A 56356-nucleotide genomic window follows, 5' to 3' on the forward strand; every position below is an offset into this window, starting at 1 on the left:
GTGAGAAAGTTAAAATTGATATGAAGTATGTAGGTTGGGGCGGCATTTCTATTAATTACAACACAGTTGATCATATCGAAAAAGTGCATGAGGTAAACAATAACACTCAAAATAATGATGATGTGTGGATTTGGTCTTAATAAGATTAGTAATATTAGAATCAAAACAGTAAGACGTACTTATGTTGTAAAAGCTATACTGAAGTGAGTATGGATTATAAAATTTATTTCGATTAAACAAAGGAGAGGAGTCTATTCTATGACTTCTCTCCTTTGCTTTATTCGAACTTGTTTGAGTCTATTTATATGACCATATTTAAGCAAGAATAGCTTTTAAAATCGACACTTTGTTTGTAGTAAATAATACATAATTTTGTTTTACAGTTCTAATTAATATACGATCAGTTGTCCCATATGCTGTTCCGATACGGATTGCACTTGGTTCTTCAACACCCGCATAGGTAGCATCTTCGGTAACCTCAATCACATCACGTAATGGAATCGTGACCTCCGCAAATTGCCATGAAATAATTAACTCTTCTTTTGTTTTTTTGACATCAATACCTAGCATTATACCAAGACCTTTCTATAATAGAATGCTACACTTCTTATCTTATTATACAAATTTTTAGATTATTTTTCTACATGTATGAATAGAGCTGATATTTTAAGGGTGCCAAAAGAAAGGGAAGATATACTATCAATCTATTAAGGAATACGTTATGAAGAAAAGTTCACAGGGAATTAATATGGATTTGATATGGTTGAAGTATGATGAATGAGTAACAGTAGGAGTTGCAGGAAGGAAATGAATGATGAGACTTAAATTAGTAGGAACCTTAACTTGTATAGTAGTAATGTTAGGTATCTTTATCATTTACACCAATATATCTATTGGTAAAGAACCATATAAGACAAACCATGAAACTAGTGAAAACTCCATAAATAAAGAAAAAAATAGTAAGCAAAATGGGACCTCAAATAAGATAGCAAGTTCCTTTGCTAGTATACAGGCTGTAGTAAATAAGGAATATGGTTTACCCGAAGACTATATGCCAGAGGATTTAGTTGTACCAAATGTACCGTTCTCATTTAGTGGAACGGTAGAAAAGAGTCATCTTCGTAAAGAAGCAGCGGAAGCGTTAGAAAAACTATTCCTTTTAGCTAAGCAAGATGGAATCCAGTTGAATGCTGTTTCAGGATTTCGTTCCTATGAGTATCAAAAAGGTCTGTATGCCAACAATGTTAAAAAGAAAGGGCAAGAGCATACGGATCGCTTCTCTGCAAAGCCAGGGCATAGCGAACATCAAACAGGGTTAACGATGGATGTTTCTTCTAAAAGTGCGAACAATGAACTAGAGCTATCCTTTGCGAATACGAAGGAAGGAAAATGGCTGAAAGAAAACGCGCATCGTGCAGGGTTTATCATTCGTTATTCTAAGGGGAAGGAAAGTATTACGGGTTATGCATATGAACCTTGGCATATTCGCTATGTAGGAGATATTGCTGAAAATATATATAAGGAAAAACTGACTTTAGAAGAATATATGAATCTGTGAAAATAGAATTGAAGAGTTAAACTGTATTCATTGTTTATGAATGCTACTTTTTCTATTAAAAAGCCTAATTTCTCAATGTTTTGTAGAGAAATTAGGTTTTTTTCATCACTTCATTAGAGTTTTTTAGGCTTCGTTCGTTGGTATACTTCACACAATATTATAAAGGAAATAGAACTTACTGAAGATAACATATGAATGTTTTATAAATGTATCAAAAAAGTGAACAAAATCGTTATTTTGCACAACAAGGTAGTTAGCGTAATGAAATAACTGCTTGTAAAAAAAGAAGCCCTACAGGAAATATTACAGGGCTTCACCAAGTTGAGTTATGTCGTATTCACAAGGGATTTTAACATGATATTTGTGTTGAATAAACTGGTAAATGTGTCCAAGTAATTTGGAGCTAGTTTATAAAAAAAGAGAAGCGCTTAATCAGGACGCTCCTCTTAATGCCAATACACAATAACTATCCCATTATACTGTATAAGCGTAAAATATTTAACAATTACCTTCATGGTAAATATTTCATTTTGTCTTAGTACCTTTAAATCACGAAAAAAGGCTCCGCTGTTTCCAACAGAACCTTTCCTAAAATGGCAAAGAGTAACTCTTACCTTACTCTTTGTTTATATACTATAAGATTGTTAACGAAAATCCAGGACTCCTTATATTGAGAAATAAAGAAGAATCATTATAAAAAATTTTATCTTTTTTCATAAATAAAAGAGCAGCTAGCAAAAACTAACTGCTCAATACAAGGAGATACAGAGAAAACTAAATGGATTTTGGCATACAGCCTATCAACATTATGGACATAATATTGATTTTTATTCGAAGGAATTCATGTTTTACAAATCAGATTATGATAGTCGATATTCTCCATATTGACCAGAAAAGAACCAAGAATTCTAGTGAAATTCCAAGTGTTCTTTTCCTAGTTTTTTGAAATTCTTTTACTAAATAGCCAATAGCGCTAATTGCTAGAAGAATGAAAAGAATAAGTTCTAGTGTAACTGGCATTTGATCTACTCCTAATCCGTTAATTAATTTAGTATATAACGATTATAAGATGTTTCTTGTGGTTAATGGTGAAAAATTAAACAAAACTATCTCTATATGTAAAAAGGCCCCGTTGTCTTCATCAGGACCTTCCTAAAATGGCAAAGAGTAACTCTTACCTTACTCTTTGTTCATATACTACAGGAGTGTTAATGAAAATCCAAGGCTCCTTATATTGAAAAATAAAGAAGAATCATTCTAAAGAATCTTATCTTTGTTATAAATAAAAGAGCAGTTAGCAAAAACTAACTGCTCATCTCCAAGGGGGAACAAGGAGAAAAATCTAATGTCATCTATATTATTGACGGAATATTGAGTTTTACTCATAAAAAACTACGTTTAACTTAATGCATAACCCACAATCAAAGTTAGTGTTAAAAACACTGATAATAACAATGTTAGTAAGACTGTTGCTACACCCCTAAGCATCGCAATCCAATTATTCATCTTAGAAAATCCTATAATGCCAGCAAAAAAAGTTCCTATTGTTAAAATAGGAAGAATCTAATTATTTGGTTCACATTTTAATCCAAGGGGTACAAATTCGATGCGACGTGAAAAGGATTTGTTGAAACAATGGAAGGCGGATTTGCAAGCTATTCAAGAAGAAAAAAGGCTGGAGAAGAAGGCTAAGAATAAGAAATATAGTATTCCTGGTAATACAGCTGACTTCATGAATGGAAAGAATACTTATCGTAAAGAGAATGGGGTATGGAAGCAAAGAAATAAATAATGTGAGGATAAATGAGTTTGATTAAGTGTATAGCAATTTTCGTAGGCGCTGCCGTGATCTGGGTAGCGTCTTGTTTGCTGTTAAGGAAAGATAAGGGGTAAAATAGATTTGAAACTTAAAGATTAGATAATAACATTATTACTTTAAAATGCAGAAAGTAGACTAGTAAACAAGCTGTTTTTGTTTTTTAGCATAGAATATGATGAATCCTAGAGTTAAGAGGAGGTAATTATATTTATGGGATGTAATTGTAATTTCAGACGTTCCCGAGATTGTGATAGATTTTGGGATGATTTAATGTTCTGCAGACGCAGAGATTGTGATGACCGTCGTTGTAGACGTGACCGCGACTGTGATTGTGATGAATGTCGTCGTAAACGTAATCATGATCGTGACTGTGATTGTGATAAGCGTCGAGAATGGTAAATTCCTATTGGAGAGTGCTTTGAAGAAAAGCGCTCTTTTTTGGTACATGGATTTTCTGGTCTGATTTCTTGTTAAGGAAAGATAACAAAACAAATGAACACAGCGAATGAAAATAAAGAATGAAACGTCCGCTATGGGTGTACTTATTTAGAATTGCATACGTTCATAATTTAGACATATTTAAAATACTTATTTTACAACTCTCTTCATGTTCGGTTTACATGTACGGAAATTAAATGCTGTTATTAAGCTATAGTTAATTTACGGACAAAGGGGAGAAATAGAATGATTCTTGGATATGCTCGTGTATCGACACAAGATCAGAACTTAGCAAGGCAACTCAAACAATTGAGTGATTATGGATGTGATTATGTGTTTGAAGAAAAAGTTAGCGGGGCTACAACAGACAGACCTGAGTTATTACGTATGTTAGACAATCTGCGTGAAGGTAATGTAATTGTAGTAACTGAATTAGCACGTATTACCAGAAGTACACAAGACTTATTTAAACTTATAGAAACAATTAAAGAAAAAGGCGCTTCTATTAAGTCGTTAAAAGACAATTGGCTTGATACTACAAGCGATAATCCATACAGCACTTTCCTACTCACTGTAATGGCTGGTGTTAATCAGTTAGAACGTGACCTAATTCGAATGCGGCAACGAGAAGGTATTGAACTAGCTAAAGAGCGTGGTGTTTATAAAGGGCGCCCTAAGAAGTACGATGATGATAATCCTAATATGGAACATGCTTTAGATCTGCTTGCAAACCGAAAGGAAAACAAGTTTACAGTAAAGAAGATATGTGAAGTTACAGGTGTAAGCCGCACGGTTCTTTATGAGAGAGCAAAAGAAAAGGGAGTTATGTAGATTTTAAAGTAGCGAATCCGCTGCTTTTTTATTTTATCAAATAAATTGTTTTTGAGTAGAAATGAAAATAGGGGTTTGCCTTAAACATTTATTATTAATCAAGAATATGAGTATAGAAACAGGCTTAAATTTTGTAATGGTGGAGGGGATTGTTGTGGACATAACTCAAAGTGTGGTAAGAATAGTGGTTAATGGGAAAGACCTTCCGTTCACTTCAGTTCAAACCTCTGCATGGAATCATGGACCTGTAAATGATTTAATCGTTTCGACGAATCAGAGAGTGAATGAGCTTTATCAATTCATGTGGTCACAAGTACCAGTTACGATCTCGGTGTATTTTCTTCAAGGGGCGGACTTAATGAGATTCGCTAGGATCGCTGGAATTAATGAACGTGTAACGGGAGAATATATATATCATTTCATTTGGGGATAAGAAGAGTTCAAAGTAGCTTAACAGCTGCTTTTTTATTTTGCATAGAAAAAGGAACCATAATAGGCTCCTTAATTTGATTCAGAAGTTGTGTAGTTTTTCTTGATGATATCTTTTATGTTGATAATTAAGGATATAAGGAATCCAGCAGCTAGGATACCGTTTACCCAGTAATATGTATTCCCGGATGTAAATTTATTATAAAAGGAATCGATATTATAATACACTAAGCCTGCTGAAATGACGGTAGAGATTACTAACGTACCAAAACTTTTCATGACGCTGCCCTCTGATCCTGAAATTTTAGACTTTTAATACAATTATACATTTAAATAAAAAGGTTTACAAAGGAATTACCATAAGGAGGAGTTATAACGAGTTTCTTCCAATTGATGGTTTTTATTTTTGAAAAAATAACTATTTTATAAAAAATATTTTTTTGACCCCCATAAAATTATTTATTCCTTCGAATATATATAAGTAGAAGAAAATAAATGAAAGAAAAAGCTAAAATTACCAAAAATATAGCGAAGAGTTATTCAAAGATTGCAGCTAAAATAGAAAAGAGCAAGTGGTATTGCAAAAGAAAACAAGAAAGTAGTACAAAATACAGACTTCACTTTAGTACAAGTGGAAAAAATAGTCATATAAAATAGTCGGCCTCGAAAAATATGAGCAACAGCAAGAAGACAAGTCCAAAGAAAAGTACTAAGAAAATGTGGTTAAATGGTCACTTGTTTAGTGGCCATTTTGCTATTTGAAGCAGAAGGAGGCAGGGAGATTACTAGTGTTGAGTTTAGTAATGAAAATCTTAAAAAAAACGAAAATAGAAGATATTGTATTTAACATACAAAACAACGGAGGAGATAAGGAAGCTTTTATCGTACAGTATCAGCCGTTTATTAGAAAATCGATCTCGTCTGTCTGCCGCAGGTACATTACAGAACAGGATGATGAATATAGTATTGGATTGTTTGCGTTTAACGAAGCAATTGAACAGTATTCATATAAAAAAGGAAAATCTTTTCTAGCGTTTGCTGATCTTCTTATAAAAAGAGATGTAATTGACTATATACGCAAGGAGTCTAAGTATAATCTTGTCTTTTTAAAAGAAGATAAGCAAGAGGAAATATTAGAAATACAAGTATCGCTTACGGAGTATATGAAAGAGATGGAAAATAGTAACCGTAAGGAGGAAATTCTTCATTTTCAAAGTGTGCTAGCTGAGTTTAAAATCACATTTTCAGAGCTTGCTAAGGAATCTCCTAAGCATCGTGATACGCGTGAGCACTTAATAGAAATTGTAAAGATTATTATAAAAGACGAGAAAATGATGGAAGAGCTGTTCAGAAAGAAAAAATTACCGCTGAAACATATTGAACCACGTGTTAGGGTAAGTCGTAAAACGTTGGAGCGACATCGAAAATATATTATTGCGATGTGTATTATCTTTGCAAACAACTATACATATATTCTTGATTATATAAGAGGGGAGAAGCATGATGAATAAAGGAATTGTGATGGATATAAAAAAACATAGCGTAGTTGTTTTAACTCCAAATGGAGAGTTTATTACGTTTAAAAGAAAAGTACACTCTTACATGATTGGAGAGGAAATCTCGTTTAACGAACAAGAGCAAAGAGCACCGCGTTTTTCAATCCCTTCTTTCTTAAAGCCTGTATCATTACTTGTTACTTGTTTTCTATGTGTGTTGCTGTTTTTCTACAACCAACCGGAAGAAAAAGTATTTGCTTATGTCTCAGTTGATATAAATCCAAGTTTAGAGGTGAGCGTAACAAAGGATCTTCGTGTTATAGATTTGCGAGCTTGTAATGATGATGGAAGGCGTATTTTAAAAGAAATGAAACGATGGGAAAATAAACACCTGCAAGACGTAATGCGTACTATTATAAAGCAGAGTCAAAAGGATAAGTACTTAACGAATGATAAGCAAGTTATGCTAACAGCTGTTACAAAGGACAAGTCGTTAGAACCTCAGTTGGAAAAGGCTATGCAAGAATTAAAGAAAGAGTATGAGATAAAACATGTTACAGTCGTATATCAAAGCAGTACGATGCAAATACGAGAGAATGCCAATAAAGCAGGAGTTGGCACAGGTGTTTATATAAAGCAAGAGAAAGAGAAGCAGAAATCGCTTACTCCACCTGCACCGCCGTCTAATCAAGAGGAGCGCGATGAGGAGATACATTCACAACCAAAGTCATCTCCTGATGTATCATCGGATTCGTCTCCTGCAAAAGAAGAAAGATACGAGAAGCAGGAGCATATAGAACTAAAGCAATCCAAGGAACAGCAACCGAAGCAAATAAAAGAAAATAATGGACACCAGCAAGAGAATAACGGTAGAGGATCTCAGCAAGGAAATAATGGAGATCAACAAGAAAACAACGGTAGAGGACCTCAAAAAGGAAATAATGGACATCAGCAAGAGAATAACGGTAGAGGACCTCAAAAAGAAAATAATGGACATCAGCAAGAGAATAACGGTAGAGGATCTCAGCAAGGAAATAATGGAGATCAACAAGAAAACAACGATAGAGGTCCACAAAAAGAAAATAATGGACATCAGCAAGAGAATAATGGTAGAGGATCTCAAAAAGAAAATAATGGACACCAGCAAGAAAACAACGGTAGAGGATCACAAGGGAATAATGGGCATCAGCAAGAGAATAACGGTAGAGGATCGCAAGGGAATAATGGAAATCAACAAGGGAACAACGGTAGAGGATCTCAGCAAGGAAATAATGGACACTAGCAAGAAAACAACGATGGGGGATAAAAACAAGGAAATAAAGGTAATATAAACGAAAATAACGGACCTAAAAATGAGGACAAAGACCTTCCTGCCAAATAACATCAAGGGAATGAAAAGAAGAATCCATAGAATATTGAAGATGGGAATTCGTTTCATGTTAATAAATCTCTCTAGTTTCAAACTAAAGAAATTCTTATTATTTTAATTTTTTAAATGACGGACACAAAATCGTATATCCTTTCGAATTATATATATGGATATCATTAATATTTATATTAAAGGGGAGAAAAAATATGAAAAAAACAAAAGAAATGTATGAAGAAATCGCTGAAGTATTAAAGGTATTGGCACATCCTGTCCGTTTATCCTTAGTAAAAATAATGCTTGCAAAAGGCCCTACGAATGTAACAACAATGTATGGGAATTTACAAATGCCTCAAAGTACAATTAGTCAACATCTATCCAAATTAAAAGCTGCTAAAATCGTAACTGGTACTCGAAAAGGATTAGAAATCTATTATGAGGTAACGGACAATCGTACAAAAGCGATATTAGCAAGTTTAGTTTAAATGCTGACTTTCTAGACTTCAAAATTAAGAAGAGGATAGGAAAGTAATTCTGTGGCTATAATTTTTAAGACTTTTATACAAGAGCTATATTGATAAGAATATGAAATTTTCTTTCCCTACAGTTAGTTCTTTTGAGAAGTCAGCGTTTTGTTAGCTTAATAGTGATGTGACGATACCGAATCGCTATGAAGCTAACAAAAGCAAATCCCGCCAAATAAATTTTTTCGTTTTGGGGGGTACTTCCCATGCCCATCAAGCTAAGATTTTAAAGTACCCCCTAAATGGAAATTTTGTGTTTTTATAGCATCGAAGTTTATTTTTCTCTTTTTGGGGGTAACTTGTTTTCTTAAGTTGATAGCGATGTGGCGGTACCCTATGCCTATCAAGCTAAGATTTTTAATTACCCCCAAAACGAAAAATTTATCTCTCTACAGTCATTTATGAAAAATTAATCGAATTTCTTTTTTTCAACAGATGATTAATTTTTTAAAATTATACTCAAAGGTTAGGATTTTACAATAACTTTTATGAACTATTAATACTTCATAAAAGTTATTGTGAATTTTGTGAATGAGTGTTTTTGGCTTTCTACTTTAATAAATCCATGATGAGCTTCGATAATTGATTTTGTTAGTGCTAAGCCAATTCCAATGGACCCTTCTTTATTAGAATTTTTTGTTTTGTAAAATCTATCGAATATATATGGCAAATCTTCTGATGCAATACCTTCACCAAAATCTTGAATTATAATTTCAGTATGAATAGGAGAGTTTGTGACTTCAATATAAATGGAACCATTCTCATTTGAATGTTCAATAGAATTCTTTAAAATATTTAATAAAGCTTCTTGCATCCAAATACTGTCATGGAAAAGTGATATTTTTTCATTGGTTTTTAAATGTATGTTCATATTTTTTTTATTTAATTTACTGTTCAAACTAGCAATGACCTCATAAATTGTATCAATAATATCAGAGTTTTCTTTTTCAAATAGTATTGCCCTAGCATCTATTTTTGAAACTTTTAATAAATTATGTATTAAAAAGCTGATTCTTGAAATTTGAACATCATTATTGTGTAAAAAATGATGTTGCTGTTCATTTAATTTACCTTGTAATAAGATATCGTTGTTCACTGTTAGTGTTGAGAGTGGTGTTTTTAGTTGATGAGAAATATCTTGTAAAGTTTGAATTAAAAATTGTTTCTCTTCCAATAAATTATGCATACTTTTTCTAATAACATTTTTCAGTTTATGAAAAGAATTAGCAAGTTTAGCTAAATCTCCTTCTCTATTTTCCTTGATATCAATGGTGTAATCACCTTCAATAATTTTATTCGCTGCAGCTGTTACATTTCTAATTTTTAAGAAAAAAGATTTATATTGTAAGTAATTTAGAAAAATTAGGATTAAACTGAACCCTATTACTCCAAGGAGCATGTATATATTGTTTTGGGATATATGTTTATTTAAATAAGGAAAAAGTCTTGAATCCAATTCAGCAGATAGACCATATTGATTTAATAGCATTTCTCCATCACTGGAATAATCTTTTTTATTCGCTGTATCATTTGTAAGTGCTTGTATTATTTCGTATTCATTTTCTGGGTTTTGTGCAATAAGTTTTCCGGTAATTTCACTCCAAATAGTAATATAATCATTTTTTAAATGGTCATATAGAATATGAACTGTGATAACTTGATATATAATAAATAAAAAAGAGATTAATGCTAATGTAAGTATATTAATTTTTATTTCTCGATTTATCATTAAATTACTCCTTACTGACGTCTTTATTCCAATAATATCCGAGACCTCTTTGTGTGATTATGCAGTTAGGATTTTGTGGAGTATCCTCAATTTTACTTCTTAATCTTTTTACATAAACAGAAAGAGTATTTTCATCGAAAAATACTTCACTTTCATCTGCTATTTTTTTCAATATCTCATTTCTTTGTAATACTTTATGAGGATTTAGCATTAACGTTAATAAGAGTTTGTATTCTAAATGCGTTAAATTTATACTTTTCTCATGCTTAAAAGCTCTGGCCGCTTCAACTTCAAGCTGTATATTTCCAGACCTCAATATAGTATTAGAAGCTGTTTTAATTTTTTTTCTTAATTGTACCTTTACTCTAGATAATAGCTCTTTTACCCTGAAGGGTTTTGTTATATAATCATCTCCACCAATTTCAAGGCCCATTACTACATTTGCCTCCTCATCTAGTGCTGTGAGAAAAATAATAGGTATATCACCTTTTCTTTTAAGATAGGTACATAAATCATACCCATTTCCATCTGGGAGTCCAACATCCAATATAGCTAAATCAAATTTATTATTTTCGTATTGGTCTTTTGCATCTTGTACAGTAGAAACTCTTATAACCTCAAGTCCTTCTCCTTTTAGAGTAAACTCAATAGCCATTCCTAGATCGTTATCGTCTTCAACGAATAATAATTTATCCACAGTCTCTCTCCTCATTTGTCTTTGATTATTGCAGTATTTTAGATTATGACAGTTATTTTACACGTTGATTGGCTAATTTAAAATGGTTTAGTATGGAAATGGACTTTTAGAGGCTTTTCTGAGTATAAGCATAATACCCAAATCGGCTTTCAGCTTTTCAGCACATAATGAGATACAACAATTACTTAAAGCATAATATTTACGTAATTCATACATATTCTTGCTTATATTTTGAAAAACCTTGTAATAGAGTCCTGTTGAATTTGTACATCTTTATAAAATCAGTAATGTTTTATTTAAGTTATCTTATACAAAAATGTTAAATGAAAATTGGATTCGCATTAATTATGTAAATGAATTTAAAAAACAGATTATTGAGAATAATAGCTGAATGGCAGTGGATTTTCGAGAATTTGAAAAGTATGTGTGTACTTAAATAAGTGTATAAAAGCCATTTAATTGTACAATTTTAAAATATATCTTGATCAGAGTTACGAGTATATAAAAAGTTAGATTTAGTAATCTTACTAAACTGTAAGATTAAAGTATATATAGTAAGACAAGAGTTATTCAATTAGCAATTAAAGACGTCTATACTGAAGGTAATCATTCTTTATTAAGACTTGTAGCATTTTAGCCACTGTTTATATAAAGAAAAAACCTACTGTTCTAATCCCAGATTAAACATAGTATATGAGGAGGAAGAAAATGAGAAAGATAATAGGATTTCTAGCAGTAACAGCAATTTTTATGGGTATAGGGTTTGCTGTAAATCGTTATATAAATGGTCCCTCACAACCAGTAAACGGTATCATGGTATCGGGAACGAAAGAAAATATATCTGCTGTTAAAAATCTGTATAAAGATCAAAACGTACAAACAGCAGATTATAGTTATAAATTGGTCACAGAATTAATAAAACAAGAACTCACTACCGAACAGAAAGAAGAGATTAAGAAAGAATGGAAAGAAAAAGAAGGAAATATGACTGAAGAAGAGATGGACAAGGAACTTGATAAATCATCTGTTAGAAAGAAACAATATGCGGTAATTACAAAATCTACAGCTGAAAAATTCTTAAAAAAAGGAATTGTAAGAACGCCCTTATCAAAAGAAGACAGTTCAATGACTTCAACCCCGGTAAAAGAAATAAAAGAATTAGCGAGTGAAAAAAACTTATTTTATAGGAAAAATGTAGAAGATGAGGAAATAAAGGATGGGAATTTAAATTTAAATGGACAAATGATACCTGTTCAACATATTGAACAAAATAATTGGATTGGTTATTTTTCATCACCGATAGTAATTGTTAATGAGGAAACATATAAACAATTAAAAGAAAAAGAAGTAAGCCTTTCGTTAATTCAGTTTGCAAAAGAAAATTTTGATTATAAAAATAAAAACAAGGTAAAAAAGGTAGTTGAAAACATTTCAAAAGTGTATGAAGTGAAAGACGAGAATGGTGACTACGATAGGGATAAAATCTATTTTGTAGAGATTCAAAATTAATCTGTGAAAAGGATGGGTTGTATGGAGGTTGTTAGATTAGAAAATGTAGTAAAAACATATGGAGAGGGAGAAACGCAAGTACAGGCGTTAAAAGGAATTAATCTTTCCATTCATAGGGGAGAATTCGTAACCATAGTTGGAGCGTCAGGTTCTGGTAAAAGTACGTTATTGCATATTTTAGGAGGGCTGGATCGTCCGAGTTCAGGAAATGTGTTTATAGGAGGTGAAAATATCTACAATTATAAAGATAATGAACTTTCTATTTTTCGCCGAAGAAAAGTTGGCTTTATATTTCAGTTTTTTAATTTGATTCCTGTCTTGAATGTACAAGAAAATATTGCTTTGCCAGCTCTATTGGACGAGGAACAGGTAGATGATCATTACCTGGATGAAATTATACGAACTCTAGGGTTAAATGAAAGACGAGATCATTTGCCTTCTGAATTATCGGGTGGTCAACAACAAAGGGTATCTATTGGTAGATCTCTTATAAATAAACCCGATATTATCTTAGCGGATGAACCAACCGGAAATCTAGATACAAAAAATACAAAAGAAGTTCTGAATTTATTAAAAGTAACGGCTAAAAAATATAATCAGACGGTGATTTTAATTACCCATGACCCTGCTATCGCATCAAACTCTGATCGAATTATAACCATTGCAGATGGCATGATTATTTCAGATAAACAATTAGTGCAAAATCAAGCAAAATGTGGAGGGGAGGAGTATTGATTCGTAGTTACAAACAGTTAAGTCAAAAATATCTCAGAAGTAATATAAAACGTACTCTGCTAACATTAACAGGTATTATTCTAGCATTGGCGCTAATAACAACGATTGGACTGTTTTTTAATAGCGGATACACTTCGGGAATTGAAAATGCTAAAAAAGGTCCTATGGGTTCCGCAAATATTTCAGTTGAAAATTATAATCAAAAGCTTTTCAATATGATAAAAAGTAATCCGAATATATCTTCTTATGGCATCATAACTCCAGGAGAGACGCTCCATGTTGATGAGATAGCTGTCTCTTATATGTATGCAGATCAACAAGCATTAAAGCTGTTGAATTCTGGTATTCCTGTACAAGGTAAGCTACCTTCAAATGAAAACGAGGCTGTTTTGGAAAAATGGATGCTACCTTACTTCGGGCCCAATCTTAAATTAGGCGGTATGTTTACTATTCATGAAAAAAAATATAAACTTGTTGGTTTGCTAAATAAGTCTAGTAGTACTCAGGAAAATGAAACAGGTCAATTATTGACATATAAAAATAAGTTTAAAGTTGGAGAAGGTAGCGTATTGATTGAATTCCATAAGTACGCAAACTTTGATGAAGTTGAAAATCAATTTAAATTATTGACGAATAAAGAAAATATAAAAGTGAATGTCGAATTAAAGAGAGCCTTAAAGCCTAGTGTGGAGATCATGGTGGCAGCCGCTATTAGTATTGGGATTGTTGTGATTTCTACGATTGTTATTATTTACAATGCATTTCAAATTAGTATAGTAGAGCGAATGAAACAGTTTGGGTTATTGAGGAGTATAGGAGCTACAAAAAAACAAATCAGAAAAATTGTGATAAGAGAAGCAACATCTCTTTCTATTATTGCTATCTTTTTTGGGATTTTGTGCAGTATATTAGTAGTCTTTTTACTTAATCAAGTACTGATAAACGTACTTAAAAACTCTATGGGATATACAATTAAATTAGATTGGTTAATTATATGTGTAAGTTCTTTAATTACATTGATAACTGTCTATATTTCAAGTTATTTTCCTGCTTTTTTTGCAGGTAGAATTTCACCGTTACTGGCCGTAAGTAGCCGATTAGCTATAAAAAAAGATAAAATAAAGAAAAAAAAGGGAACAAAGCTAAAGAAACCACTATCTTTTCCGTTAAGTATGGCATTAAAAAATATCCAAAGGAATCCCAATAGATATACAGTTACAATCTTGTCTATTATTATAAGTAGTGTACTGTATATCACGTTTACGTTTCTCATAGATACTGTCATTCAGCGTAAACAACCGGAAATTCAAGCTCTAAAATCGGACATATCAGTTACGGTTAATTCGAATTCAGACAGGCCTAGCATAGATCGTATGAGTCGAAATATTTATAAAGTTAATAACGTAGAGAAGCTGTACAAGCAATATCAGGCAAATGATTTTTATACGAAAGTACCAAAAAATAAACAAATTAAAGAATTACAAGGAAATGAATCGCTGTATCAAAAAGTAAAATATAATAATCAAACTGTAGAAATTATGAAAACACAAATAAAAGCATACGATGAGAATAGTTTAAAGAAACTAGCTGAAAATGTAACTAGTGGAAGAATTGATATTTCAAAATTAAATCGTGAAAAAGAGGTTATTTTAGTAAAACAAGCTGCATCAAATGATATGAATACAAGTAAAAAATATATAGGTTCTCTAAGCACTTTTCAGGTAGGGGATGAAATCCAAATAACAAGTCAGCAGGAAAGAAAATCTACAGAGGAAATCTCCTACAATGAAGAAAAACTAGAAACTTTAAAAATAGCTGCAATTGTAGAATTGGATATTTTTAATATGAGCAGAGTGATGGATACCATAACTTTTATTACTAGTGAACAAATAGCCGAATATATTACACCATCTCCACAAAAATTAGCAGGTTTTGAAATTGATTTAGAGAATCAATCTCAGGCTGATGCTACAATTTTAGATATACAAAAGAAACTCGGTGGAGATGCATCTATAGATGTAAAAAATAATATTGTTCAAAGTAATTTCCATAAAGACAATATACTTTATATAAAAATATTAGGGTACGGATTTATAGCTGTTATTACACTAATTGGTTGTGTAAATATTTTAAATACCATTACGGTCAGCATCATTATGAGAAGAAAAGAATTAGCTGCTTTAAAATCGATTGGTATGTCGCAAAAGGATTTGAAAAAGATGGTTATATATGAAGGACTCCTGTACGGTTTCTTTGGAAGCATACAAGGGATCTTTTTCGGCTGTATGCTGTCGTATATTCTTTATGTAGCACTGTCAAATACGGTGTCGTTTGAATGGATTATTCCTTATCAATCTAGCTTTATCACATCTATAACTGCACTGTTGATTAGTTATGTATCGGTACTAATTCCGCTTCGGAAAATTAAAAAGGATAACGTTATAGATGTAATTAGAGAAGAATAGCAGTAGTCATAACAATATGTGATTCTGAGGTTCAGCCGAGATACGTGTAAAAGGGTTCATAATCTGTATTATATTTCCATTATTGGGCTTTTAGCTAAAAATATCTGCCTCACGATTAACAAATAGCTGATTACCTAAATGCTATAAGGCCCGATACGACCGAAAAAAGAAAATTGTAAGTTTAGGGGTTCAGCTACATGCCCATCAACTTAAGAATTTTATAACACCGCAAAACGAGAGAATGTACATTTTCACATGAAGATGCACATTCTCTCGTTTTGGAGATGTTTGTATTTTTTAGCTTGATAGCCCTATGTGTACTACCACGAATAGAACGGTATCTTTTATATATTTTCTTTCGTAATATTAACCCCATATTCCCTATAAAAATCTAAAACTGTAGATGCATTCACACCCAAATCTAATAGATTTTCCGGAAAGTAAATTTCAGAATCCGGAACCACAATATCAGATGTTAGCAAAATGTTCTCTGCTTGGACAGCTGCTCCTAAAGCAGTAAGATGTGTCTGTCCTAACGGATCTGATATGTTCACACATCGTCTATGCAATACACCAGTAGCATCATAACCTTTAAGGTGAATAACTATGTTATGTGCACTTCCCTTTCCGGGTTTATAGAGAATATTTTTCCGTAAATCGGTAAATTTTTCTCCGCTAATCATTTTCCAAATCCCTGTATTCACCAGAGAAACCAGTCCATATGTAGATATTTTACTATCAAAAGCAATACGAAAGTTAGCCGAAACAGCATGAATTGATTCTGGCAGGGTTACGTGATCAGGAGTATCCAAACGATAACATTTGGTTATATAACCGTTGGGAAAGCGGACTTTGATTGGATTAGTCATTGGATAAGCCTGTCGCATTCCCTCTCGAGCTTTGACTTCAAATGGAATAGTTAACCGGTCCATATATGCTGTTGAATTTGGTCCTGCTTTGTCTTGAAGAGAATATAGTGCGTTGATATCAACCGTAACCTCTTGAAGATCTTTTGAATAAATTTTAGAAAAAAGGGCTGCTGTCCCCCCCATCCACCCTGAAGCTAATACAACAGGGGATTGGACCTCAACATTTTTTAATCGATCAATAGAACTCTTAAAGCGTTCAGTCCAACGAGTAATGTCAACCAATGGAATTTTTTTTCGAACTGCAGATAGAAGTAGTCTATCTTGCGGGTCATTAACCGCATTAACAACTAATGTGAAATTATCATCCAAATTTCTTAAAGGATCATCTGTTGTGTTGTCTACCTTGACTATTTTTACTCTCTCTGATTCAAAAGGTAACGCTTTCCCTAAGGTTCTTCCCCCTAATCTAATTTCCAAATCAGGATGTCGATCATGTAAAATTTGAGCAATTTGACTACCAACAACTCCATACCCACCAACAATTAATACTGTTTTCTTATTCATCTGAAACCTCCATTTTAATTAGTATGAGATTATAAGTTTAAATGATTAAAAGCTTAAACCTTTTAACGTAATATCGCTAAAAAAAGGGACAAAAGGTGTCCCTAAACTATAAATGAGTACCTAATTCTTACATTCATCTTCAACTAAAGAAACAAGTTCTTTTAAAAGATTTATTGTTTCATTAAATTCAAGACAATAATACATTTCAGTGCCTTTTTTCTGAACTTGAAGTAACCCTGATTGTTTCAATATTTTCAAATGATGAGATACATTAGGTCTTGACATGGGAATATGCTCCGCAATTTGCGTCACATTCAAGCTATCTTTATCAATTAAAAGTGCTACAATTTGCTGACGAGTTGGATCTCCCAACCCTTGAAAACATGGTCTTAAATTTTCTAAAATATGCATTACTTTATCATTACAGTTCATTTCGCTAACATTACCTTCCGTTTAAGAATTTAATCATTTAAACGTATTATAAATTACATTACTATCTAATGCAATAAAGAAGTAGCACCAACTTTAAGTATAAATATAGAAAGTTTCATAAACAGCCATTTTCGTTTTTTCAGATTTGTAAGAATGTTGGTTCTTTTTTCTGTAACAATTGCCAAATCCATTCCAGCTACAACGAGGACAAATACACGAAATTCACGAAGCCTATATCAAATTGGGGTAGTAACACATCGGTATCAAGTTTAAATTTTATAGTGCCCCCAAAACAGAAACTTTTTGTCTTTTATAGCAAAGAAGTTCATTTTGGGGGTAATCTATTTTCTTAACTTAATAGTTATGTGACGATACTCCTATTACAAAATTTCAAAAGAATTCTTTGCATAGAAGATGTAACAAAGTAGGTAGGGTTCTTTTAGTCATTTAATCTTTTCATCTGATGATCTTTTCCCCATTCAAATAGTTCATTCATAATTTGCATTAAAGATTTTCCGTGTTCACTTATTGTATACTCAACCTTTGGTGGTACTTCTTGATATACGGTACGATGAATAATCCCATCAGCTTCAAGTTGCCGAAGTTGTTGTGTAAGAACTTTTTGTGTAAGGTTTGGAATTTCTCGTTTGATTTCATTTGTTCGCATTTTTCCATCCATCAAAACACATAAAATATAAACTTTCCATTTTCCGCCGATTACATCGAGTGTTGTTGCAATTGGGCAGTCATCATTTTGATTCATATAACACCTCCAAAGGTACCTCAAGGTTCCTATAGTACCTGAAAGTACGTACTTTTCAATTATATGTGACTCATTCATACTAATACTAAAGGGTTTGAATTATTTATAAGGGGGAAGAAAATATATGAAAACACTTGTAATTGTAGCACATCCTGATATTGAAAAGTCTCGAATTAATAAAAGATGGATAGAAGAACTTGAGAAACATTCCGATGAAGTTACGGTGCATGAACTATATAAAGCGGCACCAAATTGGGAGTTTAATGTTGAAGAGGAACAAAAGCTGTTAGTAGAACACGACCGATATATATTTCAATTTCCATTTTATTGGTATAGCTCACCGCCTTTATTAAAGAAGTGGTTTGATGATGTGTTAACGTATGGATTTGCTTACGGATCTAAAGGGGATAAAGTGAAGGGAAAAGAGTTTGGTGTAGCTATTTCTATAGGTGGATTAGAAAAAGACTATGAAAATAGCGGGATTACAATGGCTGAGTTGACGAAACCATTTCACGCTACAAGCTTATACACGGGAATGGAATTTATACCTTCGTTTTATTTATATGGTGCAGAATATAAGCTTAGTGATGAAGAGATTAATAAAAGTGCACCTGAGTATGTGCAATATGTGATGAATAAGAAGTATTCTAATATATAAGGAGAAATGGCCATTTACTTGCTTAAGTAGATGGCTATTTTTTTATCCCGCTATTTGCGGGCAGTAGGACTCCCACCTCAAAATTCAGTGAATACGAAGGAGTTAGGTGGGAGTCGGGCCGCCCGTAAAAGCTCGATTGGTGAGGGCTGATTAAAGTTTCACTTTATTGGTTTTATATTCACTAAGTGTAATCTTTAGTAAATTAATAATTAATCTGGTAAAATAAAAAACCTAACATATATAAAGGGGAGTTTTACTTGAGAACGATGCGACAATTATTACAAAAAAGAGCAATGCAATCACCAAATTTGGAAGCGCTTGTAGGGGGAGAGAAAAGATATTCATTTCAGCAGTATAATGAACGAGTAAATCAGCTTGCACATTATTTGTTACATAACGGTGTGCAAAGAGGGGATCGTATAGGAATCCTATGTAAAAATAATCCCCCGTTTCCAAGCGTTCTGATGGCAAGTTTGAAAATTGGAGCGGTATTTATTCCGCTAAATCATCAGCTTACTGCTTATGAATTAGAAACGATTGTAAAAGAAGCAAAGTTAAAAGTATTAGTTATTGATGAAGAATTTAGTGAAGTGTTATTAAAGATTGATGCTGTTAAAGAAATTCCTTATGTAATTAAAACGACAGAAGAAGGCTTTGGTTCCTTTGAATTAAAATTGCAAGAACAGCCAATTACAGAACCGAACGTAGAAGTTCATGAAGATGATGATGCGATTTACTTATTTACTTCAGGAACGACTGGACAGGCAAAAGCATGTGTGATTGGACATAAAAACTTACACTATTATTTTGCTGAGATTGCGGGGCAAAGAGAAATTCCAGCAGGTGAACGCTTTTTATCAGTGCATCCATTGTTTCATATGAGTGGAGTGCTTTCTATTTTAAATTGCATTTATCATGGCATAACGATGATTTTCTTATCTGATTCAAATCCTACTCTTATTTGGGATAAGATTGAAGAAGAGAAAATTACTACGATGCTTGCGTTTCCAGCGGTGTATAGTTATATGCTTGATGAACTAAATAAAAAAGAGCGCAACATTTCGACCTTTAAAGTAGCGCAAAGTGGTGGTACAAAAGTTCCAGAAACGCTCATTCAAAAATATATGGAAAAAGGAATATATATGGTGCAAGGGTATGGTAGTACAGAAGGTTGGGTAGTAACTTCTTGGCATCCAAATATGGGAAAAGAAAAAATGTCTTCTGTAGGGAAAACACTTAAGCATGTAGAGTTGAAAATTGTTCATCCAGAAACAGGGGATGAACTAACAACAAATGAAGTTGGAGAGATTCATGTAAGAAGTCCATACATGTTTAAAGGATATTGGAATAATGAAAAGGCGACAAAGAAGGTAGTAAAAGATAATTGGTTTAACATGGGCGATGCAGGTATGATAGATGACGATGGATTCCTACATATTATGGGAAGATATAAAGACGTTATCGTACGCGGTGGTGACAATGTATATCCAGATCAAGTAGAAGATGTTATTCATGAAATAAACGGTGTTTTAGAAGTTGCAGTAGTTGGAGTTCCAAATGATTTTTGGGGAGAGATTCCAACAGCTTACATTGTAAAAGACATTCAAACATTATTAACAGAAGAAGAAATTATTCAGCATTGTAAAGAAAAACTAGCAAATTATAAAATACCAGAAGTTGTATTTATGGATGAATTACCGAAAAACGCTTTAGGGAAAGTGTTGAAGAGGGAATTAAGGGAAGTTGTTCTTGTAAAATAAAAAAGTTATAAAATGATGAGAAATCCAGTTATGTACAAAACATAACTGGATTTTTGTTTGTGAAAAAACATAATAATTTACTAGATTTTGTATTTTGTGTAAGATGATAAAGAATATTCAATTAATAATTAAAGGAAGAGATGTAAATGAAGCTGCCGCTATTACAAGTAGAGACAGAGAGACTCATTATCCGTCCATATCAAAAAGAGGATTATGAAAGTTGGTTAGATGGATTAAATAAGAGGTTACCATCTCAATATAAATACGATGATGGCTATCATGATATGTCGTCTTCAACAAAAGTATGGTTCACGGAATGGATAAGAGGATTTGATGAGGCGGCACGACGGGATGAAATGTACGTTCTAGGTATTTTTCAGAAAGAAGATGGCGCCAATATTGGAAAGCTAGAACTTATAAAAATTTTACGTATGGACTATCAATGGGCAATGATGGGCTACTCTATTCATAATCAACATTGGAAAAATGGATACGGAGTAGAAAGTGTAAAAGCTGCGCTGCCATTATTTTTTAACAGCCTCCAATTTCATAGAATTGAATTACATATACATATTGATAATGAGCCATCCGTTCGTTTGGCAGAAAGAGCTGGTTTTTCATTTGAATGTATGAGAGAGGCGTTTTCTATGGGGAATGGTAAGTGGGCAGATTTTCTTATTTATTATAAAAATAAGGAGATGGATATATGAGAGTCATGATTACAGGTGGAAATCGTGGATTAGGGTTACAGTTAGTGAAAGTATTTCATGAAAATGGACATCTTGTTTATCCGCTAGTTAGAAGTGAGGAAGCGATAGAACAATTAAAACAGATGTTTACTTCTAGGTGTTTTCCTATATTAGCAGACTTGTCAGATGATGAGAGTATTGGGTGTATTAAGAAGCGAGTTGAGGCGTATACAGAGTATATTGATCTAGTTATAAATAACGCTGGAATTACTGGAAAGGAAACTGAGGTTTTACGTACCAATTCAGAAGAGTTAACGGAACTATTTAATATTCATTGTTTAGGTGTAATTCGAGCAATAAAAGGCGCGTATTCGGCTTTAACTAAATCAAATCAGCCGAGAATTATAAACGTATCATCTCGTTTAGGCTCTTTACATAAAATGGCCGAAAAAGAATTTCCACAAGGGCAGTTCTCATATTCATACCGGATCGCAAAAGCTGCACAAAATATGTTAACGCTCTGTTTACAACAAGAGTTTGAAGATAAAGGAATTCGTGTAACTGCCATTCATCCAGGAAAACTAAAGACTGATATTGGTGCTTTTGATGCGAATATGACTCCTGCTGAAGGAGCACAAAATATATACGATTGGGTAATAGATTCGAATGAGGATGTGTCAGGGAAGTTCATTGAGCCGGGTGTAGGGGAGATAAAGTGGTGATATACGATCTTACAATTATTCAAAATCTATCGGAAGCATAACATTGTATGTAATGAAAAATCTAGAAAATGATAATTTACAAATTGATATTGCGGGAACAGCAGCACATGTAAAATAGTTTAAAGATTCGATATAAAAGAATGAAGCCCAGCACATAGCTGGGACTTCTCTCTATCTGTTCAACACTTCAATATACGAAGCATCTCCAGCTGTTCTAATAGTAGAGCGGAAATTATTGTGTTCTAAAGTTTCAGCAACTTGTTTTAATTGCTGTGCATCATCATGATGAATGAGTAAACTATCTGCGCCACTTTCTTCTATATGAATATGCTCAACATTTCCAATCGCTTCATGTATAGCTTTTAAAAATTCAGGTTTCATATTGTCCTCCTATATGTATGTAACGTCGTTACATAGTATTTCCTTATTTTTAAAATATAAAAGTAGAAGAAAGGATAAATGAAAATGAATATAACGCAGTTTAAAGAACATATTGCATCACTTTTTGAAGAGCACCTTAATAAATACGGTGATGACGAGTATGGTTTCACTCACATTAGTAAAGAGGAATTTCACAAAATAGGTTATACGACAAATTTGACGCTAGAAACAATTGAAGAAGCATATCAAAATGAGGTTGATATGCTTCTTACACATCATGCGCCGTGGAGTTTTTTATTTGGTATGGAAGAGGCAGTCTTAATAAAATAAAAATCAATCTTTGTTATATTAAGATTTTAGGAGGTTTTTCTTTATATTTGTCAAATAATAGTAAAGGTGTCTTTTGAATTGAGGGAATCTTCGGAATTAAGGGTGGGAGAAATGGATATTTCAATAATCGCTGAACAACTAGTTAATGAGAAGGTTATTTCACATTATCCGAAAAGTATTAAAGTGTTGAACGGAGGAACAACAAGTGCAGTATATTTGTTGGACGGAAAATATGTTGTAAAGTTGAATAAATCGGAAGTGGTACGTGAAGAAGCTGATTTTCTTTCTTTTTATGATGGGAATACTTTATTTTCAACACTTTTGTTTAAGGATCCTTTAAACAGATATATTGTGTATTCCTTTCTTGTAGGGACTACCTCGTGCGAACTTGGGTATAAGAGGAGCGCACTTTGTACACTTGTAAAAGAAGTAATTAATACGTATGAAATAGTTCCAGAGGTAGATAGATGGGGATGGAAAGATAGTCCGGTTCAATCTTGGGCAGAATTTTTATTAACAAATGTAATAAAAGTTCGTGAAAAATTGAGGCAGTACATAAGTGATGAAGAACATCAGCTTGTTCTTACACTTGTAAATAGTCCAAAAAGAAGTACTGGAATGGATAGACCGTTTTTAATACATGGTGATCTTGGATTCCATAACTTTATATTTCGGGATAATAAGTTATATGGTGTGATAGATCCTTTACCAGTGTTAGGGGATCCTCTATATGATTTAATTTATGCGTGCTGTTCAACTCCGGAAGATTTAACAAAAGAAGCAATTTGTTATGCGATGAAACAATGTGTATTTCATAAAAAAGAACGAGATTTATATGAAGAAATAGTCATAGGCTTATATTTACGTATAGATACGTGTATAAGACACCACCCAAAAGATTTAGAAGATTACTTAGTAGTTTGGCGTTATTGGATGAATGAGATTATGTTCGATAGCGAAAATAAGACGACATTATAGCACTTATATTTTGGGGGAGATATAGAAATGAACATTTCAGAAGCAAAAAGAGATTTAGCACAAAAAACGAAGAAGGGATTTCCTGTTATAATAGCTGGTCTTTTATTTTGGATTGTAGCGAGCATAACTGGTGTTATTCTTCCAGAAAAGCAAGTTGTGTGGGTATATTTAATTGGTATGGGCTGTGTGTTTCCTTTCGGCTTAATGATAGCTGCTATATTAAAAATTGATATGTTTGCGAAAGGAAATCCGCTAGGGACTTTAGCTGGAGTAATTGGTGGGATAAATGTATTGAATATTCCGTTTGTATTACTTGCATATTTTCAATTTCCGGAGTGGTTACCTTTTGTAGTAGCGATGTTAATAGGTGTTCATTTTTTACCATATGTATGGATTTATGAAAGTAAAAGTTATGGTTTTTTATCAGTAGGAACTGTATTAGTAACGTCAGTATGTGGGATTCTTTTTGCGGAAAAAGGATTTATTGTAATTCCTATGGCGGTTACAGTTGTCTACTTTATTACTCTTATAAGCGTATCACTTGAAAATAAAAAAGCAGAAAACGATCAACAAATATCAGCTTAATAAAAAATTAAAGGGATAGGGGAATAACTATGAATAATTTCGTTTGTACAACGTGTGGAGTACAGTATGCAGCGAGTGTGGAAGAACCAGTAAGTTGTGTTATTTGTGATGAGGAGAGACAATATGTTAATCCGAAAGGGCAGTCTTGGACGAGTTTAGAAAACTTGCAAACGAGTGATACATATAAAAATGAAATTATAGAAGAAGAAAATGGGCTTTATAGTATTACGACAAAACCAGAATTTGCGATCGGTCAAACGGCATTTGTAGTAAAAACAGAGTCATATCGTTTGTTATGGGATTGTATTACTTATTTAGATGACACGACAATTGAGAAGGTAAAAGAGTGGGGCGGATTAGATGCGATTGCACTATCCCATCCGCATTATTATTCAACGCAAGTAGAATGGGCAGAAACATTCGATGTACCAATTTATATACATGAAGACGATAAAGAGTGGATGATGCGTCCAAGTAGTCGTATTATTTATTGGTCTGGTGAGTCTTTACAATTAGCGGATGGGATTACTATACATCGTCTCGGAGGGCATTTTAGTGGCGGTTCTGTATTACATTGGAAAGAAGGTAATGATGGGAAAGGTATTTTATTAACAGGTGATATTATTCAAGTTGTAGCAGACCAACAGTGGGTGAGTTTCATGTATAGTTATCCGAACTTAATTCCACTACCAGCAAGGAAAGTGGAAGAAATGGCGAATCGAGTGAAGCCGTTACATTTTAATCGTCTATATAACGCCTTTCACCGAGTAGTAAAAGAAAATGCAAATGAGGCAGTTGAACGTTCTGCGGAAAGATATGTGAAAGCGATAGAAGGAAAGTTGTTTCATACGTAAAGGAGTGTAGAGTAATGAAAACGTTAGTATGCTTTGGTGATAGTATTACAGCTGATGAAACGTTTTTTGGTGGAACGCCGAGGTTAACACCACGTTTGCAAGAGATGTTTCCGACTTGGAAAGTGGTTAATGCGGGTGTTCCGGGTGATAATACGTTCGATGCGTTAAATAGGATTGAAGATGATGTATTATCACATAAACCAGACTTTGTAACAGTTTTTCTTGGTACGAATGATTCAGTGTTATTTGATCCAGTGCCATTACAATCTTACAAAGAAAATTTAGAGGGAATTGTAAGTGCGATTTCACCAGAAAAAGTATTGCTTATTAGCCCAGCACCAGTTGATGAAGAAAGACAACATCATAGAACAAATGAAATACTCGGCCAATATGCAGCAGTGGCAGAGGAAGTAGCAAGAAAAACAGGGAGTCATTTTCTAAACTTATATGCTGAGATGATTCAGGAAGAAAATTATAAAGTATTCGTAGAAGGTGAAGAGAAAGATGGATTGCATTTTGGTCCAGAAGGCTATGAGTATTTAGCGAAGTTAATTTGTGAAAAGTTAAAAGGGATTTTGTAAGAAGCAAAGCGTGGGCGCTTTGCTTTTTTATATTCCTGTACCAAATGTTTAGTACCTATAGCACTTTAAAGAACATACATTTTTGAAGTGTTAAATATAATTCATAATAGCAACAGTAAGAAGAAAACAAGCTTTACGGTACTATAGAGTATGGGAATTCCAAAAAATGACAATGTAATATGAAACGATTAGGGAGGTTAAAGATATGAGTACTTCAAATTTGAGTGAAATAAGTAAACAAATTTTAATAGAGGAGGAAACACTTCAATTTTCCTCTTTTACAAATGAAGATGCCTTGCAATTAGGTTTATTTATCGTTGAAACGGCAAAGCGAGAGGGAAAGTTGATTGCTGTTGATATAACCAAAAATGGTGTGCAATTATTTCATTTCAAGATGACAGGGACAACTGAGGAAAATACGAAATGGATTGAGCGTAAAAAACGGGTCGTTTCACTGCATAATCATAGCTCGTATTACATGCAGATAGAAAGTGAAATAAGCGGAGTTCCATATCATGAAAAATACCGTTTAGATGGCTCGGAATATGCTGCGTTTGGTGGATGCTTTCCTATCCAAATAAAAAACGTAGGGGTTATTGGGATGATAACCGTCTCAGGATTACCACCAGAAGTAGATCATGAATTGGTTATAAGAGCAGTTAAAAATCATTTAAATCAATAATAGAAGTAATTTTAAAGGTTAAATAAAAAGGCAAAAATGAACATATGCCTGTTCGTTTTTGCCTTTTTATTATTTCTTTTTCGGCCTACGTACTAACTCTCCGCCGCAATTTGGGCAAACATTTTGTCTTTCCTCTGTACATGGTGCACAAAATGTACATTCATATACGCATATGTATGCTTCAGAATCAGGCTGAAGGGAATGGTCGCAAATTTGACAGTTTGTTTTCATTTCTAATGCCATCGTAATCCTCCTCGTTATTTGAAAGTTCTTAATTTAATTATAATTAATATTGTAGTGGGTGTCCTTTTTAAATGAAAAGAAATAGATAGATTATGTTGTTGTTTGAAATGAAATAGTTCCATTTGTTTTAAAATTGATTATTTAGTGCAGTTAGAATATTATGAAATAGTCAAAAGACAACAGGGGGTATATATTTTGACTAATCATAACGATTATTTTCATGTAGAAGAGGATGTAAATTACAATAGTTTAAAAGCAGACTGTGAAAAATGTTTTGGATTATGTTGTGTAGCATTACCGTTCGCAGCATCAATAGATTTTGCGGTGAATAAAGATGGTGGTAAACCTTGTACAAATTTACAATCAGATTATAAATGTAGTATACATAGAGATCTTAGAGGAAAAGGGTATAAAGGTTGTACAGTATTTGAATGTTTCGGCGCTGGACAAAAGATTTCTCAAGTTACGTTTAAAGGAATTGATTGGCGGAAAGATGCCGAGCATGCGAGAGAAATGTATGATGCTTTTCCAGTTATGCATCAGCTTCATGAAATGCTTTGGTATTTGAATGAGGCTATTCTATTAAAGGCGACGCAGACAATTCATAAAGAGCTGAAGGAAGCAATTGAAGAGACTGAGCGTCTTTCTAATTTAAGTCCAGATGAGTTAATGGAAGTAAATGTGCCATTACACCGTGCAGAAGTGAATATTCTTCTTTTAGAAACGAGTGAATTAGTTTGGAAAGAAATGAATGATGCACGTAAGAAACGAATTAGTCACCGAGGTGCAGACCTTATGGGAGCTAACCTTAAAAAGAAAGATTTACAAGGAGCGAATTTAAGGGGAGCTTATCTTATTGCGGCAAATTTACGAGATGCTAATTTAAGAGGAGCAGACCTTATAGGTGCTGATTTGCGGGATGCAGACATTCGTGGAGCAGACTTTACAAATAGTATTTTTCTCACGCAAGTTCAAATAAACGCGGCGAAAGGGGACAAGCATACGAAATTACCGAAAATGTTGTCTCGTCCAGCACATTGGACTGCGTAAAGAGTATGGAGTGAAATAGTTTGGGGATTTTTCAGTATTTAGAGGAAATGCAGGAAGACGTATTTTCGTTATCAGTATCTCAAATAGAATCGAAGTATTATGATGTTTGTAGCACGTTAGCATCAAGTGAGCATGCGGAGCGCATTAAATTGATTCCATTAGATTCATACAAGGAAAGTATGAGAATAGGTTTGAAAGAAGCGTTAGAAATTGCTGAAAGTGAAGAAGCAAAGGCGATTTATTTTGAGTATGATCTTGATAATGAGTGGGATAGTCAGTTCTACATTTGTGACAATTACATGTTTCTTGAAGAAGATGATGAGGATTGGGCCAGTGATTGGACGGATGAAATAGAAGGACCGTCTTTAGGAGAGTTAGCTGATATTTATGGTGAAAATGGCTTTGATTTAGATAAAAAGGCTATAGGTATTACTTTATATTTAATCGCAAGAACAGTGTGTAGTTTTATAAGTGCATGTAGTGGAGTACAAAGTAGTATACCAATTTGTATAGGATTCCATGATCAAGACCCAATTATGCGAACAGGCAGAGACTAAGTCTCTGCCTGTTTTTTTATACTATTTTTGCTTTTCAAAAGTAGTAATTAGAACACTGCATATAATAAGGATACCGCCAATGAAAAAGTTACTGCTTAACGTTTCATTTAATAGGAGCCAGCCCAGTAGCGAACCGACGATAGGTTGGAAGAAGAAAAATAATGAACCGATGCTAGCATCCATTAATTCTAAACCTTTATTCCAAAGAAAAAATGCACCTGCGGTTGAGACGATTCCTAAATAGAGTACGCCTAATAATACGTACATGTTTATATGTTCAATAGGACTTGATTGGAATTCCCATACCATGCACGGTGTAATGAAAAAGAGTGAGAAGAATATTGCGTAAGTTGTAATAATTAAAGATGAAAATCGAGCTGAAGCGATTTTTACATAAATGGATAGTAAAGCCCAAGTAATAGCGGCTCCAACTAAAATGATTGTACCGATAAAATAGGAGCCGATTTCAATATCCCATCCGATAACGATAATGACACCGATTGTCGCTATTATAGTTGATAAAAGTCTATGAGCAGTTAGTCTCTCTTTTAAAATGAGCGCTGCAAATATAACCATAAATGCAGGTGTAGCTGATGTCACTAAGGAGCCTGTATGAGCATCGGATAATTTCGTTCCGATAAATTGACATGTAATCGAAATGAAATAACCGATGAATCCAATCCAAGCGAATAATAGCCAATCTTTTTTGTGTATGGTTACTTTTTTCTTTTGCTTTTTTTCAGTTGTTTTCAAAATCACATATAAAACAACAAAAGCGATAATAAAGCGTAGCCAAACGAGTGTAAGTGGCGGGATAAAGTCGAGTACGTATTTACTAACGACGTACATACCGCCCCAAATACTTGCTGCTAGTGATAAACATATAGCTCCTAAAATGGTTTGTTTCATTTGAAGTACCTCCGTCTATTTTTAGGGTTATGATTTATTCCCTAAGACGAGGCATAGTGCATTTGTCCCGCATTAACGGGCAGTAAGACCCCTACCTCAAAGTTCAGCGAAAGCAAAGAAGTTAGGCGGGGGATCAACTGCCCGTATATGCCCGATTGGTTCAACTAATAATCAGTGGGGAATAAAGCCCCCCACTGATTAAAGTTTCACTTTATTATATGAATGCCCGTCTTAGTTTATAGACGGCCTATAGGTTGATCGTTTTCGAATGAAGTGTTGTAGTACATGAGTGCATTCCTCCTTCATAATTTTATAATGATATTATAACTTAATTTTCAGTTTATTGGGATGGTTATTGTACGGAGTTGATTCTTTAGAAAATGGTGGTTGTCTAAGAAAGCATAGTATATGGTAGAAAAACATATTTTTAAAATAAAAGAAACCAATTACATAACTGATAAGTATATTAAGAGTAGGATGAAAAAGTAGATTAATAGAGAAAGAGGAGGAGATTTACATCACTACAACCGTTATCTCTCATTTTTATAATGAAGAGTATTTATTACCATGGTGGCTTATGCATCATACGAGACTATTTGATCATGGCATATTAATTAATAAAGGTTCTACAGATCGCTCCGTTGAAATTTGTAAAAAACTTGCACCGCATTGGGAAGTACGAGATTCTGCACATCCAGAATTTGATGCACTAGCGACAGATCGAGAAGTAATGGCAGTTGAACAAGAAATAGAAGGATGGAAAATGGTTTTGAATACGACGGAGTTTCTATGTGTACAAGATAAAGAGCAGTTTTGGAAATCGTTACAAAACATTGGAGGGAGGATGTACTGGATAGAAGGGCTTATCATGGTTGAAGATTTAAACTATAATTACCCGAAACTACGATATGGAGTTTCATTAATGAAACAGCGATTTCATGGCTATTTACCGGAAGAATGGCAGATGTGGAGAAGAGGGAGGTTCATTCATAATCATGATCATGGCAATTACACTGTTGGAAGACATTTAACTATGCATGAATCTATGAATTATCCACCTCTTGCATGTATCGTATGGTGCGGATTTAGTCCTTGGAACGATGCGATGAGAAAGAGAAAATTGCAAATTGGTCCGACTCTTTCTGAAGGTAGTATACATGCAGGGATGGGGACACATCATATCATTACACCTGAAGGATTAGAAGCGTGGTATAGAGCATTAGCGGGAGGTACAAAGGATTTACGCTTTAGTACGGCATATCGTTATGCTTTTTTATAAATGATTCCCACCATAAAATTGTTTCTTCAATTCCAGTGTGTAGATCGTATTTTGGTTTCCAGTTTACTTCAGTTTTTAAACGTTCCACATTAACACCTACAAATAAAGGTTCATCTGTAGAAAAAGGGATAGCACCTAGTTTAATTAAATTTTCTTTTCCTATTTTTTTAGCAATGATAGAAGCTAGTTCTTTAATTTGCACAGATTGACCAGAAGCTATATTTATTGTGCCTGTAACGTTACAGCATAATAATGTTACAAGAGCGTCAGCGACGTCACCCACATGGAGGAAATCTCTTGATTGTTTTCCATGTGTACATAGTGCTTCCTCGTTTTTTAATAAGGAAGTGATAATGTTAGAAACGAGTCGATTGCCACGTTCGTGAGGGCCATACATATGAAAAATTCGTCCCCAACATACGCTGAGGCTGGTTTGCCCAGCGTATGATTGTAGCCAGGAGTGCAGTGCGTTTTTACATAATGAATACGGGGTTTTATAGGAAAGAAGCGGTGAACCTTCAAATAATACACCGTTAAACCACTCATACTCTGCACCTGTACCTGCAACAACGACCCGCTTTCCACCACATGTTGTGAAGTGTTGAATCAATGAGATGCTAGACTGAAGCCAATAGTAATTATTAATAGATATATAACATGCTGGCGGCACTGCTTCCCAAGCTAAATGAATGAGATGACTAGGCTTCATGTCGTAAATGAGTTTTTTTACTTCTTCATCGCAAAGTAAGTTTACTTTATGCCAATGGCAGGAAAGGTGAGAAGGTTTATTTTTATTGTAGGTGGCGTGCACTTCATAGCCCTTTTGTATAAGGGAATGTAAAATATATTTACCGATCCATCCACTACCACCTGTTACAAGGATCTTCTTCATGGCTCAATCACCTCAACTTCCGGAATCGTCACTAAAAATTTCCCACCCCATTCACGAATGAAAGAGCATTCTTTCATAATTTCATCTTTCAAATTCCAAGGAAGTATGAGAATGTAATCAGGTTTTGTACGTTTAATTTCTTCTGGAGATTTTATTGGAATACGGGTTCCTGGTAGAAGGAGGTTTTGTTTGTGAGGGTTTTTATCTACTGTATAAGCTAGAAATTCTTTTCCTATCCCGCAATAATTTAAAAGGGTGTTTCCTTTAGCCGGAGCACCGTAACCGATAATTTGTTTGTTTAAAGCTTTTGCTTCAATCAAAAACTTTAAAATATTTATTTTCAATTGTTCTACGCGTTTAGAAAAAAGGAGATAGCAATCTAATGTGTCTAGCCCGTGATCCACTTCTTTTTTTATTAAATTTGTAACATTGGAATGGATAGTTGATTGGGCGCTTAGATGATTTATAAAAATACGCAATGAACCACCGTGCGTTGAAAGTTCTTCCACATCGACAATTTGTAAATGATGATGAGCTAAAATTTTTTGAAGACTTATAAGTGAGAAGTAAGAGAAGTGCTCATGATAGATTGTGTCAAACTGTTTAAAAGATATGAGGTTTAATAGGTGAGGGAATTCAATTGTTATCGTGCCATCTCGTTTTAATAATGTTTTTAAACCGGCGACAAAATCATGTAAGTTTGGAACATGTGCTAAAACGTTATTTGCGATGATTAAATCCGCTTGTGGAAGCTCTTTTGCTAAGTCGTTTCTGAAAAAGTTTACATTCGTAGGAATTCCTTTTTGGATAGCGATTTCCGCTACGTTTTTTGCTGGCTCAATTCCTAACGTATTGATATTTTTTTTTTGAAAGTATTGCAATAAATACCCATCGTTACTTGCGATTTCAATTACCTGCGAATGTTTCGTTAAATGGAATCGCTCAATTGCCATTTCTACGTATTGTTTGGCATGCTGTAGCCAACTTGAGGAGTAAGAACTGAAGTATAAATAGTCGTGAAAAATATTGTGAGGAGATTCAAATTCATCTAACTGTACAAGTAAACAAGAGTTACAAACAAATGTGTGCAGCGGATAAAAAGGTTCCATTTTATATGATTTTTCTGGAGCTACAAATGAGTTAGCGAGAGGGGAAACGCCTAAATCTAAAAAAGTATCCTTTAGCAATGAGTCGCAAAAACGGCATGTTTTTTGTTCCATTTTATAGCCCCTTTATAAATTTTTGAATGCATCGATTTGTTCTCTTGTGAAGGATTCTATGTTTTCGCCTGCTGCATATTTTTTGTACCATTCAACAGTCCAAGAAATAGAGTTTTCTGTGGATAGCTTAGGAGTCCAACCGAGTTTACTTATAGCCTTTGTACTATCGAGTGTTAAAATAGGTGATTCATAAGGAGTATTTGTAGTGGGAGAAAGGATTGTTAGTGGTTTATTCCATAATTTTATTACAGATTGGATGACATAATGAACGCTTCTGTTAGGTTCATTAATTGGTCCGAAATTCCATCCTTCTGCATACTCCGTGTGATGCCAAAGTTTCTCAGCTAGAAGGATATAACCATGTAAAGGATCTAATACGTGTTGCCACGGTCGGATAGCATTTTTGTTTCGAATACTTAAAGGACGTTCTTGTAAATATGCACGAATGATATCTGGGAATAAGCGATTTTCTGCCCAATCACCACCACCGATGACATTGCCTGCTCTTACTGAGGCGAGTGAAAGGGTGTTCGTGTGAAAAAAAGATTTTTGATATGATGTTGCAACTAATTCAGCGCAAGCTTTACTAGCACTGTATGGATCATAGCCCCCTAAACGGTCGGATTCTACAAATGCTCGATTACCGCTCCCATCATTCGCATAACATTTATCACTCGTAACATTAATAATGAGACGTACGCTTTCGACGTACTTTGCTGCTTCTAGTACGTGAACAGTGCCTAAGACGTTTGTTTTAAATGTATCAATAGGATCTTTGTATGAAGTGGTGACGATTGGTTGAGCTGCTAAATGAAATATCATATCAGGTTTGTGCTGTTTTATGGCATGGAATAAAGAATCGTAATCTGTAATGTCTCCTTCAATTGTAATGCACTCTTTTGCTGCGTTACATTGTTCAAAAAGGTTAGGAGTTGAGGGAGCGTGAGAAGAGTAGCCGATTACTTCTGCGCCTAAAGAAGTTAAAAAAAGGGTGAGCCATGAGCCTTTAAAGCCAGTATGTCCTGTAATAAATACTTTTTTCTTATTCCAAAAAGATAATGAAGTCATATTACCAGACCTTCCATGGAGCGTTATTATTTTCCCATAACTCGACTAATTTATTCTTATCGCGCAATGTATCCATCGGATGCCAAAAACCAGTATGTTGAAATGCTACCAGTTCATTTTTGTTTACTAACTGAACTAAGGTTTCTGTTTCAAAAACAGACTTATCTCCACTAATGTAATTGAAAATATCAGGGTTTAAAACAAAAAATCCACCGTTAACCCATCCACCATCACCTAGTGGTTTTTCTTGAAAGGATGTGACAGATTGTTTATCTAAAACGAGAGAACCAAATCTACCAGGAGGTTGTACGGCTGTAACAGTGGCCGTTTTTCCGTGTTTTTTATGAAATGTAATAAGATCTTTTATATTTACATTACTTAATCCATCGCCGTAAGTGAGGCAAAAAGGTTCGTCCCCAACATAATTTTGCATCTTTTTAACTCGTCCACCCGTTTCGGTATTTAGACCAGTATCGATTAATGTAACTTTCCATGGTTCTATACGATGAGAATGGCTAGTAATTGTATTGTCGCTTAAATGTATCGTGAAATCGGACATGTGTAAGTTGTAATTTAGAAAAAACTCTTTAATTGCATATCCTTTATAGCCTAAGCAAATAATAAACTCAGTAATCCCGTAATGACTATACAAACTCATAATGTGCCATAGAATAGGCTTTGTTCCAATTTCAATCATAGGTTTTGGTTTTAAATGTGTTTCTTCCCCAATTCTTGTCCCGTATCCACCAGCAAGAATAACAGCTTTCATTTTTTCCTCCTAAAATAAAAATTTATAATATATACAGTATTCATATTTTATGCAAATGAGATTGTTTTTGATTAAGTGGATGAAATGGTGTGAGGTGATGACAATGCAAAAAACATTAAGGTTTAAACTTTGGAAATAATTCTTGATATTCAGGATTATTACGGAGGTCTTGAGTTACGTTACTAAGCTCTAAAAAACGTGTTTCCAGTTCTTCAGGAGATTGACCGTAATGTGTTTGGAGTCCCATTTGAACACCTATTTTTGAAAGGGTAGGTGTAATTTGTAATTTTCTTGCCTTTGACTGTTCATTCCAAGGGCTAAAATAAAATTTTAAAATAAATGAAGGATAGTCATAAACTATATTCCCGTGCCGCGAATAATGTCTACCAGGTAAATATGCACCATCTAGATGTTTGTGAATAAATCTCCAGGCACATCCGAGTTTTGGGTTATAAGGGAAGACACCGTGGTATCGTTGTTCTACTAATGGGATAGAGTATCTTGGCTTTGAATAATTGTACTTATGGCTATCTATCATTAAAATCATTCTAATCGCATACATATTTTGTCCTAGTGCATGAAGAGATGAGAAAAAATCTTCTGTATTATTACAACAAAAGAATTCAGTAGTATTTAAAACGATTTTCCAACCTGAAATTTCTCTTTCAATTCCCATCACTTCAATATCAGTATTTGTTGGATCAAACTCAAGAAATCTGGAATCTCGCACTTCCCAGTGGGGTGCGAATAATTTACAAATCTCTACGGAACGATCAGTAGAACCTCTATTAATTAATATGCCGTGATCAAATATTTTTGTATGATGCATAAGCCACCATGGAAGTAGGTATTCTTCATTATAAAAATGAGAAATGATAGTTTTTTTAATATTAATCTCCTCCTATACAAGCAATCGTTATTAGTAAGGTATGCTGTTAAATAAGAAAGGTTGAAAGGAAAAAGCTGTATAGTTATAGATTAATTGTTTTTATTAATAAAGGATGAAATTTAGAAATTTGTATAATTTGTGAATGATAACCATCACGTTTGACTGTACAGTTTATGTATTGTATGATAATAGTAATATAAACAAGGGGGGAAGATCGTTGGGAAGGTGTATCGAATCGGACAGTTGGCTCTCATGGCTCACGTGTCGAAACGAACGATTGATTATTATACGAATCTAGGAATCTTAAAAGCGGAGCGATCTCAATCTAATTATCGCTATTACGACGAAACAGCATTTGAGACATTACAATTTATTGAGAAGTGCAAAGAAATGCATATGCCGCTTTGTGAGATTAAAGAGAGAATCGAGGAGAAGAAAAAGCTGCTCGGTATCAATGAACACGTTTCGAAACAAGTGAATGAAGTGACAGACCATATTCATAGATTAGAAGCAGAGCTAACGGAGTTAAAGCCTCTTTTAGATGAATTGACTGATTCACAACGTGAAAAAATATCGAAATCTTTATCAGGTCAAACGACAGCTTTAATACAGACACTTATTCTATTATTATAGAATAAGTGAAATCCGACCTCTTTAATTTTTGTATCGGGCTATGTTTTCTAACGAACAAATAAGAAAACATTATAGTATACAGGAGGTGGACACCTTAGTTTTTTAACTAAGGGGATTCATTGGAAATATTTAATTTAGTCATGGTTGCGATTTTAATCGCATTTACTGGATTTTTCGTAGCAGCAGAGTTTGCGATTGTTAAGATACGTTCAAGTCGCATTGATCAGCTTGTTGCGGAAGGGAAACGCGGTGCGTTAGCAGCGAAAAAGGTAACAACAAATTTAGATGAATATTTATCTGCTTGTCAATTAGGTATTACAGTTACAGCGATGGGATTAGGTTGGTTAGGTGAACCGACAATCGAAAAGTTATTACACCCGTTATTTGAGAAATGGAACGTAAATCCTTCTATCTCATCAGTATTAACTTTTGGTCTTGCTTTTATGCTAATGACATATTTACACGTTGTAGTAGGGGAATTAGCTCCGAAAACGCTGGCAATTCAAAAGGCTGAAAAAGTAACGTTGTTATTGGCAACTCCGTTAATGATGTTCTATAAAATCATGTATCCATTTATTTGGGTATTGAACGGTTCAGCTCGTGTTATAACTGGTTTATTCGGTTTGAAACCAGCTTCTGAACATGAAGTAGCTCATACAGAAGAAGAATTACGTCTTATTCTTTCAGATAGCTATGAAAGTGGCGAAATTAATCAAGCTGAATACAAGTATGTAAATAATATCTTTGAATTTGATAATCGCATCGCGAAAGAGATAATGGTACCGCGTACAGAAATCGTTGGTTTCTATCTTGAAGATTCAGTAGAAGAACACATGAAAGTAATCCAAAATGAACGATACACACGTTATCCGATTTTTGGAGAAGATAAAGATGATATTATCGGTATGGTCAACGTAAAAGATTTCTTTATTCGATATATGAACAACGATCAAGAAGATTTATCATCGATTCGCACGTATATGCGTCCGATTATTGAAGTTATGGAAACGACTCCAATTCATGATTTATTACTGCAAATGCAGAAGAAGCGAATTCCAATGGCTGTTTTATATGATGAGTACGGAGGAACAGCTGGAATTGTAACGCTTGAAGATATATTGGAGGAAATCGTCGGCGAAATTCGTGATGAATATGATGAAGATGAAGCACCGCCAATTCAACATGTGAACGAGTATCATAAAATTGTTGATGGGAAAGTGCTTATCACAGAAGTAAAAGATTTGTTTGGATTACACATTGAAGAAGACGATGTGGATACAATCGGTGGATGGATTATGATGCAAAATCATGAAATCGAAGAAGGACAATACGTTGAAGCAGAAGGCTATGAATTTAAAGTATTAGAAAAAGATGCTTATCAAATTAAACGTGTTGAAATTCAAAAAATGGATCATGAACAAGAACAAGAGAAAGCAGCAACTGTGTAAGTTGCTGCTTTTCTTCTGACACATAATAAAATGTGAAATTAGGAGCGGATATTTTGATTCAAGTAGCCTTACGTGTATATCGATTACAATTGTATACGATCTTTAGTGGTTTACTACTAATGTGGGCGGTTACTCCGTTTGGGAAACAAGTGACAGGGTTCGGTATCGGTTTAGCAGTTAGCGCATATTGTCTTTGGCTATTAGCTCGCAGAGTGGAGAAATTAGGAAGAAGTATCGTGATGAAAGAAAAGGCTCCTGGATTAGGAGTTCTAAACCGATTTGCAGCCGCAATATTAGGGGCTATCATTATGTTTGAAATTGAGCATGAAATGGAAATGTGGGCATTCGGTACTGGAATATTGGGTGGACACTTTTTAATGATTGCGAATTTAGCCTATGCAAATATGCAGCTAGTAAAAGAAGAAGAGAAGCAAAAGGAAAATGCTTCGAAAAACATAGAGCTCTGATGAAAGGGACCTAATCAGGTTCCTTTTTTGCGTTTAAAAATAAATGATATAATACGAATGATTTACTGGTACTTATCGAATTTATGCCAAACATAATACGCTTATTTTTGGGGCATTTCAATAGTATGAAAAAAAATTAAAAAAAATTAAAAAACCCATCGATTTCTAAAGCTTATGTATGTTATCATGACAAAAGAATTTGCGAAAGAGGTGGATACCAATGTTACAAGCTTTACTTATTTTTGTGCTTCAAATTATTTACGTTCCAACTTTAACAATCCGTACGATTTTGCTTGTAAAGAATCAAACAAGATCCGCTGCAGGTGTAGGATTGTTAGAAGGAGCAATTTATATTGTCAGTTTAGGTATTGTGTTTCAAGATTTATCAAATTGGATGAACATTGTTGCCTATGTCATCGGCTTTAGTGCGGGACTATTATTAGGCGGTTATATAGAAAATAAATTAGCAATTGGATATATTACGTATCAAGTTAGTTTGCTAGACCGTTGTAATGAATTAGTAAATGAATTACGCCATTTTGGATTTGGTGTTACAGTATTTGAAGGTGAAGGAATAAATTCTATACGTTATCGCTTAGATATCGTTGCAAAGCGTTCTAGAGAAAAAGAACTGTTAGAAATTATTAATGAAATTGCACCGAAAGCGTTTATGTCTTCTTATGAAATCCGTTCGTTTAAAGGTGGATATTTAACGAAGGCGATGAAAAAGAGAGCATTGTTGAAGAAGAAGAAAGATGAACATGCATCGTAAAAAAAAGGGAGTAGTGCAGCTTTAAAAGCACGGCATAATCCCCATAGAAAAAAGAGAGGAATCTATATTGAAAAAGATTCCTCTCTTTTTTCTGCGTTATTTTTTTCTGCTTTTTCTCAGATTAACAATTAACCATACAACTTGAATAATTAGTGGTAATATAAATGCAATTAATAAAACGATAAATGCTATTAATTTCAGCTCAGGTGTTTGAGTAACACCAGCACCATCAACATCAACCTCTCTTAGCCAAATGATAGCTGCCAATATCCCAAAAATGGTAATCCAAAATATGTTACCAATCCACCAAAAAATCCATCGTCTCTTCATATTAGCACCTCTTATATTTACCCTCTGTTAAAAGTATATTTTCGGTTGTTATATTTAAATGAAATAACTATAAAACTACTTTTTTTCAACTGTATATCTAACTTGTTTAAAGGTTGCCATGTCTCCATCTTCGTTATCATCTTTCGTTTGCAAAAGTTGAACTCTTGGCTTGTAGTCTGTCCTATGAGCGTGCTCGATATCTTTAATGTTAAGTTTGTAGGATTCACCATTATTTATTTTTTGTTCCAATACTTTTTTATTGGCAACATAAATAAAAGTTACTTTATTTTCATCAATACCTTCAGTCTTAATTTCTAATTCATTATCTTTTGTTGTAATCGTTGGTGTTAATAATTCAATACTGCCGCTTCCGGTTTCTAAAGAATTTTCTACTATAGTTGAACATCCGGATAAAATGATTCCGATGAATAGAAGAACAATTAATTTCTTTTTCATAACATCCCCCAATTTCAAGTGATTTTTGATTTTGGTATTGCTAGACTGCTAGTGTGGAACGTAAATGTTTAGCTAGCACTTTTTTATTGTACCATAATATGTAAATTAAAATAGGTTATATATCCAATTTAAGGGAGATTGAAAAGTTTACTTATTGTTGAGAATCAGTATTTTTACAGTAGGTATTTATTTTCTTTACAAAGCGGTGTTGATAAAATCATTACGAATTGGATATCCAAATATATGATGAAATGTAGACAGGAGAAAGAGCTTAATACGAAGCAATCTTATTTTTATAGAAATTACAATTTTTACATATTAAAATGATGATAGGGAATAGATGAATTCATTCACTTCGGAGGTAGTTACTTGAACATTAACGAGAAGGCAATTGAAATGTTTGAACAAAATGAATATGAGGAAGCAATGGAACTGTTTCAACAAGCAGTACATGAATCTAGAGGTGTACAATCTCTCAATAATCTTGCTTGGATGTACTTTTATGAGGAAGAGAATGATGGTAAAGCTCTTGAATTAATAAAAGAAGCTGTTAAGTTGAATCCTTCCTCATACTTTCCTTATAACATCTTAGGGGAAATTTACATGAAACAAGAAAAGTGGGAAGAAGCGAAAGATGCATTACAAAAATCTATTTCGATTCAACCATCCGATGAAGCATATCACAATGTAGCTGTAGCTCATTATAATCTTGGAGAGTTGGAAAAAGCTTCGGAATTTTTCTTGCGAGTTGCAGGGGATTCAGACATTATAATGTATAACTATGTAAAGTGTTTAATTGATTTAGGGCGAAAAACAGAAGCGAAAGAGAAGTTGGATGCTTTTAACAGGAAATCTGATGATTTTGTCGGAGAAATTAATGTAGCAGGTTTATATGTTGAGTTGAATTGCTATAAAGAAGCAATTGAATGGTTCGAAAAGGGATACAAAGAATACTGGAAAAGTCCCAATTGGATTGGTAGATTTGTTTATGCTCTATATAAAGCTAATAATTTCTCCCGTATAAATGAAGTTATACGGGAATCTATTGAAGCGAAGACAGCAGAAATAGAAGATGTTCAGAATGAAGAAGTAGAAGAAAATTGGACAGAAAACGATAAGAAAGAGTTAATTGAGGAATATATAGAAGAGAACAATTGTTATAAAAAAATGATAGAACGTATCGAATCTGGATATGTTCCAGGGTTAGAATTTGAAACTGATTATATAGGGGCTTGCTATTTATTTGGTTGTAAAAGACATAATCATCTTGAATATGAAAAATAAAAAGATTCGACTGTCAAATATGATGGTCGAATTTTTTATTGCAGATCGCTTTTTGATTCCGAATAATGATTGTAAAGTAATGCACTTCAACTAATTGGGCTATAGGTGCAGTTAGTTTGTTGAAATTTGTGGGGAAGGAGGAAGAGCGTGCAGAACGATTGCGAAAGTGAAAAATTACCGGGCGAAGAGAAAAGGGAGATCAGGTTATAATGTGTAATTTATATTAGGGGAAGAAAATTGGATGGGGGAATGTAGAATATGAAAGGTACACAAATGTTAGCTTTAAATCAAAAGTGTTGGGATACAGTTGCACCATATTTCTTTCAAGTAGATTGTTTACCGAAATATGGTCCTTATACAGCGTCTGAAGATGAGATTCATTTGTTTGATTCAATCAGAAATAAAAAGGTTCTTGATATTGGATGTGGAAGCGGGCATTCGTTGCAATATATGGCAGAACATGGGGCAGAGGAAGTATGGGGTCTTGATCTTTCAAGTGAACAAATTAAAACAGCGAACGAAACGTTAAAGAGTTGGAATCCAAAGTTAATATGCGGAGCAATGGAAGAAGAAGGAGATATTCCGAAAGGGTATTTTGATATTGTATATTCCATCTATGCATTAGGATGGACTTCAGATTTAGGAAAAACGTTGGAACTGATTTATTCATATGTAAAGCCAGGAGGAAGTTTTATTTTTAGCTGGGAGCACCCAGTATATTCGAATTTACAGTATGGTACAGAAGAAATTGCTTTAAAGTCTTCTTATCATGAGGAAACTCCTATTACGTTTGAAACATTTAAAGGAGAAAATGTACAAGCGACATTATATAAGAGAAAAATAAGTATATACATAAATGAGTTAAATAGAGTGGGATTTACAATTGAGAGAATAGAAGAGCCTGAACCGTCTCGTGTATTTGATGAAGAAGTAGCTACACCTTCTACGAAATATTATTCTTTATATAAAGCTAGAATGGTGCCAACTACTTTTATTATTAAGGCGAGGAAATAACTTGCTAAAAATAAAGAAGCCTATCATTTTGAACAAATGAAATGATAGGCTTCTTTATTTTTAAAAAAATGAGGTCAAAGATGTAATTTTCATATGAAAATGCATTTCATATAAAAAGTGTAATTATTTTGGGGAAGGGGGATTGTTGTGCGTCATCATAGAAAGTGCAAAAAATTCGGAGTGGCACTGCCTCTTCCGCTTGTGGGAGCAATTGGACCAGCTGGTAACAGTGGTCCTCCAGGCATCACCGGTCCTAGAGGAGCAACGGGTCCACAAGGTCCTCAAGGGATACAAGGAATACAAGGTCCGCGAGGGACAACAGGAGCACAAGGAATACAAGGTGCCGTTGGTGATACTGGAGCGCAAGGGGTTACTGGTCCAATTGGTTTACAAGGTTCTCAAGGATTAATTGGAAACCAAGGTCCAATTGGTGATATTGGAGTACAAGGACTAGAAGGGATACAAGGAGAAATAGGTGAGCGGGGACAAACGGGAGCACAAGGAATGCAAGGTGAGATGGGTGAAACTGGCATCTCTGGTGTAACGGGTCCACAAGGTTCCCAAGGAGCGAAAGGAATACAGGGAGAGGAAGGAGCTACGGGTATACAGGGAGAAGAAGGCCCGCAAGGAATACAAGGAATTACTGGAGGGCAAGGATCGCAAGGTGATCAAGGGGTACAAGGTGTCATTGGTCCAATTGGTTCTACTGGAATACAAGGATCACAAGGCATAAGTGGAATAAAGGGGATAACAGGTGTGATAGGCCCACAAGGTCCACAAGGTTCTCAAGGAATACAAGGAATAAGCGGATCAATAGGTTTTCAAGGGGTAAAAGGAGTACGAGGGATAACAGGAGCAACAGGGAGTATTGGTACACAAGGCCTAGAAGGACCACCGGGTGGTCCGATGGGCACTACTGGTCCAATTGGTCCAATTGGTCCATCTAGTGGAGTGACTGGTCCATCTGGCCCACCCGGTCCACCTGGGGGACCAACAGGTCCAACGGGTGAAACTGGTGCACGGGGTGTAACAGGTGTGACTGGTGCAATAGGTATACAAGGAATACAAGGGATAACTGGTCCGAGTGGTCCTCAAGGTGTAATAGGTCCTCGAGGTTCCCAAGGTGTAGTTGGAGCAGTTGGAGTACAAGGTGCACAAGGTCCACAAGGTCCACAAGGTAACCAAGGAATAACAGGAGCAACCGGTGTAGAAGGTCCCATAGGTATACAAGGTCCGCAGGGAGAAATCGGTCCAACTGGTGCAGAAGGTCCTAAAGGAATGCAAGGTATACAAGGAGTAACTGGTCCAACAGGAGCACAAGGTATGCAAGGATTACAAGGCATAACTGGTTCCATTGGTACAACAGGAGTAGCTGGAGTACAAGGTCCACAAGGAATACGAGGAGAAACAGGAGAAGCTGGAGCACAAGGTATACAAGGTCTACAAGGAATACGAGGGGAAACAGGAGCAGCTGGAGTACAAGGTCTTCAAGGAGTGCAAGGAATACAAGGGGAAAATGGATTGACTGGCCCACAAGGTGCTCAAGGTATACAAGGAGTTCAAGGAATAACAGGTCCAACAGGAGCGATTGGTTTGCAAGGGTCTCAAGGAATACAAGGTATAGTAGGCCCAACAGGAGCGCAAGGCTCTCAAGGTATGCAAGGAATACAAGGAGTAACAGGTCCAACAGGTGCACAAGGAATTAGAGGTCCCCAAGGGAATTTAGGAGAAAACGGGATAACAGGTCCACAAGGAGTGCAAGGTGCGCAAGGTAGTCAAGGACCCGAAGGACCACAAGGAAATGTTGGGATTACGGGTGTAACTGGAGAAATAGGAGCGACAGGAGCAACAGGGGCGACCGGAGTACAAGGGATACAAGGCGTTCAAGGGATTATGGGGATACAAGGAAGTACAGGAAGTATAGGACCTACCGGAGCAACCGGAGTAACTGGAATACAAGGTGCTCAAGGTATTCAAGGTCTGCAAGGCCCAACTGGAGTAAGTGGAATGACAGGGGTTAGTGGTAGTCAAGGGCCAGCCGGAGCGCAAGGTAGTCAAGGGCCGATTGGAGCTGTGGGACCTACCGGAGCCACTGGTAGTATAGGGTCTATAGGTTTCTTAGGAATAGTAGGTGCAACAGGAGCGACTGGTTTACCTAGCGGGGGCGGTTATTTCTTTTCTACTGCAACGACTGCAATTGCAGCGAATACGCTAATACCAATCAATTCTGGATCTACAATTTTTGGTTCTGGTGTAAGTTTAACAAATGCAACAACTGTAACGTTAAGTACGCCGGGAATATATTTAATAAGTTATTATTTTCAGGGAGATCCAACCGCTGGAAATGAAACGATTTCGGTAAGGCTTACATTAAACGGAACGCAAGTTGCAGGGAGTTTTATTTTTTATGTTACAGCAGGTTTTATATTAGAACCAGCGATTTCGAATACGATGATAATTGAAGTTACTTCTCCAAATTCCACTTTGTCATTACAAAATGGTCCATTAGGTGTTGGTCATGTAACAACATTATCTGGTGTGATAACAGCTAGTTTAAATATATTAAAAATAGTTTGATGCGTTATAAACGGGAGGAGATGCTTGTGAAACATCAAGATAAGTGTAGTAAGTTTCAAGCACCTATTCCTTTTCCGCCGTCAGGTATTACGGGGCCAACTGGACCAACCGGTCCGACTGGTCCTTTAGGTGGACCGACTGGACCGCAAGGAATACAAGGAGTACAAGGGCCAATTGGTCCAACGGGTCCGACAGGAATTCAAGGAGTGCAAGGGGTGCAGGGAGAAATCGGTCCAATAGGCCCAACAGGTTTAACTGGGCCACGAGGTTCTCAAGGGAGTCAAGGACTGATGGGGGAACAAGGTCCACAGGGAATTCAAGGTGTTCAAGGTATACAAGGAGAAAGGGGGCCAGCCGGTCCAACCGGAATCCAAGGAATCCAAGGAATACCTGGTCCAATGGGAGAAACAGGTCTAACAGGAATACAAGGCATTCAAGGTATGCAAGGTGAAATTGGTCCAACGGGTCCAACAGGAATACAAGGTATACAAGGAGTGCAAGGTGAATTAGGTCCGACTGGTCCAACAGGAAATACTGGTATACAAGGTATGCAAGGGGATTTAGGGAGTAGTGGTTTACAAGGTGTAACAGGTATACAAGGCATTCAGGGTCCGATTGGTCCAACAGGTCCAACAGGCTCTCAAGGAATTCAAGGGGAACAAGGGCCAATGGGACCAACAGGAGCAACTGGCGTTCAAGGTTTACAAGGGCCACAAGGTGAGATGGGTCTAACTGGTCCAACAGGTTCTCAGGGGATACAAGGAGTGCAAGGTGTAATAGGACCAACAGGAGTAACGGGCTTGCAAGGGGATCCAGGTCCAACAGGCTCAACAGGCTCAACTGGGGGAATCGGCCCAACTGGATCTGCAACTGGTCCAACAGGAGCAACCGGTCCAACCGGTCCGCCAGGAGGCCCAACCGGCCCAAGTGGTCCAGCAGGATCTCCAGGAGGTCCAACTGGTCCGACGGGAGCAACTGGGGCAACCGGAGTGACAGGAGCAACTGGGACGACTGGAATCCAAGGCGTACAAGGAGTGATTGGCCCAACCGGAGTAACAGGTTTAACAGGTTTGCAAGGAGTACAGGGACCAATGGGGGCAACCGGTCCAACGGGTGACCAAGGGATTCAAGGTCCACAAGGAGTAATGGGAGTAACCGGTCCAACGGGTTTACAGGGTTTACAAGGAGTACAAGGACCGATAGGAGCAACTGGCTCAACTGGTCCTCAAGGAGTGCAAGGGGCACAGGGGCAAATAGGTCCAACTGGTCCTCAAGGAATACAAGGAATACAAGGTGAGCAAGGAGTAAGAGGAGCAACCGGTCCAACAGGTTTACAGGGTCTACAAGGAATGCAAGGTCAGATTGGTCCAACTGGTCCTCAAGGAGTGCAAGGAGTACAAGGGCCAAGTGGTATAACGGGTCCAACCGGTCCTCAAGGAATACAAGGAATCCAGGGGCCACAAGGAGGTATAGGTCCAACAGGTGCGACTGGAATTCAAGGAGTGCAAGGTCTAGAGGGTCCAACGGGTCCAACCGGTGCAACCGGCCCTCAAGGAATCCAGGGAACACAGGGTATTCAAGGTCCAACCGGTCCACAGGGAATACAAGGTCTACAAGGAATTCAAGGTCCAATTGGTCCAACTGGATTGACTGGTCCCCAAGGGATACAAGGAATAACCGGTTCAACTGGCCCAACCGGTCCAACCGGAGCAACTGGACCGACGGGAGTAACGGGTCCACAAGGTCCACAAGGAATCCAAGGTCCACAAGGGATAACGGGGCAGGCAGGAGCAACTGGATCGACGGGAGTAACAGGTCCACAAGGTCCACAAGGAATTCAAGGTCCACAAGGTGCCACGGGAGCAACCGGAGCAACAGGTTCTCAAGGAATTCAAGGAGTGCAAGGTCCACAAGGAGTGACCGGATCGACTGGCTCAACAGGTGCGACTGGACCGACAGGGATACAAGGAATAAGAGGAGTAACCGGTGCAACCGGTTCAACCGGAGTAACGGGTCCAACAGGTGCGACTGGCCTAACCGGCTCAACCGGAGCAACTGGATCATCTGCTATATCAACAGGTGGTGGGTATTTCTTTTCTACATCAACAAGTACAATTGCAGCAAATGCCAACATTCCAATTAATTCAGGATCCACTGTATATGGAACTGGTGTATCTTTAACTAGTGCTACAACTGTCACGGTATCCACACCAGGAATATATTTAGTAAGCTACTATTTCCAAGGGGACGCGAATGGTGGGAATGAGACTGTATCTGTTAGGTTACTATTAAATGGAACACAAATAACAGGGAGTTTTATACAAAACGTAACGACATCAACTGTAGTAATCGAACCAGCTATTTCAAATACACTTCTTGTGAATGTAGCGAGTGCAAATTCAACGTTAATATTACAAAATGGTCCATTAGGTGTTGGGCATGTGACCACTATTGCAGGAACAATTACGGCAAGTTTAAATGTGGTGAGGATATTATAAAAAGTATAGGGAATATAAAAAACACAAGGAATGTCTTTACAGACACACCTTGTGTTTTTTAATATTAAATAAACATTTTCTTTATCTTTTCGGTTGAAAAATATGCTGAAAGAAGTATTTGTGATGTAAGTTATCTACAACTTTATTTGCTTGATATGTGCGGTGTTGTTCGAGTCGAAGTCTTTGCTCCATCATTTTTATTGCGTGATCTGATAAACGTAACATTGTACCAGTCTCCTTTTCTATAAATATAGTTTTCTGATTGATATCGATTCCATATTTATAACTAAGGAGGCAAAGTGTGTAACATAGGCAAAAAGCACCTTCCTCTCCCATTACGCTTACGAGGTTAGCTGTCGGACTCGGGAAGTGAGAGTTTCCCTACTTAAAAAAGATTCGCCCCAAGTAGCATAGCTACAAAAATGGTTCCCCCGCTCCAAAATTTGGACTCAGCAAAAGGTTGTATAAAGTAAAAAATAACATAAATAAATAATTAAGTCAAACTATTTTGTGTTTTCTGTCTTTTGAGTTGCGTAAGAATCATGCCATCAGGTAGTGTTGTATCTGTTACTTCAATGAAGCTGTGTTTTTTATATAATGCGAGAGCTGGAGTATTGGCTTTACCTGTTTGTACAATGTATGTCATTGAAGACGAGAACATGTTAAATATATAAAGTAGCAGTTTCGTTGCGATTCCTTTTTGAAAAAAATCGGGCGATACAACTAATCTGTGGATATCGATTAGTTCTTCTTCTTGTATAAAAGAAATAAAGCCGACGAGTTTATTTTCAGAGAAATATCCATAGAATGTTTCATCACAATTTTGAATATCGTTTACAGTATCATATAAACGAGGTATTGCAGTACTGTTTAAAAAGTCTGCTTCAATTTTATAAGCTGGAATTTGAACATTTAAAATGGATGTTGCTACTTCATAAGAAGTGGGAAGTAATTTATGAATCATAGATAATAACGCCTCCTTTAAATATGATATATTAATATAATTGATTTGTGGGTAAGTTTGACAATTTTTTTCTTTTTTGCATATAATATATGTATCTCCATACATAAAATGTTCGTAGGTATATTTCTATAGTAGGATATGGTTAGCGTAGATAAATACGTAATCTTATATAAGAGTTTAGCTACTCTTGTATTTGATAATACAAACTATAATAGGAATGAGGGACTAAAAATGGGATGGATTATTACATTAATAGTTGGTGCTATTATAGGTATAATTGCTAGTTCTATAACGGGTAAAAATTTTCCAGCTGGTATGTTTGGAAATATAATTGCTGGTTTACTAGGAGCTTGGTTAGGTAGTAGATTATTTGGATCTTTTGGGCCATCATTTGGTGGGATTCATGTCGTGCCAGCATTATTAGGTGCAATTGTGTTAATTCTTATTGTATCATTTGTAGTAAAAGTTGCAAGAAAATAAAGGCTATTACTGATTGTTTTATAAAGCCCTTTTAGGGCTTTTCCTAATTAGAGAGGTGGTACACTTGGAGAAAGTAAATATAAGAAAAAGAGATAAGTTGAAAAAGTTTTTTAAAGAACAAAATTATTTAGCTGTACTACTTGGATTCGCGTTGCTGTTTGTAAATATATTATTACTTACAAAAATATCATTCGTCTTTACACCGTTCGTCGTATTTTTAAAAACAATCTTTTTCCCAGTATTATTAGCGGGAGTACTATTTTATATATTGCATCCATTCGTTTCTCTTTTAGAAAGAAAAGGTGTGTCGAGAATTGTGTCAATTGCCTCGATATATATAATTGTTCTTGGATTATTTGTTTTTCTTGCGGTCACGGTTATTCCAATTATTAAAGATCAAGTAAATGCTTTAATAGATAACTTGCCATATTTCGGGCATGAAATCGAAAGGGCAGCACGTAAATTTGGAGAAAGTAATGTAATTGGTAGAATGCAGGAAAGTTTAAATATTGATGTTGCTAATATCGTAAAAGATTCTACAATGAACTTTACAAAATCATTATCATCAGTAACAGGAAATGTAACTGGATTTTTAAGTACACTTACTGAAGTTGTTTTAACATTTGTAATGGTTCCATTTATATTGTTCTATCTTTTAAAAGATGGTGAGCAATTACCAAATCATTTTTTAAAGTTTATATCTGAGCAAAGACAACCAGCTGCGAAGAGAATACTAGATGATATGCATTATGCGATTAGTTCGTATATTAGAGGACAAATTATTGTTAGTTTATTTATCGGTATTATGCTATTAATCGGTTATCTTATTATTGGTATTAAATATGCGGTACTACTTGCTATTTTAGCGATGATTGTAAATATCGTTCCGTACGTAGGACCAATCATTGCAATTACACCAGCTTTAATTATCGCATTTATCGACTCGCCATCAATGGTGTTAAAAGTAATTATCGTTATGATGATTGTACAATTAGCAGAAGGTAAATTTATTTCTCCGCAAGTCATGGGGAAAAAGTTAGATATTCACCCGATTACTATTATATTTATCATTTTAACTGCGGGAAATTTATTTGGAATTATGGGGATTATTTTAGCAATTCCAGGATATGCGATATTAAAAGTGTTAGTTACGCATAGTTATAGATTTGTTAAGTTGAATACGTAAAAAAGAGCTAAAACAGTTTTATCTGTTTTAGCTCTTTTTTATTAATAATTGATTTTTATATTAGGAGTACCGAGCTGTGCCATGACTGATCCATCAATAAACATCATACGTAGGCTTTTAATTCAACAATAGGTAGATTGCTTTCCTTTAGTTTGTAATCAAATATTATATCGTCCATGCGAAAATTTGCATCAACTTCAAGAGAAATGAAAGTACCCCCGATTTCTACTTGATTTCCGTTTTCAGTCTCAAAAGTGAGCGCACCGTCAAATGTTTCTATATACTCATCGCAGGTGTATAAATATATAGCAATAGGTGTGAAATGTATAATAACCCCTAAAGTATCATAGTCAGTCTGAATACTGCTCTTAAACTTACCAATTTTTTTAGTAAACCAACCCATAACTTCACCCCGTTTTTGTATTGTAAATAAATTCTCTATATATTGATTATATATTATAAGGGATAAATTGGTAATGATTATTGCTAAAATTCCTAAGCCTCCACGGAATGTTAAAAACAAGGAGTTAATTATGGTTAAAGGATCCAAGAATGAAAATTATTGTTATAAAATCAGAAAATTCAGGTTTATATTAAGGTCAAATGTGATAAACTGTAAAAAATAACTAAAAAGCAATGAAAGAGAAGAGTACATATTCAAAACTTTTCAGAGAGCTGATATTTGGTGGGAATCAGTAAGGGATGAATATGGAATGGGCTCTGGAGCTTCTAGCTGAAATGAGTAGGCGAAGACGGTTACTTCACGTTATAGAAGCTTGAAGTGAGCTATAATATAGCTAATTAAGGTGGTACCGCGGGAGTCTCTCGTCCTTTTTTAAGGATGAGGGGCTCTTTTTATTTTGAGAAAGGAGGAGTTAGAGTGAGCGAGAAAATTATGTTAACAGGAATTAAACCAACAGGTTACCCGCATTTAGGCAATTATATTGGTGCGATTAAACCTGCATTACAAATGTCAAAAAACAAAGAAGGAAAAGCGTTATATTTCATAGCTGACTATCATGCGTTAAATGCTGTGCATGATCCGGCGAAGTTCAGTAGTTATACGAAAGAGGTAGCAGCTACTTGGTTATCACTTGGACTTAGCGAAGACGTTATTTTTTATCGACAAACAGAAATACCGGAGATTTTAGAATTAACGTGGATATTATCTTGCCTAACTCCGAAAGGTCTTATGAACCGTGCTCATGCATATAAGGCGAAGGTAGAGCAAAATAAAGAAGCGGGATTAGAGATAGATGCTGGAGTTAATATGGGATTATATACGTATCCGATTTTAATGGCAGCTGATATTTTATTATTTCAAGCTACTCATGTACCTGTCGGAAAAGACCAAATTCAGCATATTGAAATTGCGCGTGATATTGCGACGTACTTTAATCATACATTTGGCATGACATTTACACTTCCGGAGTATGTGATACAAGAAGAAGGAGCGATTTTACCTGGTCTTGATGGAAGAAAGATGAGCAAAAGTTACGGGAATGTTATCCCGTTATTTGCAGAGAAAGAAAAACTCCGAAAGTTAATATTTAAAATAAAAACCGATTCGTCACTTCCGAATGAACCAAAAGAACTTGAAACGTTATTTATGATTTATAAAGAGTTTGCGGCAGAAGATGAAATTCAGTCGATGCGTGAAAAGTATGAGACCGGGATTGGTTGGGGGGATGTGAAAAAAGAGTTGTTTCGCATTGTAGATCGTGAGTTAGCAGATTCTCGCGAAAAATACGTTAAGTATATGAATGAGCCGCATTTACTATATGAGGCGCTAGAAAAAGGTGCTGAGAAGGCACGAGCTATTGCGAAGGTAAATTTAGCGGAAATAAAAAAACGGATTGGATTTGAAAGGGAACGTTAAGCGTTCCCTTGTTTTTGTTGGAAATCTGCAATAATTCTCTCAATAACAGGAGGAAGATTGCTAGGTAACTCATCAAGCGGAAAGAAGCGTAGTTCTTTCGATTCAGTTTGGTCGCATACAAGCCCACCTTGAAACTCACGGCAAATATAAATAACAAGTACACCATGTACTTGATCGCCGTTTGGATAGATTTGATAGAAATCTGGTCCAGAGTATGTGCGGAACAGTTCTACATTTTTTACGGTAAGGCCAGTTTCTTCAAATACTTCGCGTTTCACAGCGTCTTCCAGTGTTTCGTTATATTCTAATGCACCCCCAATAATCCCCCAGCGGTTAAAATCTGTACGGAGCTGCAGTAATATTTCATTATTTTCATTTAATATAATTGCGTGTGATCCTATTAAAATGAGTGGATGATTTCCTACTCGTTGTCTCATATCTTCAATATAACCCATATTTTTTCTCCTTATATTTAATAATAATTAGGCAGTTCCTTTAACATTTTTTCCGTCTTATGTGCGGTGAAAGCTAAGTTGTGATCATTTTTTGTTCTAAAGAATAATGTACGTAAAAATGTTTTAATGTTGGCGCATAAAATGCAATATTCATTGAGAGAAAGGCGTTTTCTAATTTGAGGAAGTCTCTGTACTTTCTTATGAATAATAGAAATCAAATCTTCTTGTGCAAAGTCATGATATACCATCGATACTAACGGAGTGACAACTCTTTCATCTTCATTATTATGATAAATATCTGCTGGAGTGAAGATTTTATTTAATAAACAATGTATCATTTCTTCATAGCATTCAAATGTAATATAGGAATTTTGGATAATTTCATTAAATGCATCAGAAACGTGTGCAATACAATGAGCCCAGCCTTGATCTTCAATATATCCGCGGAAATCAGTCTCTAAATTTGTATATGTTATGAGCTTTTGTTTTATTTCTGTAACATCCTCCTCAGTTAGAAAGTAGTGGGAGTTGGAAAATTGGAGGATTAAAGCAATTAATGAAACAGTATAAGAGCGTGTGAAAACCCCATCTGTATATGGGGAATGAATATCAAAATATAAGTATTCATCGCTTAAACAAGTATGTAAAAGTAATTTAAGTTGATCATCGAGTAGAAGCTCATATTGAATAAAGTGAGAAAAACAATTATAAATCAGCTGATAGCGAATGTAACTGTCAGTAGTTCCAATGTGCTGAAGCATATTTGTTGTTAACTCATTTATATCTATATGTTGCATTTGCGAATAATCATTTTGTTGTATAAGCTCTAACTGTTTTTGCAGCGCTGTAATATCCAATGGAGAACCTCCTCCGTACTTTAAAGATGCGATCTTTTCTTGTATTCTATATATTCAAGGACAATCCTGCTCATGCAAGGAGACCAAACTAAAATTCAAGTATTACATAGATGAGGGAAGAGTATGACGATTATAAAACAATTAGAAAAACATTTTAAAATAAGAAGAAGTGCTTCTTCTATAATGATAAAAGAAAATAATGCAGAGGTTTTTACAGAAGAGCAAATTGAAGAAATGATGCAATATTTTGTTACTGAGGCGAAAAAAGGTAGATTAGAAAATCTACAATTTGAAGTTTCTTCGAAAAGTCCCAATTATGATGTATATAAGAAATGCTTTGGAAAGTATTCATTTGAACATATTGCTGAAAACATAATAGTATTTAAAGATATATATGAAGTGGACGATATAGAAAGTGATATTGATTTTAAGCTTATTGAAGAGGTTGGAGAAAATGCTTTTTATTCTCTTTGGAATGAGCTGATGGAAGAAGAAATAGTTTACGATCAATTTGTAAATATGATGCTACAAGAAATTGGTGGGCAATGGAAAGAACATTGTTTAACAGCTGTTGCAAATGAAGAGCCGATAGGAATTGTAATCCCGCATATTGAGAAAGGAACGTTAGAAGAAGGAAGACTTGTGTGTTTCGCGCTTGTGCCAAATATGCGAAATAAAGAGTATGAAGCAGCATTATTTACAGGGGCGATGTTTGTCTTAAAGGAAATAGGCGCATCTTATTATATCGGTGAGGCAAATGCACAAGATGAGTGGATGAATGATGTTTTTGAAAAGAATGGATGTCAGCAGCTGAGTTGTAGTGAGCGATATGCGAAAAGAGTTTAGAAGGATGAATGACGTACTCTCGCGAACTCATTTAGCGGGAACCCATGTATAACTTATGAACAAGTAAAAGAACTTTTTGCATGTTTGTAAGATAAAAAGAAAAATCGGAACGACAAAGTAAGCTTTCCTATAATACAATAGAGAAGGATTAGACTATACGAAGAAAGTGTTGGTGAAAGTATGAAGCAACAAATAAATTGGTTACAAGCAACTGTAGAACGAAATGAAGATAACACGTTACATATAGAGTGGGAAAATAATATAGAAGAAGTTAAAATTTATTGGAGTACTTCACCAGATCATATTGAAGAAAATGGTGAATTACTTGTGACGGTAAATGGAGAGTCATTTACTACAATTGCAAATCCGAGTGAAAATGAGCGTCCCTATTTTAGGTTAGTAGGAAGTAATGGACAAGCAGTTACAGTCGCGGAGCGCAGATTACCATTACAAGGTGCGTTTAACTTCCGTGATATGGGAGGATATGAAACGACTGAAGGACGTAAAGTAAAATGGGGTAAATTGTATCGTTCTGAAGAATTAGCAGGATTAACAGAATGGGATATCGAGTATTTACAGAAGTCGGGCTTAAAGTTAATTTGTGATTACCGTACAGATTTTGAAGTAAAGCATAAGCCGAATCCAGGCATTACAGGTGCTCGCCAAGTATGCTTACCAGTTATGCAAGACTTAGCGAAAGATTTAAATATAAATGAGTTTTTCCAAGTTGGTGATTTATCAGTATTAGGCAAACCTGGTGAATATCTTGTGAAAATGAATCAAGATTTCATAAGTGGTAATGAAGCATTCGTGAGCTTCTTAAAACTGGCGCAAAACCCGGAAAACTTACCGTTAGTAAACCACTGTACAGCTGGAAAAGACCGTACTGGATTTGGTTCCGCATTATTATTACTTCTATTAGGTGTATCAGAAGAAACGGTAATGCAAGACTATTTATTAAGTAACGGTTTCCGTGAGAAGTTAAACGAAAAAATGATGGCATTTTTAGGTGCAAAATTACAAAACGATGAAAGTAGAGCAATATTAGGTGCGATGTTTGAAGCTCGTGCTGAGTATTTACAAGCTGCGATTGATGAAATTAAAAAGCAGTATGGATCAGTTGAAGCATACGCTGAAAAAGCTCTTGGATTTACGAAAGAATCGTTAGAGGAAATGAAAGAATTATTGCTAGAAGGTAAATAATGAGAAGGGAGGCTGGTTTGGATTAGCCTCCTTTTCTTATTGTTGCTATAATTAAGCTATGAGAATATAGGAATTGAGGAGAACAACATGAGATACAAAGTAATACTATTTGACGTAGACGATACATTATTAGATTTCCCTGAAACAGAAAGAAACGCATTACATAACGCGTTTGTACAATTTGGCATGCCTACAGGGTATAATGATTATCTTGCAAGTTATAAAGAGATTAGTAATGGATTATGGAGAGATTTAGAAAATAAAATGATTACGCTAAGTGAATTAGCGGTAGATCGATTTAGACAATTATTTGCACTTCATAATATAGAAGTAGATGCGCAGCAATTTAGTGACGTATACCTTGAAAACGTAGGGAAAGAAGTACATCTTATAGAAGGTGCAGTGCAATTATGTGAGAACCTTCAAGATTGCAAGTTAGGTATAATTACGAATGGATACACTAAGGTACAACAATCGAGAATTGGGAATTCGCCTTTATGTAATTTCTTTGATCATATCATTATTTCTGAAGAGGTAGGCCATCAAAAACCAGCACGTGAGATTTTTGATTATGCATTTGAAAAGCTTGGGATTACTGATAAATCAAGTGTACTAATGGTTGGAGATTCGCTAACTTCTGATATGAAAGGCGGAGAAGATTACGGCATTGATACGTGTTGGTATAATCCGAGTTTGAAAGAAAATAAGACAGGTGTTAAGCCAACTTATGAAGTGGAGAGCCTGCTACAAATTTTAGAAATTGCGGAAGTGGCGGAAGAAAAGGTAGCCTCATTTTAATCGTGTTGATATTTGTCGATAAGTCGATATTCTTTGTCGAATCGTCGATATATCGAAAAAATCGTTGATATATTTTGAGTTACGGTAGATATATTGGAAAAATCGTTGATATAATTTGAGTTGCGGTCAATTTATAGGGATGAACTGGGTAACAACTAGAGGTGAGTAAAGAATGTTAACGTTTTTATTTGAGTTAGACAAGGCTATTCCACAGAAGGATGAGCCACGGTATGTTGCTTATACAAATGGCTTTATCGAAGGGGATTTAACGATTTGTGTGGGTGACAGAGTACTTTTTCAAAAGTCATGCATGAAGGTCGCAGAGCTGGGCATTTATTTAGGACAGTGGATGGAACAAGTTCAACACGGGCAGAACATACATATGAATTATGAAACGGTTGAAGATGATGAGGTAATTCTTTGTTTTTTCTATGAAGAGGACAATCAGTGGAGGATTTCTTCCGGTTGGCAAGAATTTGAACTTCAGGAGCGTATATCTACTGCAACATTAGTAGAGAGCGTTCAACGCTATTTATATGAGCTAAATAAGGAACTGCGCGCGATAGAATATCCTGTGACGTTTGATCAGTACTTAAGAGGAGAGCGAATGATGCAGCTTTCTTACAAACGACTGTGTGATAGTAAAGAAGATACGACGCCGATAGAGGTTTACAATGGAAGCAAACAAGTAGGCGTAGTACGGGGCTATTATAAAAATACGTTGATGAAAGTGCTAGACTTTATTCCGAAAGTTGGTAGTAATATCAATTATGAAATAAAGGATAGTAAGGACAATATTCGCGTCATTGCAAAGGATGCAAGTAGGCGGCGCCAAAGAAAGATTTTAGTAACGTACATCGATAATAATGGTGCAGAGCATGAAATAATT

Annotated in this window: 61 protein-coding genes, 3 pseudogenes, 1 riboswitch and 1 other annotated feature (2 of these 66 only partly in view); of the genes and pseudogenes, 42 read left to right on the top strand and 22 right to left on the bottom strand. The window is 35.2% G+C overall.

All coding sequences use genetic code 11. The annotated features are described in order from the left end of the window. On the top strand, positions 1 to 140 hold the end of the coding sequence (locus MKX77_RS07900) for a hypothetical protein (RefSeq protein ID WP_341306240.1). The gene continues 493 nt to the left of window position 1, outside the view; the window shows 140 of its 633 coding nt (coding positions 494-633); the start codon falls outside the window, past its left edge; it ends in the stop codon at positions 138 to 140. A gap of 175 nt (positions 141 to 315) precedes the next feature. Here MKX77_RS07900 and MKX77_RS07905 read toward each other — a convergent pair whose 3' ends face one another. After that, positions 316 to 570, bottom strand: a complete 255-nt coding sequence (locus MKX77_RS07905; protein ID WP_002165351.1) for a SunI/YnzG family protein — start codon at positions 568 to 570, stop codon at positions 316 to 318. A 244-nt stretch (positions 571 to 814) separates the two neighbouring features. On the opposite strand from MKX77_RS07905, the gene MKX77_RS07910 reads away from it, so the two are divergent. The 5 genes from MKX77_RS07910 to MKX77_RS07930 all read left to right on the top strand — a co-directional run bounded on the left by MKX77_RS07910 (position 815) and on the right by MKX77_RS07930 (position 5079). Next, entirely contained in the window at positions 815 to 1558 is a 744-nt protein-coding gene (locus tag MKX77_RS07910) for a M15 family metallopeptidase (RefSeq protein ID WP_341307940.1), read from the top strand. A 1606-nt stretch (positions 1559 to 3164) separates the two neighbouring features. Continuing rightward, positions 3165 to 3350 (top strand): hypothetical protein, encoded by a 186-nt coding sequence (locus MKX77_RS07915; RefSeq protein WP_002137396.1) that lies wholly within the window; start codon positions 3165 to 3167, stop codon positions 3348 to 3350. A gap of 237 nt (positions 3351 to 3587) precedes the next feature. Further along, positions 3588 to 3776 carry a hypothetical protein gene (locus MKX77_RS07920; RefSeq protein ID WP_002137395.1) on the top strand — a complete coding sequence of 63 codons (189 nt, stop codon included), beginning with the start codon at positions 3588 to 3590 and terminating at the stop codon, positions 3774 to 3776. Positions 3777 to 4061: 285 nt separating this feature from the next. Next, entirely contained in the window at positions 4062 to 4646 is a 585-nt protein-coding gene (locus tag MKX77_RS07925) for a recombinase family protein (protein WP_341306241.1), read from the top strand. A gap of 61 nt (positions 4647 to 4707) precedes the next feature. Next, positions 4708 to 5079: a hypothetical protein gene (locus MKX77_RS07930; RefSeq protein WP_002084333.1), complete on the top strand. Its 372-nt coding sequence runs from the start codon at positions 4708 to 4710 to the stop codon at positions 5077 to 5079. Positions 5080 to 5147: 68 nt separating this feature from the next. Here MKX77_RS07930 and MKX77_RS07935 read toward each other — a convergent pair whose 3' ends face one another. After that, the gene (locus MKX77_RS07935) at positions 5148 to 5354 is read right to left on the bottom strand and encodes a hypothetical protein (protein ID WP_000834521.1); all 207 of its coding nucleotides are present in this window, start codon (positions 5352 to 5354) and stop codon (positions 5148 to 5150) included. Between the two features lie 216 nt (positions 5355 to 5570). Between MKX77_RS07935 and MKX77_RS07940 the strand changes: the two genes are divergently transcribed. The 4 genes and pseudogenes from MKX77_RS07940 to MKX77_RS07955 all read left to right on the top strand — a co-directional run bounded on the left by MKX77_RS07940 (position 5571) and on the right by MKX77_RS07955 (position 8422). Continuing rightward, positions 5571 to 5732 carry a hypothetical protein gene (locus MKX77_RS07940; protein WP_341306242.1) on the top strand — a complete coding sequence of 54 codons (162 nt, stop codon included), beginning with the start codon at positions 5571 to 5573 and terminating at the stop codon, positions 5730 to 5732. Between the two features lie 131 nt (positions 5733 to 5863). Then, a complete protein-coding gene (sigI, locus tag MKX77_RS07945; protein ID WP_088293843.1) occupies positions 5864 to 6586 on the top strand; it encodes an RNA polymerase sigma factor SigI in 723 nt (240 codons plus the stop codon). Further along, positions 6579 to 7877 (top strand): annotated as a pseudogene (locus MKX77_RS07950) (anti-sigma-I factor RsgI family protein). The gene sigI and the pseudogene MKX77_RS07950 overlap by 8 nt, the downstream one beginning before the upstream one ends. A 269-nt stretch (positions 7878 to 8146) precedes the next feature. Continuing rightward, positions 8147 to 8422: an ArsR/SmtB family transcription factor gene (locus MKX77_RS07955; protein ID WP_016091834.1), complete on the top strand. Its 276-nt coding sequence runs from the start codon at positions 8147 to 8149 to the stop codon at positions 8420 to 8422. Positions 8423 to 8957: 535 nt separating this feature from the next. Here the strand turns inward: MKX77_RS07955 and MKX77_RS07960 are convergent. Continuing rightward, the gene (locus MKX77_RS07960) at positions 8958 to 10190 is read right to left on the bottom strand and encodes a sensor histidine kinase (protein WP_341306244.1); all 1233 of its coding nucleotides are present in this window, start codon (positions 10188 to 10190) and stop codon (positions 8958 to 8960) included. Between the two features lie 4 nt (positions 10191 to 10194). Further along, entirely contained in the window at positions 10195 to 10887 is a 693-nt protein-coding gene (locus tag MKX77_RS07965; protein WP_215553670.1) for a response regulator transcription factor, read from the bottom strand. Between the two features lie 708 nt (positions 10888 to 11595). Between MKX77_RS07965 and MKX77_RS07970 the strand changes: the two genes are divergently transcribed. From MKX77_RS07970 to MKX77_RS07980, 3 genes are read left to right on the top strand one after another with little or no spacing between them, the layout of a single operon-like run. Beyond that, positions 11596 to 12396 carry a lipoprotein BA_5634 family protein gene (locus MKX77_RS07970; protein ID WP_215553669.1) on the top strand — a complete coding sequence of 267 codons (801 nt, stop codon included), beginning with the start codon at positions 11596 to 11598 and terminating at the stop codon, positions 12394 to 12396. A gap of 21 nt (positions 12397 to 12417) precedes the next feature. Beyond that, entirely contained in the window at positions 12418 to 13131 is a 714-nt protein-coding gene (locus MKX77_RS07975; protein WP_098271549.1) for an ABC transporter ATP-binding protein, read from the top strand. Beyond that, positions 13128 to 15596, top strand: coding sequence for an ABC transporter permease (locus MKX77_RS07980; RefSeq protein WP_341306245.1), 2469 nt, complete (start codon positions 13128 to 13130; stop codon positions 15594 to 15596). Before MKX77_RS07975 ends, MKX77_RS07980 begins: the two co-directional genes overlap by 4 nt. A gap of 344 nt (positions 15597 to 15940) precedes the next feature. On the opposite strand, the gene MKX77_RS07985 is transcribed toward MKX77_RS07980, so the two are convergent. The 3 genes from MKX77_RS07985 to MKX77_RS07995 all read right to left on the bottom strand — a co-directional run bounded on the left by MKX77_RS07985 (position 15941) and on the right by MKX77_RS07995 (position 18224). Continuing rightward, positions 15941 to 17029: a saccharopine dehydrogenase NADP-binding domain-containing protein gene (locus MKX77_RS07985; RefSeq protein ID WP_341306246.1), complete on the bottom strand. Its 1089-nt coding sequence runs from the start codon at positions 17027 to 17029 to the stop codon at positions 15941 to 15943. 120 nt (positions 17030 to 17149) lie between these two features. After that, on the bottom strand, positions 17150 to 17461 hold the full coding sequence (locus MKX77_RS07990; RefSeq protein ID WP_341306247.1) for an ArsR/SmtB family transcription factor: 312 nt from the start codon (positions 17459 to 17461) through the stop codon (positions 17150 to 17152). A 439-nt stretch (positions 17462 to 17900) separates the two neighbouring features. Next, complete coding sequence (locus MKX77_RS07995; protein ID WP_002137377.1) at positions 17901 to 18224, bottom strand: winged helix-turn-helix transcriptional regulator; 324 nt, start codon at positions 18222 to 18224, stop codon at positions 17901 to 17903. 124 nt (positions 18225 to 18348) lie between these two features. Between MKX77_RS07995 and MKX77_RS08000 the strand changes: the two genes are divergently transcribed. From MKX77_RS08000 to MKX77_RS08015, 4 genes are all read left to right on the top strand, one after another. Beyond that, positions 18349 to 18882, top strand: coding sequence for an NAD(P)H-dependent oxidoreductase (locus tag MKX77_RS08000; RefSeq protein WP_002161059.1), 534 nt, complete (start codon positions 18349 to 18351; stop codon positions 18880 to 18882). Between the two features lie 257 nt (positions 18883 to 19139). Continuing rightward, positions 19140 to 20642, top strand: a complete 1503-nt coding sequence (locus tag MKX77_RS08005) for a class I adenylate-forming enzyme family protein (RefSeq protein WP_341306248.1) — start codon at positions 19140 to 19142, stop codon at positions 20640 to 20642. Between the two features lie 146 nt (positions 20643 to 20788). Further along, positions 20789 to 21352, top strand: coding sequence for a GNAT family N-acetyltransferase (locus MKX77_RS08010; RefSeq protein ID WP_341306249.1), 564 nt, complete (start codon positions 20789 to 20791; stop codon positions 21350 to 21352). Next, entirely contained in the window at positions 21349 to 22053 is a 705-nt protein-coding gene (locus MKX77_RS08015) for an SDR family NAD(P)-dependent oxidoreductase (protein ID WP_341306250.1), read from the top strand. Before MKX77_RS08010 ends, MKX77_RS08015 begins: the two co-directional genes overlap by 4 nt. Positions 22054 to 22224: 171 nt before the next feature. Here MKX77_RS08015 and MKX77_RS08020 read toward each other — a convergent pair whose 3' ends face one another. Then, positions 22225 to 22434 (bottom strand): hypothetical protein, encoded by a 210-nt coding sequence (locus MKX77_RS08020; RefSeq protein ID WP_002066340.1) that lies wholly within the window; start codon positions 22432 to 22434, stop codon positions 22225 to 22227. A gap of 84 nt (positions 22435 to 22518) precedes the next feature. Between MKX77_RS08020 and MKX77_RS08025 the strand changes: the two are divergent. The 6 genes and pseudogenes from MKX77_RS08025 to MKX77_RS08050 all read left to right on the top strand — a co-directional run. Further along, positions 22519 to 22761 (top strand): annotated as a pseudogene (locus MKX77_RS08025) (Nif3-like dinuclear metal center hexameric protein); the annotation flags it as partial. Positions 22762 to 22875: 114 nt separating this feature from the next. Further along, positions 22876 to 23742, top strand: a complete 867-nt coding sequence (locus tag MKX77_RS08030) for an aminoglycoside phosphotransferase family protein (RefSeq protein WP_341306251.1) — start codon at positions 22876 to 22878, stop codon at positions 23740 to 23742. A 27-nt stretch (positions 23743 to 23769) separates the two neighbouring features. Further along, positions 23770 to 24327 carry a DUF7010 family protein gene (locus tag MKX77_RS08035; protein WP_341306252.1) on the top strand — a complete coding sequence of 186 codons (558 nt, stop codon included), beginning with the start codon at positions 23770 to 23772 and terminating at the stop codon, positions 24325 to 24327. Between the two features lie 29 nt (positions 24328 to 24356). Further along, positions 24357 to 25181, top strand: a complete 825-nt coding sequence (locus tag MKX77_RS08040; RefSeq protein WP_341306253.1) for a hypothetical protein — start codon at positions 24357 to 24359, stop codon at positions 25179 to 25181. Between the two features lie 14 nt (positions 25182 to 25195). After that, positions 25196 to 25762 carry an SGNH/GDSL hydrolase family protein gene (locus MKX77_RS08045; protein ID WP_341306254.1) on the top strand — a complete coding sequence of 189 codons (567 nt, stop codon included), beginning with the start codon at positions 25196 to 25198 and terminating at the stop codon, positions 25760 to 25762. 205 nt (positions 25763 to 25967) lie between these two features. Continuing rightward, positions 25968 to 26444, top strand: coding sequence for a heme-degrading domain-containing protein (locus MKX77_RS08050; RefSeq protein WP_341306255.1), 477 nt, complete (start codon positions 25968 to 25970; stop codon positions 26442 to 26444). 69 nt (positions 26445 to 26513) lie between these two features. Here the strand turns inward: MKX77_RS08050 and MKX77_RS08055 are convergent, their stop codons facing one another. Beyond that, the gene (locus MKX77_RS08055; RefSeq protein ID WP_001162783.1) at positions 26514 to 26687 is read right to left on the bottom strand and encodes a DUF1272 domain-containing protein; all 174 of its coding nucleotides are present in this window, start codon (positions 26685 to 26687) and stop codon (positions 26514 to 26516) included. Between the two features lie 195 nt (positions 26688 to 26882). On the opposite strand from MKX77_RS08055, the gene MKX77_RS08060 reads away from it, so the two are divergent. Beyond that, positions 26883 to 27737, top strand: coding sequence for a pentapeptide repeat-containing protein (locus MKX77_RS08060; protein ID WP_341306256.1), 855 nt, complete (start codon positions 26883 to 26885; stop codon positions 27735 to 27737). A gap of 20 nt (positions 27738 to 27757) precedes the next feature. Beyond that, the gene (locus MKX77_RS08065; RefSeq protein WP_341306257.1) at positions 27758 to 28294 is read left to right on the top strand and encodes a hypothetical protein; all 537 of its coding nucleotides are present in this window, start codon (positions 27758 to 27760) and stop codon (positions 28292 to 28294) included. A 21-nt stretch (positions 28295 to 28315) separates the two neighbouring features. Here MKX77_RS08065 and MKX77_RS08070 read toward each other — a convergent pair whose 3' ends face one another. Then, complete coding sequence (locus tag MKX77_RS08070) at positions 28316 to 29203, bottom strand: DMT family transporter (RefSeq protein ID WP_341306258.1); 888 nt, start codon at positions 29201 to 29203, stop codon at positions 28316 to 28318. A 493-nt stretch (positions 29204 to 29696) separates the two neighbouring features. On the opposite strand from MKX77_RS08070, the gene MKX77_RS08075 reads away from it, so the two are divergent. Beyond that, on the top strand, positions 29697 to 30482 hold the full coding sequence (locus MKX77_RS08075; RefSeq protein ID WP_341307941.1) for a glycosyltransferase family 2 protein: 786 nt from the start codon (positions 29697 to 29699) through the stop codon (positions 30480 to 30482). Here MKX77_RS08075 and MKX77_RS08080 read toward each other — a convergent pair. From MKX77_RS08080 to MKX77_RS08100, 5 genes are all read right to left on the bottom strand, one after another. Beyond that, positions 30451 to 31374: an NAD-dependent epimerase/dehydratase family protein gene (locus tag MKX77_RS08080; RefSeq protein ID WP_341306259.1), complete on the bottom strand. Its 924-nt coding sequence runs from the start codon at positions 31372 to 31374 to the stop codon at positions 30451 to 30453. The genes MKX77_RS08075 and MKX77_RS08080 overlap by 32 nt on opposite strands. Beyond that, positions 31371 to 32594, bottom strand: a complete 1224-nt coding sequence (locus MKX77_RS08085; RefSeq protein ID WP_341306260.1) for a class I SAM-dependent methyltransferase — start codon at positions 32592 to 32594, stop codon at positions 31371 to 31373. The genes MKX77_RS08080 and MKX77_RS08085 overlap by 4 nt, the downstream gene beginning before the upstream one ends. 12 nt (positions 32595 to 32606) lie before the next feature. Next, positions 32607 to 33662 carry a CDP-glucose 4,6-dehydratase gene (gene rfbG / locus MKX77_RS08090; RefSeq protein WP_341306261.1) on the bottom strand — a complete coding sequence of 352 codons (1056 nt, stop codon included), beginning with the start codon at positions 33660 to 33662 and terminating at the stop codon, positions 32607 to 32609. A 1-nt stretch (position 33663) separates the two neighbouring features. After that, complete coding sequence (gene rfbF, locus MKX77_RS08095; protein WP_341306262.1) at positions 33664 to 34431, bottom strand: glucose-1-phosphate cytidylyltransferase; 768 nt, start codon at positions 34429 to 34431, stop codon at positions 33664 to 33666. Positions 34432 to 34546: 115 nt separating this feature from the next. Further along, the gene (locus tag MKX77_RS08100; protein WP_341307942.1) at positions 34547 to 35320 is read right to left on the bottom strand and encodes a glycosyltransferase family 2 protein; all 774 of its coding nucleotides are present in this window, start codon (positions 35318 to 35320) and stop codon (positions 34547 to 34549) included. A gap of 225 nt (positions 35321 to 35545) precedes the next feature. Between MKX77_RS08100 and MKX77_RS08105 the strand changes: the two genes are divergently transcribed. The 4 genes from MKX77_RS08105 (at position 35546) to MKX77_RS08120 (ending at position 38640) form a co-directional block, all read left to right on the top strand. Beyond that, entirely contained in the window at positions 35546 to 35953 is a 408-nt protein-coding gene (locus MKX77_RS08105) for a MerR family transcriptional regulator (RefSeq protein WP_033710905.1), read from the top strand. 119 nt (positions 35954 to 36072) lie between these two features. Continuing rightward, positions 36073 to 37401 (top strand): hemolysin family protein, encoded by a 1329-nt coding sequence (locus MKX77_RS08110; RefSeq protein ID WP_002084377.1) that lies wholly within the window; start codon positions 36073 to 36075, stop codon positions 37399 to 37401. A 53-nt stretch (positions 37402 to 37454) separates the two neighbouring features. Beyond that, positions 37455 to 37868 carry an ATP synthase subunit I gene (locus MKX77_RS08115; RefSeq protein WP_002084378.1) on the top strand — a complete coding sequence of 138 codons (414 nt, stop codon included), beginning with the start codon at positions 37455 to 37457 and terminating at the stop codon, positions 37866 to 37868. 220 nt (positions 37869 to 38088) lie between these two features. After that, complete coding sequence (locus MKX77_RS08120; protein ID WP_002014015.1) at positions 38089 to 38640, top strand: DUF2179 domain-containing protein; 552 nt, start codon at positions 38089 to 38091, stop codon at positions 38638 to 38640. A 96-nt stretch (positions 38641 to 38736) separates the two neighbouring features. Here MKX77_RS08120 and MKX77_RS08125 read toward each other — a convergent pair whose 3' ends face one another. Both MKX77_RS08125 and MKX77_RS08130 read right to left on the bottom strand, forming a co-directional pair. Next, positions 38737 to 38970: a DUF3923 family protein gene (locus MKX77_RS08125; protein ID WP_341306263.1), complete on the bottom strand. Its 234-nt coding sequence runs from the start codon at positions 38968 to 38970 to the stop codon at positions 38737 to 38739. 75 nt (positions 38971 to 39045) lie between these two features. After that, positions 39046 to 39426, bottom strand: coding sequence for a hypothetical protein (locus MKX77_RS08130; RefSeq protein ID WP_002084382.1), 381 nt, complete (start codon positions 39424 to 39426; stop codon positions 39046 to 39048). A 369-nt stretch (positions 39427 to 39795) separates the two neighbouring features. On the opposite strand from MKX77_RS08130, the gene MKX77_RS08135 reads away from it, so the two are divergent. The 5 genes and pseudogenes from MKX77_RS08135 (at position 39796) to MKX77_RS08155 (ending at position 46799) form a co-directional block, all read left to right on the top strand. Beyond that, positions 39796 to 40710, top strand: coding sequence for a tetratricopeptide repeat protein (locus MKX77_RS08135; RefSeq protein WP_088099371.1), 915 nt, complete (start codon positions 39796 to 39798; stop codon positions 40708 to 40710). Positions 40711 to 40843: 133 nt separating this feature from the next. Next, positions 40844 to 40927, top strand: a pseudogene (locus tag MKX77_RS08140) (CGNR zinc finger domain-containing protein); the annotation flags it as partial. A 41-nt stretch (positions 40928 to 40968) separates the two neighbouring features. Continuing rightward, positions 40969 to 41724 carry a class I SAM-dependent methyltransferase gene (locus MKX77_RS08145; RefSeq protein ID WP_341306264.1) on the top strand — a complete coding sequence of 252 codons (756 nt, stop codon included), beginning with the start codon at positions 40969 to 40971 and terminating at the stop codon, positions 41722 to 41724. A 147-nt stretch (positions 41725 to 41871) separates the two neighbouring features. Further along, positions 41872 to 44301: a collagen-like protein gene (locus tag MKX77_RS08150; RefSeq protein ID WP_341306265.1), complete on the top strand. Its 2430-nt coding sequence runs from the start codon at positions 41872 to 41874 to the stop codon at positions 44299 to 44301. Positions 44302 to 44321: 20 nt separating this feature from the next. Then, a complete protein-coding gene (locus MKX77_RS08155) occupies positions 44322 to 46799 on the top strand; it encodes a BC_3345 family exosporium-associated protein (RefSeq protein WP_341306266.1) in 2478 nt (825 codons plus the stop codon). 81 nt (positions 46800 to 46880) lie between these two features. Here MKX77_RS08155 and MKX77_RS08160 read toward each other — a convergent pair whose 3' ends face one another. Then, positions 46881 to 47024: a hypothetical protein gene (locus MKX77_RS08160; protein ID WP_000945246.1), complete on the bottom strand. Its 144-nt coding sequence runs from the start codon at positions 47022 to 47024 to the stop codon at positions 46881 to 46883. 97 nt (positions 47025 to 47121) lie between these two features. Beyond that, positions 47122 to 47264: riboswitch (cyclic di-AMP (ydaO/yuaA leader) on the bottom strand. A gap of 28 nt (positions 47265 to 47292) precedes the next feature. After that, positions 47293 to 47763, bottom strand: a complete 471-nt coding sequence (locus MKX77_RS08165; RefSeq protein WP_016096671.1) for a GNAT family N-acetyltransferase — start codon at positions 47761 to 47763, stop codon at positions 47293 to 47295. A gap of 231 nt (positions 47764 to 47994) precedes the next feature. On the opposite strand from MKX77_RS08165, the gene MKX77_RS08170 reads away from it, so the two are divergent. Together MKX77_RS08170 and MKX77_RS08175 are read left to right on the top strand one after the other, a co-directional pair. Next, complete coding sequence (locus MKX77_RS08170; protein ID WP_002014007.1) at positions 47995 to 48243, top strand: GlsB/YeaQ/YmgE family stress response membrane protein; 249 nt, start codon at positions 47995 to 47997, stop codon at positions 48241 to 48243. 64 nt (positions 48244 to 48307) lie between these two features. After that, positions 48308 to 49429 (top strand): AI-2E family transporter, encoded by a 1122-nt coding sequence (locus tag MKX77_RS08175; protein ID WP_215553646.1) that lies wholly within the window; start codon positions 48308 to 48310, stop codon positions 49427 to 49429. A gap of 103 nt (positions 49430 to 49532) precedes the next feature. On the opposite strand, the gene MKX77_RS08180 is transcribed toward MKX77_RS08175, so the two are convergent. Further along, positions 49533 to 49832, bottom strand: coding sequence for a hypothetical protein (locus MKX77_RS08180; protein ID WP_215553645.1), 300 nt, complete (start codon positions 49830 to 49832; stop codon positions 49533 to 49535). Positions 49833 to 50056: 224 nt separating this feature from the next. Continuing rightward, positions 50057 to 50265, top strand: a binding site (T-box leader). Between the two features lie 5 nt (positions 50266 to 50270). Here MKX77_RS08180 and MKX77_RS08185 point away from each other — a divergent pair. Next, positions 50271 to 51308 carry a tryptophan--tRNA ligase gene (locus MKX77_RS08185; RefSeq protein WP_341306267.1) on the top strand — a complete coding sequence of 346 codons (1038 nt, stop codon included), beginning with the start codon at positions 50271 to 50273 and terminating at the stop codon, positions 51306 to 51308. Here MKX77_RS08185 and MKX77_RS08190 read toward each other — a convergent pair. After that, a complete protein-coding gene (locus tag MKX77_RS08190) occupies positions 51305 to 51763 on the bottom strand; it encodes an NUDIX hydrolase (RefSeq protein WP_215553643.1) in 459 nt (152 codons plus the stop codon). The genes MKX77_RS08185 and MKX77_RS08190 overlap by 4 nt on opposite strands. 17 nt (positions 51764 to 51780) lie before the next feature. Beyond that, positions 51781 to 52620 (bottom strand): DUF2785 domain-containing protein, encoded by an 840-nt coding sequence (locus MKX77_RS08195; protein ID WP_341306268.1) that lies wholly within the window; start codon positions 52618 to 52620, stop codon positions 51781 to 51783. Between the two features lie 123 nt (positions 52621 to 52743). Here MKX77_RS08195 and MKX77_RS08200 point away from each other — a divergent pair, with 123 nt between their 5' ends. The 4 genes from MKX77_RS08200 to MKX77_RS08215 form a co-directional block, all read left to right on the top strand. Then, the gene (locus MKX77_RS08200) at positions 52744 to 53466 is read left to right on the top strand and encodes a GNAT family N-acetyltransferase (RefSeq protein ID WP_341306269.1); all 723 of its coding nucleotides are present in this window, start codon (positions 52744 to 52746) and stop codon (positions 53464 to 53466) included. Positions 53467 to 53646: 180 nt separating this feature from the next. Continuing rightward, positions 53647 to 54669 carry a tyrosine-protein phosphatase gene (locus tag MKX77_RS08205; protein ID WP_341306270.1) on the top strand — a complete coding sequence of 341 codons (1023 nt, stop codon included), beginning with the start codon at positions 53647 to 53649 and terminating at the stop codon, positions 54667 to 54669. An 87-nt stretch (positions 54670 to 54756) separates the two neighbouring features. Then, complete coding sequence (locus MKX77_RS08210) at positions 54757 to 55467, top strand: YjjG family noncanonical pyrimidine nucleotidase (protein ID WP_215553639.1); 711 nt, start codon at positions 54757 to 54759, stop codon at positions 55465 to 55467. A 172-nt stretch (positions 55468 to 55639) separates the two neighbouring features. Further along, on the top strand, positions 55640 to 56356 hold the 5' portion of the coding sequence (locus tag MKX77_RS08215; RefSeq protein WP_215553638.1) for a tubby C-terminal domain-like protein. It continues 246 nt past the right edge of the window; only the first 717 of its 963 coding nucleotides appear in the window; the start codon lies at positions 55640 to 55642; the stop codon falls past the right edge of the window.

This window comes from Bacillus sp. FSL R9-9410 (assembly GCF_038050385.1).
GTDB classification, from domain to species: domain Bacteria; phylum Bacillota; class Bacilli; order Bacillales; family Bacillaceae_G; genus Bacillus_A; species Bacillus_A cereus_U.

What these genes read in the sequence shown, in the direction of transcription:
- MKX77_RS07905 (WP_002165351.1), bottom strand. Translation starts at nt 570, where the DNA reads ATGCTAGGTATTGATGTCAAAAAAACAAAAGAAGAGTTAATTATTTCA.
- MKX77_RS07910 (WP_341307940.1), top strand. Translation starts at nt 815, where the DNA reads ATGAGACTTAAATTAGTAGGAACCTTAACTTGTATAGTAGTAATGTTA.
- MKX77_RS07915 (WP_002137396.1), top strand. Translation starts at nt 3,165, where the DNA reads ATGCGACGTGAAAAGGATTTGTTGAAACAATGGAAGGCGGATTTGCAA.
- MKX77_RS07920 (WP_002137395.1), top strand. Translation starts at nt 3,588, where the DNA reads ATGGGATGTAATTGTAATTTCAGACGTTCCCGAGATTGTGATAGATTT.
- MKX77_RS07925 (WP_341306241.1), top strand. Translation starts at nt 4,062, where the DNA reads ATGATTCTTGGATATGCTCGTGTATCGACACAAGATCAGAACTTAGCA.
- MKX77_RS07930 (WP_002084333.1), top strand. Translation starts at nt 4,708, where the DNA reads ATGAAAATAGGGGTTTGCCTTAAACATTTATTATTAATCAAGAATATG.
- MKX77_RS07935 (WP_000834521.1), bottom strand. Translation starts at nt 5,354, where the DNA reads ATGAAAAGTTTTGGTACGTTAGTAATCTCTACCGTCATTTCAGCAGGC.
- MKX77_RS07940 (WP_341306242.1), top strand. Translation starts at nt 5,571, where the DNA reads ATGAAAGAAAAAGCTAAAATTACCAAAAATATAGCGAAGAGTTATTCA.
- MKX77_RS07955 (WP_016091834.1), top strand. Translation starts at nt 8,147, where the DNA reads ATGAAAAAAACAAAAGAAATGTATGAAGAAATCGCTGAAGTATTAAAG.
- MKX77_RS07960 (WP_341306244.1), bottom strand. Translation starts at nt 10,190, where the DNA reads ATGATAAATCGAGAAATAAAAATTAATATACTTACATTAGCATTAATC.
- MKX77_RS07970 (WP_215553669.1), top strand. Translation starts at nt 11,596, where the DNA reads ATGAGAAAGATAATAGGATTTCTAGCAGTAACAGCAATTTTTATGGGT.
- MKX77_RS07975 (WP_098271549.1), top strand. Translation starts at nt 12,418, where the DNA reads ATGGAGGTTGTTAGATTAGAAAATGTAGTAAAAACATATGGAGAGGGA.
- MKX77_RS07985 (WP_341306246.1), bottom strand. Translation starts at nt 17,029, where the DNA reads ATGAATAAGAAAACAGTATTAATTGTTGGTGGGTATGGAGTTGTTGGT.
- MKX77_RS07990 (WP_341306247.1), bottom strand. Translation starts at nt 17,461, where the DNA reads ATGAACTGTAATGATAAAGTAATGCATATTTTAGAAAATTTAAGACCA.
- MKX77_RS07995 (WP_002137377.1), bottom strand. Translation starts at nt 18,224, where the DNA reads ATGAATCAAAATGATGACTGCCCAATTGCAACAACACTCGATGTAATC.
- MKX77_RS08000 (WP_002161059.1), top strand. Translation starts at nt 18,349, where the DNA reads ATGAAAACACTTGTAATTGTAGCACATCCTGATATTGAAAAGTCTCGA.
- MKX77_RS08010 (WP_341306249.1), top strand. Translation starts at nt 20,789, where the DNA reads ATGAAGCTGCCGCTATTACAAGTAGAGACAGAGAGACTCATTATCCGT.
- MKX77_RS08015 (WP_341306250.1), top strand. Translation starts at nt 21,349, where the DNA reads ATGAGAGTCATGATTACAGGTGGAAATCGTGGATTAGGGTTACAGTTA.
- MKX77_RS08020 (WP_002066340.1), bottom strand. Translation starts at nt 22,434, where the DNA reads ATGAAACCTGAATTTTTAAAAGCTATACATGAAGCGATTGGAAATGTT.
- MKX77_RS08030 (WP_341306251.1), top strand. Translation starts at nt 22,876, where the DNA reads ATGGATATTTCAATAATCGCTGAACAACTAGTTAATGAGAAGGTTATT.
- MKX77_RS08035 (WP_341306252.1), top strand. Translation starts at nt 23,770, where the DNA reads ATGAACATTTCAGAAGCAAAAAGAGATTTAGCACAAAAAACGAAGAAG.
- MKX77_RS08040 (WP_341306253.1), top strand. Translation starts at nt 24,357, where the DNA reads ATGAATAATTTCGTTTGTACAACGTGTGGAGTACAGTATGCAGCGAGT.
- MKX77_RS08045 (WP_341306254.1), top strand. Translation starts at nt 25,196, where the DNA reads ATGAAAACGTTAGTATGCTTTGGTGATAGTATTACAGCTGATGAAACG.
- MKX77_RS08050 (WP_341306255.1), top strand. Translation starts at nt 25,968, where the DNA reads ATGAGTACTTCAAATTTGAGTGAAATAAGTAAACAAATTTTAATAGAG.
- MKX77_RS08055 (WP_001162783.1), bottom strand. Translation starts at nt 26,687, where the DNA reads ATGGCATTAGAAATGAAAACAAACTGTCAAATTTGCGACCATTCCCTT.
- MKX77_RS08070 (WP_341306258.1), bottom strand. Translation starts at nt 29,203, where the DNA reads ATGAAACAAACCATTTTAGGAGCTATATGTTTATCACTAGCAGCAAGT.
- MKX77_RS08080 (WP_341306259.1), bottom strand. Translation starts at nt 31,374, where the DNA reads ATGAAGAAGATCCTTGTAACAGGTGGTAGTGGATGGATCGGTAAATAT.
- MKX77_RS08085 (WP_341306260.1), bottom strand. Translation starts at nt 32,594, where the DNA reads ATGGAACAAAAAACATGCCGTTTTTGCGACTCATTGCTAAAGGATACT.
- rfbG (WP_341306261.1), bottom strand. Translation starts at nt 33,662, where the DNA reads ATGACTTCATTATCTTTTTGGAATAAGAAAAAAGTATTTATTACAGGA.
- rfbF (WP_341306262.1), bottom strand. Translation starts at nt 34,431, where the DNA reads ATGAAAGCTGTTATTCTTGCTGGTGGATACGGGACAAGAATTGGGGAA.
- MKX77_RS08120 (WP_002014015.1), top strand. Translation starts at nt 38,089, where the DNA reads ATGTTACAAGCTTTACTTATTTTTGTGCTTCAAATTATTTACGTTCCA.
- MKX77_RS08125 (WP_341306263.1), bottom strand. Translation starts at nt 38,970, where the DNA reads ATGAAGAGACGATGGATTTTTTGGTGGATTGGTAACATATTTTGGATT.
- MKX77_RS08130 (WP_002084382.1), bottom strand. Translation starts at nt 39,426, where the DNA reads ATGAAAAAGAAATTAATTGTTCTTCTATTCATCGGAATCATTTTATCC.
- MKX77_RS08145 (WP_341306264.1), top strand. Translation starts at nt 40,969, where the DNA reads ATGAAAGGTACACAAATGTTAGCTTTAAATCAAAAGTGTTGGGATACA.
- MKX77_RS08155 (WP_341306266.1), top strand. Translation starts at nt 44,322, where the DNA reads ATGCTTGTGAAACATCAAGATAAGTGTAGTAAGTTTCAAGCACCTATT.
- MKX77_RS08160 (WP_000945246.1), bottom strand. Translation starts at nt 47,024, where the DNA reads ATGTTACGTTTATCAGATCACGCAATAAAAATGATGGAGCAAAGACTT.
- MKX77_RS08165 (WP_016096671.1), bottom strand. Translation starts at nt 47,763, where the DNA reads ATGATTCATAAATTACTTCCCACTTCTTATGAAGTAGCAACATCCATT.
- MKX77_RS08170 (WP_002014007.1), top strand. Translation starts at nt 47,995, where the DNA reads ATGGGATGGATTATTACATTAATAGTTGGTGCTATTATAGGTATAATT.
- MKX77_RS08180 (WP_215553645.1), bottom strand. Translation starts at nt 49,832, where the DNA reads ATGGGTTGGTTTACTAAAAAAATTGGTAAGTTTAAGAGCAGTATTCAG.
- MKX77_RS08185 (WP_341306267.1), top strand. Translation starts at nt 50,271, where the DNA reads ATGAGGGGCTCTTTTTATTTTGAGAAAGGAGGAGTTAGAGTGAGCGAG.
- MKX77_RS08190 (WP_215553643.1), bottom strand. Translation starts at nt 51,763, where the DNA reads ATGGGTTATATTGAAGATATGAGACAACGAGTAGGAAATCATCCACTC.
- MKX77_RS08200 (WP_341306269.1), top strand. Translation starts at nt 52,744, where the DNA reads ATGACGATTATAAAACAATTAGAAAAACATTTTAAAATAAGAAGAAGT.
- MKX77_RS08205 (WP_341306270.1), top strand. Translation starts at nt 53,647, where the DNA reads ATGAAGCAACAAATAAATTGGTTACAAGCAACTGTAGAACGAAATGAA.
- MKX77_RS08210 (WP_215553639.1), top strand. Translation starts at nt 54,757, where the DNA reads ATGAGATACAAAGTAATACTATTTGACGTAGACGATACATTATTAGAT.